This window comes from Spongiibacter tropicus DSM 19543 (assembly GCF_000420325.1).
Classification (GTDB): Bacteria; Pseudomonadota; Gammaproteobacteria; order Pseudomonadales; family Spongiibacteraceae; genus Spongiibacter; species Spongiibacter tropicus.
Map to the genome: position 1 here is coordinate 170391 of NZ_ATUS01000004.1, position 56983 is coordinate 227373.

At 54.7% G+C, this 56983-nt stretch carries 58 protein-coding genes and 1 pseudogene (2 of these 59 only partly in view); 39 read left to right on the forward strand and 20 right to left on the reverse strand.

Translation table 11 applies throughout. From position 1 onward, the window contains the following. The 9 genes from trbE to G411_RS0115730 form a co-directional block, all read left to right on the forward strand. Window positions 1–2061, forward strand: partial view of a conjugal transfer protein TrbE gene (trbE, locus tag G411_RS20820; protein ID WP_022960168.1) — the 3' portion only. Its footprint begins 396 nt before the window's first position; only the last 2061 of its 2457 coding nucleotides appear in the window; its start codon lies beyond the left edge, outside the window; it ends in the stop codon at window positions 2059–2061. Next, entirely contained in the window at window positions 2051–2815 is a 765-nt protein-coding gene (trbJ, locus tag G411_RS0115695; protein ID WP_022960169.1) for a P-type conjugative transfer protein TrbJ, read from the forward strand. The genes trbE and trbJ overlap by 11 nt, the downstream gene beginning before the upstream one ends. A 46-nt stretch (window positions 2816–2861) precedes the next feature. Next, a complete protein-coding gene (trbL, locus tag G411_RS0115700; RefSeq protein WP_022960170.1) occupies window positions 2862–4040 on the forward strand; it encodes a P-type conjugative transfer protein TrbL in 1179 nt (392 codons plus the stop codon). 12 nt (window positions 4041–4052) lie between these two features. Next, window positions 4053–4757 (forward strand): conjugal transfer protein TrbF, encoded by a 705-nt coding sequence (trbF, locus tag G411_RS0115705; RefSeq protein ID WP_022960171.1) that lies wholly within the window; start codon window positions 4053–4055, stop codon window positions 4755–4757. Window positions 4758–4789: 32 nt separating this feature from the next. Continuing rightward, complete coding sequence (gene trbG / locus G411_RS0115710) at window positions 4790–5749, forward strand: P-type conjugative transfer protein TrbG (RefSeq protein WP_425423266.1); 960 nt, start codon at window positions 4790–4792, stop codon at window positions 5747–5749. A 2-nt stretch (window positions 5750–5751) separates the two neighbouring features. After that, window positions 5752–7038, forward strand: coding sequence for a TraB/TrbI/VirB10 family type IV secretion system protein (locus tag G411_RS0115715; RefSeq protein WP_037509683.1), 1287 nt, complete (start codon window positions 5752–5754; stop codon window positions 7036–7038). Next, window positions 7035–7301, forward strand: coding sequence for a DUF2274 domain-containing protein (locus G411_RS0115720; protein WP_022960174.1), 267 nt, complete (start codon window positions 7035–7037; stop codon window positions 7299–7301). Before G411_RS0115715 ends, G411_RS0115720 begins: the two co-directional genes overlap by 4 nt. Before the next feature lie 178 nt (window positions 7302–7479). Beyond that, entirely contained in the window at window positions 7480–8217 is a 738-nt protein-coding gene (locus G411_RS0115725; RefSeq protein ID WP_022960175.1) for a type IV toxin-antitoxin system AbiEi family antitoxin domain-containing protein, read from the forward strand. Next, window positions 8214–9134 (forward strand): nucleotidyl transferase AbiEii/AbiGii toxin family protein, encoded by a 921-nt coding sequence (locus G411_RS0115730; RefSeq protein WP_022960176.1) that lies wholly within the window; start codon window positions 8214–8216, stop codon window positions 9132–9134. The genes G411_RS0115725 and G411_RS0115730 overlap by 4 nt, the downstream gene beginning before the upstream one ends. 153 nt (window positions 9135–9287) lie before the next feature. On the opposite strand, the gene G411_RS0115735 is transcribed toward G411_RS0115730, so the two are convergent. Further along, entirely contained in the window at window positions 9288–9677 is a 390-nt protein-coding gene (locus G411_RS0115735; RefSeq protein ID WP_022960177.1) for a MerR family transcriptional regulator, read from the reverse strand. Window positions 9678–9749: 72 nt separating this feature from the next. On the opposite strand from G411_RS0115735, the gene G411_RS20825 reads away from it, so the two are divergent. The 18 genes from G411_RS20825 (at window position 9750) to G411_RS0115835 (ending at window position 26047) form a co-directional block, all read left to right on the forward strand. Continuing rightward, window positions 9750–10400 (forward strand): cation efflux transmembrane domain-containing protein, encoded by a 651-nt coding sequence (locus tag G411_RS20825; protein ID WP_022960178.1) that lies wholly within the window; start codon window positions 9750–9752, stop codon window positions 10398–10400. Between the two features lie 133 nt (window positions 10401–10533). Continuing rightward, complete coding sequence (locus G411_RS0115745; RefSeq protein WP_028968513.1) at window positions 10534–10893, forward strand: hypothetical protein; 360 nt, start codon at window positions 10534–10536, stop codon at window positions 10891–10893. A 127-nt stretch (window positions 10894–11020) separates the two neighbouring features. After that, complete coding sequence (locus G411_RS20830; protein WP_022960180.1) at window positions 11021–11521, forward strand: DUF411 domain-containing protein; 501 nt, start codon at window positions 11021–11023, stop codon at window positions 11519–11521. An 11-nt stretch (window positions 11522–11532) separates the two neighbouring features. Continuing rightward, window positions 11533–12870, forward strand: a complete 1338-nt coding sequence (locus tag G411_RS0115755; protein WP_022960181.1) for a TolC family protein — start codon at window positions 11533–11535, stop codon at window positions 12868–12870. Next, window positions 12867–14546: an efflux RND transporter periplasmic adaptor subunit gene (locus G411_RS20835; RefSeq protein ID WP_022960182.1), complete on the forward strand. Its 1680-nt coding sequence runs from the start codon at window positions 12867–12869 to the stop codon at window positions 14544–14546. The genes G411_RS0115755 and G411_RS20835 overlap by 4 nt, the downstream gene beginning before the upstream one ends. Before the next feature lie 3 nt (window positions 14547–14549). Next, window positions 14550–17672, forward strand: coding sequence for an efflux RND transporter permease subunit (locus tag G411_RS0115765; RefSeq protein WP_022960183.1), 3123 nt, complete (start codon window positions 14550–14552; stop codon window positions 17670–17672). Between the two features lie 397 nt (window positions 17673–18069). Beyond that, window positions 18070–18486, forward strand: coding sequence for a MerR family transcriptional regulator (locus tag G411_RS0115775; RefSeq protein ID WP_028968514.1), 417 nt, complete (start codon window positions 18070–18072; stop codon window positions 18484–18486). Next, a complete protein-coding gene (locus G411_RS21915) occupies window positions 18483–18803 on the forward strand; it encodes a heavy-metal-associated domain-containing protein (protein ID WP_084495604.1) in 321 nt (106 codons plus the stop codon). The genes G411_RS0115775 and G411_RS21915 overlap by 4 nt, the downstream gene beginning before the upstream one ends. A gap of 23 nt (window positions 18804–18826) precedes the next feature. Continuing rightward, the gene (locus G411_RS0115780; protein ID WP_022960186.1) at window positions 18827–21157 is read left to right on the forward strand and encodes a heavy metal translocating P-type ATPase; all 2331 of its coding nucleotides are present in this window, start codon (window positions 18827–18829) and stop codon (window positions 21155–21157) included. A 27-nt stretch (window positions 21158–21184) separates the two neighbouring features. After that, on the forward strand, window positions 21185–21538 hold the full coding sequence (locus G411_RS0115785; RefSeq protein ID WP_022960187.1) for a cupredoxin domain-containing protein: 354 nt from the start codon (window positions 21185–21187) through the stop codon (window positions 21536–21538). Between the two features lie 11 nt (window positions 21539–21549). Then, window positions 21550–21720, forward strand: a complete 171-nt coding sequence (locus tag G411_RS22290) for a hypothetical protein (protein ID WP_022960188.1) — start codon at window positions 21550–21552, stop codon at window positions 21718–21720. An 8-nt stretch (window positions 21721–21728) separates the two neighbouring features. Next, on the forward strand, window positions 21729–22013 hold the full coding sequence (locus tag G411_RS21920; protein WP_022960189.1) for a DUF2933 domain-containing protein: 285 nt from the start codon (window positions 21729–21731) through the stop codon (window positions 22011–22013). 26 nt (window positions 22014–22039) lie between these two features. Beyond that, window positions 22040–22690: a methyltransferase family protein gene (locus G411_RS0115800; RefSeq protein WP_008296010.1), complete on the forward strand. Its 651-nt coding sequence runs from the start codon at window positions 22040–22042 to the stop codon at window positions 22688–22690. Between the two features lie 13 nt (window positions 22691–22703). Continuing rightward, window positions 22704–23147 (forward strand): hypothetical protein, encoded by a 444-nt coding sequence (locus G411_RS0115805; protein WP_022960190.1) that lies wholly within the window; start codon window positions 22704–22706, stop codon window positions 23145–23147. A 41-nt stretch (window positions 23148–23188) separates the two neighbouring features. After that, window positions 23189–23536 carry a hypothetical protein gene (locus G411_RS0115810; protein ID WP_022960191.1) on the forward strand — a complete coding sequence of 116 codons (348 nt, stop codon included), beginning with the start codon at window positions 23189–23191 and terminating at the stop codon, window positions 23534–23536. A 189-nt stretch (window positions 23537–23725) separates the two neighbouring features. Continuing rightward, window positions 23726–25078, forward strand: a complete 1353-nt coding sequence (locus G411_RS0115820; RefSeq protein ID WP_008284552.1) for an APC family permease — start codon at window positions 23726–23728, stop codon at window positions 25076–25078. A gap of 208 nt (window positions 25079–25286) precedes the next feature. Further along, window positions 25287–25745: a hypothetical protein gene (locus tag G411_RS0115830; RefSeq protein WP_022960192.1), complete on the forward strand. Its 459-nt coding sequence runs from the start codon at window positions 25287–25289 to the stop codon at window positions 25743–25745. A 47-nt stretch (window positions 25746–25792) separates the two neighbouring features. After that, the gene (locus G411_RS0115835; RefSeq protein ID WP_022960193.1) at window positions 25793–26047 is read left to right on the forward strand and encodes a DUF5676 family membrane protein; all 255 of its coding nucleotides are present in this window, start codon (window positions 25793–25795) and stop codon (window positions 26045–26047) included. 24 nt (window positions 26048–26071) lie between these two features. On the opposite strand, the gene G411_RS0115840 is transcribed toward G411_RS0115835, so the two are convergent. The 9 genes and pseudogenes from G411_RS0115840 to G411_RS21640 form a co-directional block, all read right to left on the reverse strand. Next, a complete protein-coding gene (locus G411_RS0115840) occupies window positions 26072–26659 on the reverse strand; it encodes a c-type cytochrome (protein WP_022960194.1) in 588 nt (195 codons plus the stop codon). Between the two features lie 59 nt (window positions 26660–26718). Beyond that, complete coding sequence (locus G411_RS0115845; RefSeq protein ID WP_022960195.1) at window positions 26719–27015, reverse strand: hypothetical protein; 297 nt, start codon at window positions 27013–27015, stop codon at window positions 26719–26721. A gap of 52 nt (window positions 27016–27067) precedes the next feature. After that, on the reverse strand, window positions 27068–27913 hold the full coding sequence (locus G411_RS0115850) for a copper resistance protein B (RefSeq protein ID WP_022960196.1): 846 nt from the start codon (window positions 27911–27913) through the stop codon (window positions 27068–27070). After that, complete coding sequence (locus G411_RS0115855; RefSeq protein ID WP_022960197.1) at window positions 27910–29757, reverse strand: copper resistance system multicopper oxidase; 1848 nt, start codon at window positions 29755–29757, stop codon at window positions 27910–27912. The genes G411_RS0115850 and G411_RS0115855 overlap by 4 nt, the downstream gene beginning before the upstream one ends. Window positions 29758–29955: 198 nt before the next feature. Continuing rightward, window positions 29956–30399 carry a MauE/DoxX family redox-associated membrane protein gene (locus G411_RS22580; protein ID WP_425423267.1) on the reverse strand — a complete coding sequence of 148 codons (444 nt, stop codon included), beginning with the start codon at window positions 30397–30399 and terminating at the stop codon, window positions 29956–29958. A 114-nt stretch (window positions 30400–30513) separates the two neighbouring features. Next, window positions 30514–30693: pseudogene (locus tag G411_RS22585) on the reverse strand (glutaredoxin domain-containing protein); the annotation flags it as partial. A 158-nt stretch (window positions 30694–30851) separates the two neighbouring features. Continuing rightward, window positions 30852–32402 carry an IS66 family transposase gene (tnpC, locus tag G411_RS0115865; RefSeq protein ID WP_022960199.1) on the reverse strand — a complete coding sequence of 517 codons (1551 nt, stop codon included), beginning with the start codon at window positions 32400–32402 and terminating at the stop codon, window positions 30852–30854. A gap of 101 nt (window positions 32403–32503) precedes the next feature. After that, the gene (tnpB, locus tag G411_RS0115870) at window positions 32504–32839 is read right to left on the reverse strand and encodes an IS66 family insertion sequence element accessory protein TnpB (protein WP_022960200.1); all 336 of its coding nucleotides are present in this window, start codon (window positions 32837–32839) and stop codon (window positions 32504–32506) included. Beyond that, complete coding sequence (locus G411_RS21640; protein ID WP_022960201.1) at window positions 32836–33195, reverse strand: transposase; 360 nt, start codon at window positions 33193–33195, stop codon at window positions 32836–32838. The genes tnpB and G411_RS21640 overlap by 4 nt, the downstream gene beginning before the upstream one ends. A gap of 337 nt (window positions 33196–33532) precedes the next feature. On the opposite strand from G411_RS21640, the gene G411_RS0115880 reads away from it, so the two are divergent. The 4 genes from G411_RS0115880 to G411_RS20845 all read left to right on the forward strand — a co-directional run bounded on the left by G411_RS0115880 (window position 33533) and on the right by G411_RS20845 (window position 38206). Beyond that, complete coding sequence (locus tag G411_RS0115880; RefSeq protein WP_022960202.1) at window positions 33533–34225, forward strand: heavy metal response regulator transcription factor; 693 nt, start codon at window positions 33533–33535, stop codon at window positions 34223–34225. Then, window positions 34212–35669, forward strand: a complete 1458-nt coding sequence (locus G411_RS0115885) for a Cu(+)/Ag(+) sensor histidine kinase (RefSeq protein ID WP_084495606.1) — start codon at window positions 34212–34214, stop codon at window positions 35667–35669. Before G411_RS0115880 ends, G411_RS0115885 begins: the two co-directional genes overlap by 14 nt. Beyond that, a complete protein-coding gene (locus tag G411_RS21925; RefSeq protein WP_231580283.1) occupies window positions 35647–35757 on the forward strand; it encodes a MerR family DNA-binding transcriptional regulator in 111 nt (36 codons plus the stop codon). Before G411_RS0115885 ends, G411_RS21925 begins: the two co-directional genes overlap by 23 nt. A gap of 439 nt (window positions 35758–36196) precedes the next feature. Further along, the gene (locus tag G411_RS20845; protein WP_022960204.1) at window positions 36197–38206 is read left to right on the forward strand and encodes a cytochrome c/FTR1 family iron permease; all 2010 of its coding nucleotides are present in this window, start codon (window positions 36197–36199) and stop codon (window positions 38204–38206) included. Here the strand turns inward: G411_RS20845 and cadR are convergent. After that, entirely contained in the window at window positions 38184–38591 is a 408-nt protein-coding gene (cadR, locus tag G411_RS0115895) for a Cd(II)/Pb(II)-responsive transcriptional regulator (RefSeq protein ID WP_022960205.1), read from the reverse strand. The genes G411_RS20845 and cadR overlap by 23 nt on opposite strands. 116 nt (window positions 38592–38707) lie before the next feature. Between cadR and G411_RS0115900 the strand changes: the two genes are divergently transcribed. The 7 genes from G411_RS0115900 to lspA all read left to right on the forward strand — a co-directional run bounded on the left by G411_RS0115900 (window position 38708) and on the right by lspA (window position 47153). After that, entirely contained in the window at window positions 38708–39568 is an 861-nt protein-coding gene (locus tag G411_RS0115900) for a cation efflux transmembrane domain-containing protein (RefSeq protein WP_022960206.1), read from the forward strand. Between the two features lie 13 nt (window positions 39569–39581). After that, the gene (locus G411_RS0115905; protein WP_022960207.1) at window positions 39582–40235 is read left to right on the forward strand and encodes a class I SAM-dependent methyltransferase; all 654 of its coding nucleotides are present in this window, start codon (window positions 39582–39584) and stop codon (window positions 40233–40235) included. A gap of 522 nt (window positions 40236–40757) precedes the next feature. Beyond that, entirely contained in the window at window positions 40758–42098 is a 1341-nt protein-coding gene (locus tag G411_RS0115910; protein WP_022960208.1) for a TolC family protein, read from the forward strand. Next, window positions 42095–43036, forward strand: coding sequence for an efflux RND transporter periplasmic adaptor subunit (locus G411_RS0115915; protein ID WP_022960209.1), 942 nt, complete (start codon window positions 42095–42097; stop codon window positions 43034–43036). The genes G411_RS0115910 and G411_RS0115915 overlap by 4 nt, the downstream gene beginning before the upstream one ends. A gap of 75 nt (window positions 43037–43111) precedes the next feature. Beyond that, the gene (locus G411_RS0115920) at window positions 43112–46252 is read left to right on the forward strand and encodes an efflux RND transporter permease subunit (protein ID WP_022960210.1); all 3141 of its coding nucleotides are present in this window, start codon (window positions 43112–43114) and stop codon (window positions 46250–46252) included. A gap of 78 nt (window positions 46253–46330) precedes the next feature. Further along, window positions 46331–46651 (forward strand): P-II family nitrogen regulator, encoded by a 321-nt coding sequence (locus G411_RS0115925; RefSeq protein WP_028968519.1) that lies wholly within the window; start codon window positions 46331–46333, stop codon window positions 46649–46651. Window positions 46652–46655: 4 nt separating this feature from the next. Further along, window positions 46656–47153 (forward strand): signal peptidase II, encoded by a 498-nt coding sequence (gene lspA, locus G411_RS21930; RefSeq protein ID WP_084495608.1) that lies wholly within the window; start codon window positions 46656–46658, stop codon window positions 47151–47153. A 139-nt stretch (window positions 47154–47292) separates the two neighbouring features. Here the strand turns inward: lspA and G411_RS0115930 are convergent, their stop codons facing one another. The 8 genes from G411_RS0115930 to G411_RS0115960 form a co-directional block, all read right to left on the reverse strand. Further along, window positions 47293–48201, reverse strand: a complete 909-nt coding sequence (locus tag G411_RS0115930; RefSeq protein ID WP_022960211.1) for a cation diffusion facilitator family transporter — start codon at window positions 48199–48201, stop codon at window positions 47293–47295. Between the two features lie 108 nt (window positions 48202–48309). Continuing rightward, the gene (locus G411_RS20850) at window positions 48310–48552 is read right to left on the reverse strand and encodes a DUF6316 family protein (protein WP_157581360.1); all 243 of its coding nucleotides are present in this window, start codon (window positions 48550–48552) and stop codon (window positions 48310–48312) included. Between the two features lie 31 nt (window positions 48553–48583). Continuing rightward, window positions 48584–51730: an efflux RND transporter permease subunit gene (locus tag G411_RS20855; RefSeq protein ID WP_022960213.1), complete on the reverse strand. Its 3147-nt coding sequence runs from the start codon at window positions 51728–51730 to the stop codon at window positions 48584–48586. 13 nt (window positions 51731–51743) lie between these two features. Further along, the gene (locus G411_RS0115945) at window positions 51744–52958 is read right to left on the reverse strand and encodes an efflux RND transporter periplasmic adaptor subunit (protein ID WP_022960214.1); all 1215 of its coding nucleotides are present in this window, start codon (window positions 52956–52958) and stop codon (window positions 51744–51746) included. A 23-nt stretch (window positions 52959–52981) separates the two neighbouring features. Continuing rightward, window positions 52982–54253: a TolC family protein gene (locus tag G411_RS0115950; RefSeq protein ID WP_211218361.1), complete on the reverse strand. Its 1272-nt coding sequence runs from the start codon at window positions 54251–54253 to the stop codon at window positions 52982–52984. A gap of 102 nt (window positions 54254–54355) precedes the next feature. Then, the gene (locus G411_RS22180; protein WP_157581362.1) at window positions 54356–54703 is read right to left on the reverse strand and encodes a hypothetical protein; all 348 of its coding nucleotides are present in this window, start codon (window positions 54701–54703) and stop codon (window positions 54356–54358) included. A 138-nt stretch (window positions 54704–54841) separates the two neighbouring features. Beyond that, window positions 54842–55156 carry a YkvA family protein gene (locus G411_RS0115955; protein ID WP_425423268.1) on the reverse strand — a complete coding sequence of 105 codons (315 nt, stop codon included), beginning with the start codon at window positions 55154–55156 and terminating at the stop codon, window positions 54842–54844. Window positions 55157–55248: 92 nt separating this feature from the next. Next, a complete protein-coding gene (locus tag G411_RS0115960; protein WP_022960217.1) occupies window positions 55249–55524 on the reverse strand; it encodes a metal/formaldehyde-sensitive transcriptional repressor in 276 nt (91 codons plus the stop codon). A gap of 73 nt (window positions 55525–55597) precedes the next feature. On the opposite strand from G411_RS0115960, the gene dmeF reads away from it, so the two are divergent. Next, complete coding sequence (gene dmeF, locus G411_RS0115965; protein ID WP_022960218.1) at window positions 55598–56530, forward strand: CDF family Co(II)/Ni(II) efflux transporter DmeF; 933 nt, start codon at window positions 55598–55600, stop codon at window positions 56528–56530. Between the two features lie 108 nt (window positions 56531–56638). Here the strand turns inward: dmeF and merR are convergent, their stop codons facing one another. After that, window positions 56639–56983 carry the 3' portion of a mercury resistance transcriptional regulator MerR gene (merR, locus tag G411_RS0115970; RefSeq protein ID WP_022960219.1) on the reverse strand. The gene runs 84 nt beyond the window's last position, so 345 of the gene's 429 nt are visible here — the last part of the coding sequence; the start codon falls outside the window, past its right edge; the stop codon is at window positions 56639–56641.

Below are 56983 nucleotides of genomic sequence, written 5' to 3' on the forward strand. Positions count from 1 at the left end.
GCCCGGGCGGCCAGCCTCTTGTACGAAAATACGTCTCGCCAGGGGGCGAACTGGCGTGAGCGTCTGGACGCCTTTACGGCGGAGACGGACCGCGTGTTCGATCTGCTCGATGGCGTGATGCCGGAACTGGCTTGGCTGGATGACAGCGAGACGCTGACCTATTTGCACGGCACCGTTTCCACTCGCCGTCATCCAGTGGTGGTACCGGAGACACCGTTCCATCTTGACGCTTTGCTGGCCGACAGCCCGTTGACCGGTGGCCTGGCGCCGATGCTGGGCGAGGCTCACCTGCGGGTTGCTTCGGTGCGGGGTTTTCCCACCTCGACCTGGCCGGGGATTCTGGATGACTTGAATCGTTTGGGTTTCGGCTACCGCTGGAATACCCGCTTCTTGTGCCTGGACAAGGCGGAGGCAGAACGGGAGCTGGGCCGCCTGCGCCGGCAGTGGTTTGCCAAGCGCAAGAACGTGGCGGCGCTATTGCGGGAGACCCTGTTCCAGCAGGAAAGCCCGCTGGTGGATACCGATGCCTCGAACAAGGCGGGGGATGCGGACGCCGCCCTGCAGGAACTCGGTAGTGACCAGGTGGCCTTTGGTTATGTGACCGCTACAGTGACAGTGCTGGACGAGAACCCGGATATTGCCGATGAGAAGCTGCGCCAGGTGGAACGGGTCATCCAGGGACGGGGTTTTGTCACCATCCCCGAGACAATCAATGCCGTGGAGGCGTGGCTGTCCTCGATCCCGGGCAATGCCTACGCCAATGTGCGCCAGCCCATTGTCTCTACGCTAAACCTGGCGCACCTGCTGCCGGTGTCGGCGGTCTGGGCGGGGCCGATGAAGAATGTTCATCTGGACGGCCCGCCGTTGATTGTCACGCGCACCGATGGCGCCACGCCGTTCCGGCTGGTCACCCATATTGGTGATGTCGGTCATACCCTGGTGGTGGGGCCTACCGGTATGGGCAAGTCGGTGCTGCTGGCCACACTAGCCTTGCAGTTTCGTCGCTATCCGGGTTCGCGGATTTTCGCTTTCGACATGGGGCGCTCTCTGCGCGCGACGATTCTGGGCCTTGGTGGCGAGCACTACGACTTGGGTGCGGAGGGCGAGATTGCCTTTCAACCCCTGGCCGGTATCGACCGGGAGGAGCGCCGCGCCTGGGCGGCGGAATGGCTGGAAGGGCGGATACGGCAGGAAGGGGTAACCCTTGGCCCCGATGAAAAAGCCGCGATCTGGTCGGCGCTGGAAAGCCTGGCCGGTGCGCCGATGGAGCAGCGCACTCTGACGGGGTTTTCCGTCCTGCTGCAGCACAATGCACTGCGTCAGGCGCTGGCGCCGTACCTGCTGGGTGGTGCCCACGGCAAGCTGCTGGACGCCGAGCATGACCGCCTGGGTACAGCCGATGTGCAGTGCTTCGAGATGGAGGAATTGATGGCCAGCCGCGCTGCCGTGCTGGCCGTACTGGGCGTGTTGTTCGCACGCCTCGATGAGCGTTTCGACGGGGCTCCGACGCTTCTGATATTGGATGAGGCCTGGCTATTCCTCGACGATCCGGTGTTCGCGGCGCGCATCCGCCAGTGGCTGAAGACCCTGCGCAAGAAGAACGTCAGCGTGATTTTCGCCACCCAGTCGCTGGCGGATATCCAGGGTTCCAGCATCGCGCCGGCGATTATTGAAAGTTGCGCAAGCCGCATTTTCCTGCCCAACCCCCAGGCCACCGAGCCACAGATTCGCTCCATCTACGAAGGCTTCGGACTCAATGCCCGGCAGATTCAGATTGTCGCCACTGCCGAGCCCAAGCGCGATTACTACTACCAGTCACGCCTAGGCAATCGTCTGTTCGACCTGGACCTGGGGCCGGTGGCGCTCGCCTTTGCCGGCGCCTCGACGCCCGAGGATCAGCGCGCGATGGATGCGCTGCTGGCCTCGATGCCGGTACCTGATTTTGCCGCCGCCTGGCTGCGCCATCGAGGCCTCGATTGGGCGGCGCAATTGCTTGATCAACACTCACCCGCAGGAGCATCTCTGGATGAACTTCCCAGGAGGAAAAGCCATGAACCGTAAACCCTCGTTGGTATCCCGCTTTCGCGTGGCGGCGCTGGCCAGCGCCATTGCCTTCACCGTCGTCCAGCCCGCCCAGGCTCTGTTTGGTGTCGGCGATATTGTGCTCGACCCCTCGAATCTGGCGCAGAACATGCTGACCGCCGCCCGCACCCTGGAGCAGATCAACAACCAGGTACAGCAGCTGCAGAACGAGGCGAACATGCTGATCAACCAGGCGCGGAATCTGGAGCGGCTTGATTTCAATTCGGTGAATCGACTGCGCTCGGCACTGGCGACCACCGGGCGCCTGATTGCCGAGGCCCAGGGCTTGGCCTATGAGGTAAACCGCATTGACCAGGAATTTGCCAGGCTCTACCCGCAGGAATACGCGGCTAGCGTAAGCGGTGACCGTATGGCCCAGGATGCCCGTGAGCGTTGGGCGCACACCCTTGATGGCCTGCACACGGCGATGCGCATGCAGGGGCAGGTGTCCCAGAACCTGTCTTCAGACGAGGGCGTGTTGACGGATCTGGTGAATCAGAGTCAGTCAGCCAACGGTGCCCTGCAGGCGATGCAGGCTACCAACCAACTGCTCGCGTTGCAGGTCAAGCAGTCCATCCAGTCCCAGCAACTGCGGCTGACGCAGGATCGGGCCGCGTCCCTGGAGTTGGCCCGGCAGGCTGCCGCCACAGAGCGTGGCCGGGAAGTGACCCGTCGATTCCTGGGGGAGGGCACGGCCTACACACCGCAGCCGGTTTCCTTCTACGGGTATTGAGGCAGTGTGATGACTTTGATACCTGTTCCGATGGAGGCGCGTGGCCATGGATGATGTCGCGGTAATCGACCGCTTCCTCAACGTCTTCTCCACCTACATCGATTCGGGTTTCGGGTTGCTGGGTGGAGAAGTGGCGTTTCTGACAGCCACCCTGGTGGTGATCGACATGACCATCGCGGGACTTTTCTGGGCGCTGAGCCATGCTACCGGGCAGGCCGATGACGTGCTGGTTCGCCTGATTCGCAAGGTGCTCTACGTGGGAGCCTTCGCCTACATCATAGGCAACTTCAATACGCTGGCGGGTATCGTGTTCCGCTCCTTCGCCGGGTTGGGGTTGATGGCGTCGGGTACTGGGATGACGGCTGCGGAATTCCTGCAACCGGGCCGCCTGGCCAAGGTGGGCGTGGATGCCGGCGCGCCAATCCTGGAGCAGATCAGCGAGATGTCCGGCTTCCCGGAGGTATTCGTCAATATCACGCCCATCGTGGTGCTGTTCCTGGCTTGGCTGGTGGTGATCCTGACTTTCTTTGTGTTGGCGATCCAGCTCTTCATCACCTTAATCGAGTTCAAGCTGACTACCCTGGCCGGGTTTGTGTTGGTGCCCTTCGCATTGTGGAACAAGACTGCCTTTCTCGCTGAAAAAGTCCTGGGCAACGTGGTGTCCTCCGGCGTCAAGGTGCTGGTGTTGGCGGTGATCATTGGTATCGGCACGGGGCTCTTTGCCGAGTTCCAGGTCGCCCCGGATGAACCCTCTGTGGATTTTGCGCTGGTGATCATGCTGGCCTCCCTGGCGCTGTTGGCCTTGGGAATCTTTGGGCCGGGTATTGCCACTGGCTTGGTTTCCGGCTCACCACAACTAGGCGCCGGAGCGATGGCGGGCGCCACCCTCGGCGCGGCCGGGACCGCCGTGGCCCTGGGTGCTGCTGCCACTGGAGTGGGTGGCGCTGTGGTCGCCGGTGCGCGAATGGCCCCCGGTGCCGTTCGGATGGCGGCAGGAGGTGCCAGCTCGATGAAGGCTGCGGCCAGTGGGGCGAGTTCGGCCATGGACTCCGCGGCCTCAATCCCGAAACACACAACAACCTCGGGTGGACAGCCGGCCTGGGCCAGGCAGTTGCAACGTCGCCAGCAACTTTCCCATACCGCCACGACGGTCGCCCACACCTTGCGCGGTGGTGACGGTGGCGGTTCTGGTTCAGGCCCCAGCCTGAACGACCCGGACTCCTAAGGAGAATTTTTCATGCGATTCAAGCGACCTCACGCGCGCTATGCCGAATCCCCTGAACCGGCCACACCTTACCAGGCAGCTGCCCAGGCCTGGGATGAGCGCATAGGCTCGGCCCGGGTGCAGGCCCGGAACTGGCGGCTGATGGCCTTTGGCTGCCTGGCGCTGGCCCTGGTGATGGCCGGTGGGCTGGTGTGGCGTTCGGCCCAGTCCATTGTCACGCCCTATGTGGTGGAGGTGGACACGGGCGGACAGGTGCGGGCCGTGGGGGAGGCCACAACGCCGTACCGGCCCAACGATGCGCAGACCGCCCATCACCTGGCCCGTTTTATCACCCTGGTGCGTTCCCTCTCCATCGATCCGGTGGTGGTGCGCCAGAACTGGCTGGACGCCTACAACTACACCACCGACCGAGGGGCGGCGGTGCTCAACGACTACGCCCGCAGCAATGATCCCTTTGCCCGTATCGGCCAGGAATCGGTGACGGTGCAAATCAACAGCGTAGTGCGCGCCAGCGACAGCTCCTATCAGGTGCGCTGGAGCGAGCACCGGTTTGTGAACGGTGCGGCGGCCGGTATTGAGCGCTGGACGGCAGTGGTGTCTGTCGTGCTGCAAACCCCGCGCACCGAGCAGCGGCTACGCCGCAATCCATTGGGCATCTACGTCAATGGCCTGTCGTGGAGCCGGGAACTGGAGGCCACTGAAGGAGAGATGCCATGAGCAAGCCATTGAATAGGTGTACAGGAGTCCTGGTGCTGGCGGGGTCGTTTGCACTGGTCGGCTGTGCGACGCCGCAAAAACCGCCACAAATTACCCTGGACGAGCCGGTCGCGGCAACCTTGTTGGCGGAGCCCGACAGACCAATAGAAGTGGTGGAAGTGCCAAAACCCCTGCCGTTGCCAGGGCAACTGATGTCCTTGCCTGTGGAAGCGGAGGGTGCCGAGGAAGTCGAGCTTGCAGATCCGCAGACAGAGGTAGACCAGGCTACCGAGGAGGCGCGGGTGCCACCGACGCGGGAAGGCTATGTCAATGCCGTCCAGGTCTGGCCCTTTGCTGGCGGTGCACTGTATCAGGTCTATGCCAGCCCGGAGCGGGTGACCGTCATTGCCCTGCAGCCCGGCGAGGAACTGGTGACGGTCGCCGCCGGGGATACCGTGCGCTGGATCGTGGGGGATACGTCCAGTGGCACCGGAGTCGAGCAGCGGGTCAATGTGTTGGTCAAGCCCATCCGCGTGGATATCCGGACCAACCTGGTGATCACCACCAATCGCCGTACCTATCTGATGGAGTTGATTTCGACTGAGAAGACCTGGATGGCCTCGGTCTCCTGGGACTACCCGAGGGATCGCATGCTGGCCTTGCAGCGTCGCTCGCAGGCGGCCGAGGTGGTCGCGCCGATTGACCGGGGCTTGTCCTTGGAAAACTTGCGATTCCGCTATGCCCTGAGTGGCGACCAGCCGTCATGGCGGCCACTGAGAGCCTTCGACGACGGCGGGAAGGTCTATATCCAGTTCCCGGCCGGGATCGCCCAGGGTGAGCTGCCTCCGCTGCTCGTGATTGGCGCGCAGGGTGATGGCCAGTTGGTGAACTACCGTTTCCGCTCGCCGTATTACATCGTGGATCGGCTCTTCGGCGCCGCCGAACTGCGCTTGGGCGGCGAGGAAGGCGAGGTGGTGCGCATTGAGCGAACCGACGGGGTACGGAGGGAGTGAGCGTGGACGATGACAACACTCCGAATCAGCCACCGCCAGAACCATCGCCGAAATTGGCACCGGAACAGGTAGCGCTACGTGCCCAGCCGCGACCGGTCACGCGGTTGAACCGGCGGATACTGGCTGTGATCGCTGGCGGGGTCGGCATCGCTGTACTGGGCGCTCTATTCTGGTCGCTGCGTGTGCCCGAGCGGGACGATCTGAATGGCGCGGACGAGTTGTACAACGTCGAGCGCGTCGCCCATTCGGAAGGACTGACCCGTTTGCCAGCAGACTATTCGCAATTGCCGCCTGAAGTACCTCGCCTGGGTAAGCCGTTGCCGGGTGACCTGGGTGAGCCAATTCTGAAGGCGGAGCGGCAGGCCATGGGTTATCGGGACGGCCAGGACTCGGCCGAAGCCGACCGACTGGCGCGCCTCAAGGAAGCGGAAGAGGCAGCGGCCTCTGCCGTATTCTTCGGGTCGATTCGACCACGCTCTGTTGCGGCGACGCCAATGGCAGATGGAGTAGGGGGCTCTGCGATGGGGCAGGGGCTGGGGGCGCTCGATTCGTTCGCAATGCTGCAGGGCCCGCCTCCCGGAGAGAGCGACCCCATTGCCCTGCAGAACCGCCAGGAACAGAAGGAAGCCTTTCTCAGTAACTCCTCATTTACAGAAACCCGTAATTCCGGGGATTTGCAAACGCCTGTGTCCCCTTATCAAGTAATGGCCGGGACGGTGATTGCCGCCGCCCTGGTCACCGGCATCAACTCCGACCTGCCGGGCGATGTGATCGCCACTGTCACTGAACCGGTCTATGACACCGCCACCGGCCGCCATGTACTGATCCCCCAAGGTTCGCGCATCCTGGGTCGCTATAACAGCCAGGTGAGCTACGGGCAGACCCGTGTGCAGGTGGTCTGGCACCGGGTGATCCTGCCGGACACCTCGTCCTTTCAGCTCGACAACCTCGCCGGTACCGATCCGGCCGGCTACGCGGGTCTGGAAGATGGCGTCGATTGGCACTGGGACCGCCTGTTCGCCGGCGCCGCGCTGACCACACTGCTGGGAGTGGGCGCCGAACTGGCCGCACCCGAGAACCGCCAGGATGGCGATCGCGTCATCATCGCCGGCCGGGACAGCGCCCAGGACAGCATCAACCAGGTTGGCCAGGAGGTCACCCGCCGCAATCTCAATATCCAGCCCACTCTGACCAGCCGCCCCGGTTTGCCGGTGCGCCTTATCGTCAACCGCGACCTCGTATTGCGGCCCTACCAACCACTGATCTACAAGCGGGGGACTACGCCATGACCACCAACAAGCTGCGGCTGGGACCGCTGCCCAAGAACGAAACCGTCAAACTGACCTTTACCTGCCCGGCGACCCTGAAGGAGGACCTGGAGCGCTATGCCGAGCTTCACGCTCAGACCTACGGCGAGCCGGTGGATGCGCTGACGCTGATCCCGCATATGCTGGAGTCGTTTATGGCGCGGGATAGGGTGTTTCGAAAGGGAAAAAGAGGACGCGCCAGTCCTTCTCAGGCCACTTCGTCCGTGCGACCGATAGACAGATAATCGGATAATCATGTCTGAATATCCGCATATGGAGCGGATTTTGGATAATTATTTGCGATCAGTGGCTACCGCTACTACTCCTCCTTATTTAGAAAAATATAAAATATCGTAGTATAGCTACGATTAAAATAGGTTGATTAAATTGACTAGTATTTGGGAAAGCTGTATAAATCGTAGCATGGCTACGAAAAACACGAGCAAACTAAATACTCTCTACACCAGGCTGGAGCCAGGGTCGCCGCTGACGTCGGAAGATCTGGCGGCCTTGGATATCTCTGCCGACTTGGCGGTTCACTACGTGCGGGCCGGATGGTTGATGCGGTTGGCGAGAGGGGTTTACTGCCGGCCAAACGAAGAATTAAAGCTGCATCCCTGTCTCCTTCTGTTGCAGCGCAAACTTGCAGGACTCCACGTCGGCGGCAAGTCGGCGCTCGATTGGTATGGTGTGCGTCAGTACGTATCGCAACAATCGACGTTACTTCTTTATGGTTGGGCCGACGGTCATTTGCCGGACTGGTTCACCGACCGCTTTCCGGCCCAGTATCACCGCAAGCGTCTGTTCGACGAGGACTGTGACAACTTGTTGCATGCCATGCCTTTTGAGAGACGGGAGGGGGCGCCGCAGGTTTCGTCGCCGGAACGAGCACTGTTGGAACTGCTCAGCGAAGTCGGCGTGCGCCAGCCTTTGCAGGAAGCCCGCGAACTCGTCGAAAGTACCTACAATTTGCGTGTCAACGTGCTGCGTGAACTGTTGCAGCACTGTACCAGTGTCAAGACGGTGCGACTTTGCCTCCAACTGGGTCGCGAGGGTGGATTGCCATGGGCAGAGAAACTTGATCCGGACACGTTGCCGACCGGCAGTGACCGGCCCTGGGTATCCAAATCCAGCGACGGCCTGTTGGTGCTAAAGCCATGAATACGGCGTATCTCGATACCGCACGCCTGTTGACACAAGTGGCACCACTGGTCTTTGTGGATGACACGTTTGCCTTGAAAGGTGGTACGGCCATCAACCTCTTTGTGCGCGACATGCCGCGACTGTCGGTGGATCTTGATCTGGTATTCCCGGACCACTCCCTGCCGCGTGAACAGGCACTGGCTCGGATTAACGACGCGATTCGGCAGGCGGCGGAGCGCCTGAACAAACATGGATTTCAGACACACATGCTGGCCGCTGAGGCGGGTGAGACCAAGCTGTTGGTGCGCCGTGGGGGAACCGAAGTCAAAATCGAAGCCAATTTCGTTCTGCGTGGAACAGTGAAGCCGGTGCGTCGGGCGTCTATTACACCTCTCGCCAGTGATGTGCTGATGGCCGATTTGGAAATCCCCGTGGCGTCACTGGAGGACCTTTATGGTGGCAAGCTGGTCGCCGCACTGGACCGTCAGCATCCCCGTGATCTGTTCGACGTGATGCAGCTGTTTGAGCATGAGGGCATCACGCCCGGCATTCGCCGGGCCTTCGTTGTGTACCTGGCCAGTCATAACCGTCCGGTACATGAAGTGTTGTTCCCACAGCTGAGGGATATTGGCCATGACTACAAGCATAACTTCGAAGGGATGACAGCCGACTCCGTGGCGCTCGAAGCATTACTGGCGACACGTGATCGAATGATTGATGAACTTCAGTCAGGGCTCGACGGCAAGGAACGGCAATTTCTGCTATCGCTGGTAGCCGGTGCTCCCGATTGGTCGCTAATGGGTATCACTCATCTTGAACATTTGCCCGGTATTCGTTGGAAGTTGCACAACCTGGCAAAATTGCGGAAAGCCAATGCGAAGAAATTTGCCGAGCAGGCCGATATGTTGTCGACGCGGTTAGCCAGTGTGACTTGAATTGGACTTTCCGCCATAGGGAACTCTCAACTTTGATGGTGCTTCTGGTGATCTAGGGAACCATCAATTAGTGGCACTCAATCTCTATCTTAATTCGGGTAACTAGGTGCAATACCTACAAGGTGCTTTCAAGGCTTCGAACCTGTTTAATCACTAGTGTTTGCCTAGGGCCTCCAAGATACGGCATTCGGCAATGTGACCACCTGAACAGCTTGCAGATATACGCCGTAACTCCCTGGCCAGAGATTCAAGGTGCCTGATGCGGTTGCGAATTCCGTGCAGATGCTTGTCGGTAATACTGTCCACCGCCTGACAGGAAAGATCGGGTTGTTCTTTGAGCGACAGCAGTTCCCGGATATCGTCCAAGGAAAAACCCAGCTCACGAGCATGAAGAATAAAGCGTAGCTGCTGGATATGATGGTCTGCGTAACAACGGTAGCCACTTTCCGAACGCGCAGTAGGTGAAAGAATGCCCACCCGTTCATAGTAGCGAATGGTTTCGATATGGCAGCCCGACAGTCGTGATGCCTCGCCAATCTTCATGGTGTGTCTCTTGACTCTGTAACGGTTACAGACTTTATGGTAGCAGAGAAGACACAATGCTTGGAGAGGATAATGAGTTCAGGTTGCTGCGATGTTGATACGGTTGACCAACTGGCCACGGCGGGGCGCCGTAAAACCCTGTACGTTGTCCTGTGGATCAATATCCTGATGTTCGCCGCGGAACTCGGCGCTGGCATCTGGGCGGACTCCAAGGCGCTGATGGCGGATTCCGCCGATAATCTCGGTGACAGCCTGGTCTATGCCATAAGCCTCTTCGTGGTTGCTCGCAGTGTGCGCTGGCGTGCCGGGGCAGCCTTTATGAAAGGGTTGATTCAGCTCACCTTTGGGCTGGGCCTTATCCTCACGATTATCGCCAGTCTGCTGGGAGAACCACAGCCAATTGGGTTGGTGATGATGGCAGTTGCAGGCGTAGCGCTGATTGGCAACCTGATTTGCTTCGGACTGCTGATGAAGCATCGGGGCGAGGACGTGAATATGCGCTCTGTGTGGCTGTGTTCCCGCAACGATGTGATCAGTAATACCGGGGTGATTATTTCAGGAGTTCTGGTTATTTGGCTCGATTCTTATTGGCCGGACTTGATAGTTGCTAGTATCGTTGCTGTCGTTTTTTTGCACACGGCCTATGAAGTACTTCGAAGTGCAGGTCAATCCTGGCGGGGTGAACCTCAAGCTCACGTCAATATTTGCAGTTCTGGCGCTTAATGGAAGTATCCGTTGATTGATCTATGTCAATCATCAAGGGCGTTATGTTTGAACTTTCGAGAGAATAAGGTATCCTTCCTAATGTTAATATAACCATTTGCAGATTATGTGGCTTAGCAGATTCAGATTTTACATGGCAATCTTCGCGTTACTGGCTTTCACCAGCCAGTCGTTTGCTGCTGCGAAATTGCCCTGCCACAAGATGAGTCACGAACCCGATGTTCCAGTAATGACGGGGGCAATGGATCATGGAAGCCATACCAAGGCAAACAATATCCAGATTAATAATGCCCTTACGGCTGATGCCGCTGATTGTTGCAGCCAGGATCACTGCTCTCAGCTGGATTGCATCTCTGCAAGCGTTGCGGTGGTGAGTACACTGTCGTCGTTTTCCGTCCAGTTTTCTCAAACCCTCAATACAGCGTATTCGGTTTCCTTCCTCTCCCAGGCAGCTTCCTCGCTGTTTCGCCCCCCCCATTTCCCGCTGAAGTAGGGTTGGTACGCCTGAAATTCAGGCGTCTGACGACTCGATAAGCGGGAGATCAAAACTCCCATAACGTATGTTTAAAACGCGCCATCGCTACGAGCGCGTTCACTGCAACTCTTGATTGGGAGTCATCATGAAGCCGTTACATACCTATCTGCGCTTTCCGGCGCTGATCCTATTCCTGTTATTTCTTGCCGCTTGTTCCGAAAGCGAAAATCACGCAACTAAAAGCGCAACGATTGCCTCGTTGGATGTTTATAAAAGCCGCACCTGTCAATGCTGCCAGCAATGGGTTCACCATATGGAAGATGTTGGTTTCGACACAGAAACCCACCATCCGTCGGACTTGAATCGCATTAAAAATGACTATGGCATAACACCTGAATTCCAGTCCTGCCATACGGCAGTTTCGAGCGACGGTTATGTATTCGAAGGCCATATCCCGGCGCGCTTTGTTCAGCAGTTTCTGGAAAACCCTCCCGATGACGCCATCGGCCTTAGTGTGCCCGGCATGCCGGCAGGCAGCCCTGGTATGGAGATGGGTGACAGGTTTACAGCTTATAAGGTATGGCTGCTTAAAAAAGACGGTTCGGCTGACGTGTTTGCATCTGTGAATAGTCGCGATCAGCAATAGGACATATAACGATGAACATTCAATGGGTATTTTTATTATTTTTGCTGGTGGGGTTTCCTGCGTTTGCTCAGAGCCCGACTAATAAGCTGAGTCTGGATGAGGCCATCGCCCATGCCATTGCCACGGATCCCTGGCTGAACGGTAGCCGGCATCGCGAAGATGCTTTGACCAGCGAATCAATTTCAGCATCGACGCTTCCAGACCCCAAGGTCAGCCTGATGGCGGCTAACTTTCCTACCGATAGCTTCGATATCAACCAGGAGCCTATGACGCAGCTCACTGTAGGTGTTAGTCAGGTGTTCCCTCGCGGCGATAGTCTGGCGCTGTCCAGCCGTCAGAAACAGGAGTTGGCGGAACAGGAGCCGTTGCTCAGGCAGAATCGTCAGGCCAGGGTAACGGCTATTGTCTCGCAGTTGTGGCTGGACGCATTCAGGGCCCAGGAGAGCATTCGATTGATTGAGCAGGATCGCTCGCTATTTGAACATTTGGTGGATGCAACCAAAGCGAGCTATTCGTCGGCACTGGGAGGTGCTCGCCAGCAGGATATTATCCGGGCCCAATTGGAGCTTACCCGGTTGGATGATCGTTTGACGGTGCTGCGGCAACAGTCGGAGTCAGCCCAACAGCGTTTATCCGAGTGGGTCGGCGGTCTTGCCAGTCTGCCGTTAGCGCAGCTTGTGCCCAGTCAGTACGGTGATGAGCCGGCGTCGGTGGGAGGTCAGCCGGATAGTGATCGTTGGCTCTATGAACAGGTCAACCGGCACCCACTCTTGCGGGCGCTTGATCAGCGTATTGATGCCATGGAGACCGGGGTCGAATTAGCGCGCCAGAAATATAAACCTGAGTGGGGTCTTTCCGCCCAATATGGCTATAGGGACGATGATCCCATGGGGCGTGACCGGGCTGATTTTTTTTCTGTCGGTGTGACCTTTGACCTGCCGCTTTTCACCGGCAAGCGACAGGATAAAGACGTCAGTGCGGCCACTTCCCGGGCTGAGGCCATAAAAACTGACAAGTTACTGATGGCGCGAAAGCTGATGGCGGAACTGGATACGGCCTTGGTACAGCTACAGCGCCTGAATGATCGTCGCGCGCTCTACGCCGGGCAGTTATTGCCGCAAATGTCAGAGCAGGCCGAAGCTGCCCTGGCCGCCTACAACAACGACGACGGCGACTTTGCCGAAGCGGTGCGCGCCCGCATTGCTGAGTTAAATGCCAAGATCGACTTTTTAACGATCAGGATTGATCGGCTGAAGATGATTGCCGAGTTGAATTACCTCTTGTCCAAAAATGGTTCAGAACCGTTTCCCGCCACCAGCAGAGAACACGCTGAAGGATTAACCCCATGAAGATTCAATTGAATAAATCTTTTTTCATTACAGTTGCCTTGTTGATTGCGACAGCGACCCTTTCGCACTACTCGGCCCTATGGCGTATGAAAGAGACCACAGGCAGTGATGACGTTGCTGCCGAGAAAAAACCACTCTACTGGGTCGCGCCGATGGACCCCAACTATAAGCGCGATAATCCGGGTAAATCTCCTATGGGGATGGATCTGATACCTGTGTATAAAGACGCGGTCGGCGATCAGGAGATTGGCACAGTCACCATCTCTCCGGATGTAGTTAACAATCTGGGGGTACGTACAGCCCCTGTCACTCGGGGGCGTTTGGATCTAACCATCAGTACAGTGGGTTATGTGCAATACGATGAAGATCGCCTTGTTCACATTCATCCACGGGTGGAGGGTTGGATCGAAAAGCTCCATGTCAAAGCTGCGGGTGATCCGGTTATACAGGGTGAGCCGCTGTATGCGTTGTATTCGCCGACTTTGGTCAATGCCCAGGAAGAACTGTTGCTGGCATTAAAACGAAATAATCCAACACTAATAACGGCTGCCATGGAGCGGCTATCGGCCTTGCAAGTGCCTCATTCAGAAATCAATCGCCTAAAAAAATCCGGCAAGGTTAGTCAGACCATTACCATCACCGCACCTCAATCTGGGGTATTGGATAATCTGAACACTCGGGAAGGGATGTTTGTTAAGCCGGGTATGGAGATGATGGCCATAGGCCAACTGGAGCATATCTGGGTGATTGGTGAAATATTTGAACGGCAGGCGGCCAGTGTGCAAGTGGGTGATGCAGTGCGCATGCGACTGGATTATTTACCCGGTCGCGAGTGGAAAGGAAATGTTGATTATATTTACCCCTCTCTGAACGCCAAAACGCGTACCGCTCAGGTTAGGGTGCATTTTGACAGCTCGGATAGATTCCTGAGGCCGGGCATGTTTGCGCAAATGACAATAGTTACCAAGCCCTCGCGGGAGACTTTACTCATTCCCCGTGAAGCACTGATTCGTACCGGTAGCCAATCAAGAGTGGTATTGGCAAAAGGTGAAGGGCGTTTTAAGTCCATCGCAGTGAAGGTAGGCAGAATTGGTGAAGATAAGGTGGAAATCCTTTCTGGTTTAAAAGACGGTGAGCGCATTGTTACGTCTGCCCAGTTCCTGATTGATTCCGAATCCAGCAAAACCTCAGACTTTAAGCGGATGCACCACGGCGAAGATCAGCCTAGCTCAGTTTGGGTTGCCGCCACGATCAAGAGCGTGATGCCGAATCATCGAATGGTGACAGTCAAGCATGAAGCGATTGATGCTTGGGAATGGCCAGAAATGACCATGGATTTTCAGGTTAATCCAAAAGTTAATTTTGAGGCGTTAACACTTGGTACTCAGCTGCACATGGAAATTACCAAGCTCGATAACGGGCAGTATGAAATGACTGGCACACATATTATGAGTGGCGAGAGTGAGGAGGACATATCTTCGGAGGACGAAGAGAAATTGGATCATAGTCAGATGAATCACGGTGAGATGGATCACTCCGAAATGGATCACTCCGAAATGGATCACAGCCAGATGAATCATGCACAAATGAACCAGGATGGTAAGGAACCTAACACGGTTGATCATTCAAAGATGGATCACTCCAATCAGCAACAGCACTCAGGTGACGGGGAGTAAAGCATGATTGAATCCATTATTCGCTGGTCCGTTCATAACCGTTTTTTTGTGCTGCTGGCCACTTTGATGTTGGTGGGAATTGGTGGCTGGTCCCTTAAAAATACACCGGTAGATGCTATTCCCGATTTGTCGGACGTGCAGGTGATTATCAAAACCAGTTATCCGGGGCAGGCGCCGCAGGTGGTGGAAGATCAGGTCACCTATCCGCTGACTACTGCCATGTTGTCAGTACCCGGTGCGGTCACCGTACGCGGCTACTCGTTTTTCGGCGACTCCTATGTCTATGTCATTTTTGATGAAGATACCGATGCTTACTGGGCCCGCTCGCGGGTATTGGAATACCTGTCGCAGGTGGCGCCGACGCTGCCACCCAGTGCCAGACCACAATTGGGACCGGATGCCACTGGCGTGGGTTGGGTTTATCTCTATGCGTTGGTAGATAGAACTGGTCAGCACGATATCAGTCAGTTGCGCAGCCTGCAGGATTGGTTTTTGAAATACGAACTGCAAACGGTGCCGGGGGTGTCAGAAGTCTCTGCGCTTGGGGGTATGGTCAAGCAGTACCAGGTTAAGGTGAGCCCAGACAAACTGCGTGCTTTTAACATTCCTCTCTCTCATATTCAGATGGCCATTCAGCGTGGCAATCAGGAAGTGGGGGCTTCTGTTGTGGAGATGAGTGAAGCGGAATATATGGTGCGTGCCAGTGGCTATATCCAGGGTGTTGACGATCTGAGAACCATTCCTCTGGGTTTGGATATGAATGGCACACCGCTGTTATTAAAGGATGTGGCCGATATTGAACTGGGCCCGCAAATGCGTCGTGGCATAGCTGAACTCAATGGCGAGGGCGAAGTCGTGGGGGGCATTGTGGTGATGCGCTTTGGCGAGAATGCCCAGAAAACCATTGATGGCGTCAAAGCCAAACTGGAAAAGCTCAAGGCGGGTTTGCCGGAAGGCGTAGAAATTGTCACGGTTTACGACCGCTCTCGGTTGATCTCTAGCGCCATTGACAGTTTATGGAAAAGCCTGATTGAAGAGCTTGCTATCGTTGCGTTGATCTGTGTCATCTTCTTGTTTCATGTCAGGTCATCACTGGTGGCAGTCGTTAGTCTGCCGCTGGGCATCCTGACGGCTTTTATTGTGATGTACTGGCAAGGCGTTAATGCAAACATTATGTCCCTTGGAGGAATCGCGATTGCCATCGGTGCCATGATAGATGGTGCGATTGTGATGATTGAAAATATGCATAAGCATATGGAACGTACGCCGTTGACGCCAGAGAACCGTTGGAAAGTGGTGGCAGAGTCCGCCAGCGAAGTCGGCCCGGCATTGTTTTTCAGTCTGCTGATTATCACCGTCAGCTTTGTGCCGGTATTTACCCTGGAGGCTCAGGAAGGCCGAATGTTTAGTCCCCTGGCCTTCACTAAAACCTATGCCATGGCCGCCAGCGCCGCGTTGGCAGTGACAGTGGTGCCGGTGTTGATGGGGTATTTTATCAGGGGCAAGGTGGTCGCCGAGAGAAAAAACCCCATCAACAGGTTGCTGATTGCAGGCTATATGCCGCTGCTCAAGGGTGTTTTGCGCTTTCCAAAAATCACACTCGCCATGGCTGGCGTTGTGTTTCTTGTTGGGATCTGGCCGCTTAACAAGATTGGCAGCGAATTCATACCCGATCTGGATGAAGGCGACCTGATGTACATGCCCACTACCTATCCGGGCCTGTCCATCGGCAAGGCGCGGGAAATCCTGCAACAGACTGACAAGCTGATTGCCACAGTTCCGGAAGTAGAAACCGTATTTGGCAAAATTGGACGGGCTGAAACTGCTACAGATCCGGCGCCGCTAACCATGATTGAAACCTTTATTCAGTTGAAACCCAGAGAGGCGTGGCGCGATGGCATGACCACCGACAAACTCAAGAAGGAGCTTGATGCGCTGGTGAAGTTTCCCGGCTTGACCAATGCCTGGGTGATGCCCATCAAAACCCGCATCGACATGCTGGCTACCGGTATAAAAACCCCGGTGGGTATTAAGGTGGCTGGCCCCGACCTCAAGGAGATCGAAAAAATCGGCAAGCGTTTGGAGCAGGTGCTCAAAGATGTACCTGGCACAGCCTCAGTATATTCCGAGCGAGTAGCGGGTGGCCGTTATATCAAGGTGGATATTCAGCGAGAAAAAGCCGCACGCTATGGCCTCAATATCGCCGATGTGCAGCAAGTGGTTGCCACCGCTATAGGCGGTATGAACGTAGCGCAGACTATCGAAGGGCTGGAACGTTACCCCGTCAACCTGCGTTACCCACAAAATTATCGCAACTCTCCCGAGCAGTTAGCTCTGCTGCCTATTGTCACGACCAGTGGTCAGCGCATTGCATTGGGGGATGTTGCTCGTGTTTATGTTGAAGACGGGCCGCCTGCCATCAAGAGTGAAAACGCCCGTCTTAATGGTTGGACCTTTGTCGATATCGACGGAGTGGATGTCGGCAGTTATGTGGAAGACGCTATGAAAGTGGTGGCCGATCAGGTCGAACTACCAACAAGCTACTCCCTGAATTGGTCGGGACAGTATGAATACATGTTGCGGGCCAAAGAGAAGCTCTCCTACGTGGTGCCTCTGACTCTGGCAATTATCATCGTGCTGCTCTATTTAAATTTCCGCAGTGTTGCCGAGGTCGCCATCATTATGGGCACCTTACCACTGGCAATGATTGGGTCCATCTGGTTGATGTATTTGCTTGGTTACAACTTTTCCGTTGCTGTGGGTGTGGGTTTTATCGCGTTGGCGGGCGTGGCGGTAGAAATTGGCGTCATTATGCTGGTCTATCTCAACCAGGCACATACGCTTTTCTTGCTTCAGTGTGAGGAGCGGGGCATCACACCGAGTATGAAAGGATTACGGGAAGCTGTTCTTCACGGTGCAGGCTTACGTGTTAGACCGGTGATGATGACGACAGTCTCTACTATTGTCGGCTTACTGCCGATCATGTTCAGTACCGGTACAGGGGCGGAAGTGGTCAGCAGAATTGCTGCACCTATGGTGGGGGGCATGCTCAGTGCTTTGGTATTGACATTGTTGGTATTGCCGGCGGTTTATTTGCTTTGGAAGCAGGGCAAGGTAGATGAATAGCTGGACGAAGAACTTACAAGGCCATTACAGCAATGTAATGAACGAGTCACCTTACCGTCAGGTACCCAGCCCTAGGATAGGCTGGATGTTTTCCTATGATCGGCACTTTGCTTTTTTTCATACGTAAGCTGGCGGACAGACAATTGATCGGTACCGACCGAGACAAATACAGCCAGATTCAGGGTGATTGAAATATTGAAAATCAAAAGTGGAAGACTGTTAAAAATTGCTTGACCTGTGTCTTGGACACAGGTGTAAGGTGACAAAAAGCCGGATAAATACTTCGGATTTACTCTCGGGTTTAGAACTGATGATTGACTCATATCAAGGCAAGGAACAGATCCTCGGGGTTAATCTGAATCCTGTGATAGTCAGACTGAGCTGCGAGGAGGGCTGTGTGAAAGTTATCGAAATGGCCAGGCGTTTAGGGGTTACGGCCGATACGGTGCGGTTTTATACCCGGATCAAGATTTTGAATCCCACAAAAAGCAAGGCCAATGGTTACCGGGAATACAGTGATAAAGATGTTAATCGCTTACGGTTCGTGCTGAGTGCCCGACAGTTGGGATTTTCGGTAGAGGATATTCAGGAGATTCTCGCCCATGCGGACAAGAAAAAGTCTCCTTGCCCAACGGTGCGCCGCTTGATTGATCAGCGCCTGCATGAAACCGAGCGACAGCTTAGGGAAACGTTGAAATTGCGGGATCGCATGCAACAGGCTGTGTTGGAGTGGAGTCAAAAGCCGGATAAGGCGCCAACGGGCCATATGCTTTGTCATCTGATCGAAGAATTCACTGCGGAGGATAGGTTATGAATACACACAAAACGCCAAGTGCGGGTCAACACCGAGGTGGTTGTTGCTGCGCCGGCAAATCATCCGTTTCTGCTGAAGCCCGAGATATCCGCAGCGTTAGCGATACGTCTCTTCCTCTTCATCGTTTACAGGTTCAGGGTGCCACCTGCGGTGGTTGCGTGAAAAGTATCGAGCAGACGTTGAAATCCGTTGCAGGGGTTAGCGAAGTGTCGATGGACCTGGCAACGGGCGTCGCTTCAGTCATTGGTGTGGTTGAACCAAAAAACCTTACCGATGCGTTGGATCGTGTGGGTTTTCCCGCAACGCTCATTCGCTAGTTGCTGTCAAGTAAACCAGGAGTATGGATATGAGTTCAACAAACACGGAATCTGGCAATCCATCCTGTCATGAACGTACGGAAACTGGCCAGCATCACCACCATCATGTTCATGGCGGCAGCGCAGTAAGCCAGGAACTGATGATCGAAGGCGCTGGTTGTGCCAGCTGTGTGGGAAAAATCGAATCCGCCCTAAAAGCGATACCGGGTGTGGAAAACGCGGAAATGAATTTCGCTCAGCGAACCGTTAGCGTGTTCGGTTCGGCGCCTGCCGAGCAATTGATAAAAGCCGTTGAGGGCGCCGGTTATAACGCCAAAATCAGCCTTGCTGACAATGAAGACGATGCATTGGAGGAAAAAGAAAAAGCTGATTGGGCTTACTACAAACGACTGATGCGGGAAATGACCATCGCCCTCAGTCTGGGCGTGCCGCTGATGATTTACAGCATCGTAGTCGGCGAAATGACGGTAACAAGCACTGGTGGGCGCATTGCCTGGTTGGCTGTTGGATTACTGACACTTGCGGTGATGGTGTTCTCTGGCAAACACTTTTATGTCGGTGCCTGGCAATCCTTTAAAAATCACTCGGCCAATATGGATACCTTGATTGCTTTAGGCACAGGTACGGCGTGGGTGTATTCGATGGTGGTGGTGTTTGTTCCTCACTTGGTGCCGGAAATGGCGCGCCATGTTTATTTCGAGGCGACCGCGATGATTATTGGTTTAATCGATCTCGGTCTTGCCCTGGAATTGAAAGCCCGCGGTCGTACCTCTGAGGCTATTAAGCGCCTGATTGGATTGCAGGCGAAAACGGCGCGGGTTATTCGCGATGACAAAGAACTGGATATCGCTATCGAACAGGTTCTACTGAACGATGTGGTCCGCGTGCGCCCAGGTGAAAAAATTCCCGTCGATGGTGAAGTGGTTGAAGGGCATACGGCGATTGACGAATCCATGCTCACCGGCGAGCCGATGCCGGTTGAAAAAGCCACTGGGAATACCGTAGCGGCGGGCACCATCAATAAATCCGGCTCAATTTTGTTTAAAGCTACCCGCGTTGGTAAAGACACGGCGCTGGCGCAAATCATCAATATGGTCAAGCGCGCACAAAACTCCAAGCCGCCGATTGGTCGTTTGGCTGATGTCATCTCGGCATATTTTGTACCGGTGGTGATGATTATTGCTGTGGTGAGTGCCTTGACCTGGCTTAATTTTGGACCGGAACCGGCGGTGGCATTTGCCATAGTATCGGCCACGACTGTATTGATTATCGCCTGTCCCTGTGCGCTGGGGCTGGCCACGCCGATGTCGGTGATGGTGGGTGTGGGTAAGGCCGCAGAGGCGGGCGTGCTGATTCGCAACGGAGAAGCCCTGCAAACCGCGTCGAAGATAACGGCGATGATTCTGGATAAAACCGGCACCATTACCCTGGGTGCACCGAAGGTCACCGATGTACTGGTGGCGGGTGAGTATGATGAGCAGGCGGTGTTGCGATTGGCAGCAACGCTTGAATCCGGCTCTGAGCATCCGTTGGCCATGGCTATTGTTGAAAGTGCTCAGGAAAGAGGGATCGAAATGGGCAAGGTGTCCAATTTTAACGCCATTGCCGGCCACGGTGTGCAGGCGGAGGTGGACGGAAAAACACTGTTATTCGGCAATGAAAAGCTCATGCGCGAGCGCACCATTGAGCTCGGTGATTTTGTCGAAAAGGCCCAGGCGTTGGCCGCCGAGGCTAAAACACCGATGTATTTCGCTATTGATAATCAACTTGCAGCGATTATCGCTGTGGCCGATCCGATTAAGGAAGACTCCATAGCGGCCATCAAGCGTTTGCAACATAACGGTATTCGGGTGGTGATGCTCACCGGCGACAACCGCGCCACAGCCAAAGCGGTAGCGGAAAAAGCCGGTATCAAGGAATTCTTTGCTGAAGTACTGCCGGAAGAAAAATCCAAAAAAGTGCAGAAGCTGCAAATGGAAGGCGAAGTGGTGGGCATGACGGGTGACGGTATTAACGATGCGCCGGCCCTGGCTATCGCCAATGTCGGTTTTGCTATCGGCACCGGTACGGATGTGGCCATTGAGAGTGCCGACATAACACTGATGCGGGGTTCGTTACATGGCCTGGCGGATGCCATTGCCGTCAGCAAGGCTACGTTGCGAAATATCAAACAAAATCTATTTGGCGCCTTTATTTACAATGTCGCCGGCGTGCCTTTTGCAGCCGGGGTGTTGTATCCATTTTTCGGTTTGCTGTTAAGTCCGGTGATTGCCGGTGCGGCGATGGCGTTTTCATCGCTGACAGTTGTAACCAATGCTAATAGGCTGCGCTTCTTTAAAGCGCAGGAGCACTAATGAGAATGACGGGAAGAGGGCGTTGCGATGATGATTATTAATATTGCGGGTTTAGCGCTAATTGCACTGATTGTGTGGTGGTTCTGGCTCTACAAGCCGAAAGAAGCCGAGCTGGGTGAAAACGATCTGGTGATTACTGTGGAAAACGGTACCTATTCGCCTTCGCGCATTAAAGTGCCGTCTGGAGAACCGGTAGAAATCAAATTTATGCGCAGAGATCAATCGCCCTGTTCTGAAACTTTATTGATCCCCGAACTGCAAATCAGCGACACCTTACCGTTGAATAAACTGAAGACCATTCAGCTGCCAGCAATGTCATCCGGCGAGTATGCGTTTCATTGTCAGATGCAGATGTACCGTGGACAAATCACGGTGCAATAAGCAGGAGGCCAATGAACATCAACAAAGTCACGGCCATTTTTGACGAGTTTCGCCTGAAAAACGTGGAAGAAACTTTGATTCGACATGGGGTGAAGGATTTTACCTTGCATCTAGTTCGTGGGCGTCTGTGGATACACAATAAACGCGGCGCAACAGACAACGATTTTCAATTACACAGGTGAGGTGTGACATGGCGACTCAAAAAACATCATTCTGGTTAACACCCAAAGGACTGGCGGCACTGGGACTTATCGGCGCGGTCACATATTTTCTGCTCGTCGAGCACCGGCAACACGTCTGGCAGTTTTTGCCCTTCCTGATTCTCCTGGCCTGCCCCTTTATGCATCTGTTTATGCACGGCGGTCATGGCGGACACGGTGGGCATGAGCAGCATGAGGGTGGGTCCGAGCAGGATGCCTATCAGCGGGGGCTGGAGGAAGGCCGTCGGGAAAACGAACACCGTCATCACCATTAATCCAACAATATAACAGGAGAAAAAGCATGCACGGTGAATCGGCTTACGGCCTCTGGACGCTGGTGATACTCAATTCAGCGATATTTATTTTCTTTGCCTTCAGTTTTACCAAGCCGCAAACCAAAACCGACTGGCGAAGCTTTGGCGCTTTCTCCGCGTTTATTATTGCCCTATTTACCGAGATGTATGGCTTTCCATTAACCATTTATTTTCTCTCCGGTTGGTTGGCGGAAAAATATCCTGGCATTGATTTTCTGTCCCACGAAAACGGCCATCTTCTGCATACCCTTTTCGGTTTTGAAGGCAACCCTCATTTTGATCCGCTGCATATCGCCAGTAATGTCCTGATCATTTTGGGTTTCTTTTTGCTGGCCTCGGCGTGGAGTGTTCTGCACAAGGCGCAGCAGACCCGTTCGCTAGCGACTACCGGCTGGTATGCCCGTTGCCGCCACCCGCAGTACATCGCATTTATCCTGATCATGTTTGGATTTCTGTTGCAGTGGCCGACGATCCTTACCGTGATTATGTTTCCGGTTCTGGTAGTGGTTTACGTGCGACTCGCTAAGCGTGAGGAGCGCATGGCATTGAAGGAATTCGGTGATGACTATCGCCGCTATATGGAAGTCACGCCGGCATGGATTCCGAAATTTAACGTCGATAAAACTGTTTCCAACTGATGAGGGTACTCCGATGAAAAAACTAATCTCCACTTTGGTAATAGCCGCCGCGATTTCTTCGCCCGTCTTTGCGGAAAAAGGGCACGAACATGGCGACAGTAAAGATCAGCCGATGGGCGGAATGATGATGGGCCATGAGCAAATGATGGCTATGCATGAGCACATGCAAAAGATGCACGACATGATGGGAAAGATCAAAGCCGAAACCGATCCGGAAAAACGCCAGCAACTGATGCAGGAACATATGCGAGTCATGCAGAAGGGTATGCGATTAATGGGTGATGGCATGGGAATGGAAATGACAGTAGGTGAGTCATCAAAAATGGACGACATGGATATGATAAAGCGCATGGACATGATGGAAGAACGAATGGGCATGATGCAGATGATGATGGGGCAAATGATGGATCATGAGTCTGAATCCCAAAAAACACCTGTCCACAAACACAAAAAATAGATGGGTTGCTTACTCAACCTGTCGATTGGAGGAAAAACACTATGAATGAGCATCGATCGGGTATCAATCCAGGTTTTTTAACCAAGCATACCTTGAGCGTGTGCGGGATCAATGAAAACAATACCAAAGCGATTGTTGAGGAAATTGATGAACTTCCCTGTGTTGACAGCGTTCAGTTCGATGCACGTAGAAAAACCTTAAAAATCGCCTACGACGCTTCTCATCACAATATCGATGAAATGATCGCCATTGTCGAAAAGCATGGTGCGGCAATAAAAGACAGCTGGTGGTCCCGAACCAGGCTGAGTTGGCAATGGCAGACCGATGAGAATATCAGGGATAACGCTAAACATGAGGCGCACTGCTGCAACAAGATGCCGCCTCATTAGATGAAAGAGAAAATGAGCAACAAAGAACATCGATTAGGTGTCTCGGAAATTAATCTGGTGAGGGGCCAATTGACGTTGGAACCTGTCGATATGACTAGCAGTCTGTTGAGAAATGCAGTTTTAAGCATCCTGTATACCTTGCAACGAATGCCCAGGAAGAGGGCTGACCATTATATTAAGGGGGCATGAATGGAGGAAAAAGACGATCGTTCGACACATTATGACGAGGGTAGTCTCTCTCTGTCAGGTACGGTGATGCTCGGGACTGGGGTGATGATCGGCGCAGGAATATTTGCGCTAACCGGGCAGATGGCAGAGATGACTGGTGCATTATTCCCATTGGCATTCCTCGCGGCCGCGATCATCGTTGGTTTCAGTGCTTACTCATACATCAAAATATCCAATGCCTACCCATCAGCAGGGGGGATCGGCATGTATCTGCATAAGGCCTATGGCGACCGGTTGCCCACTGCGTTTAATGCACTACTTATGTATTTTTCGATGGTCATCGCGCAGAGTTTTCTAGCGCGTACGTTCGGTTCTTACACCATGCAATTATTTGGCGGTGACCCTTCAGGGCAAATGACTCCTATACTCGGCGTCTCCCTAATTCTGGCGGCGTTCATTGTGAACCTGTTGGGTAATCGGTTGATTCAAGGGGTTGCAGGGTTTATCGGCCTACTGAAAATTGGTGGAATTCTAATCTTTGGTCTCGTCGGCATCTGGTTAGCTGATAGCCTGGCAGTGGACTTTGACCATGTAAGCGAGACCGGTTCAGCCAGTAATTTCCTCGGCGCCACAGCGCTGGGGATTCTGGCATTCAAAGGCTTTACCACTATTACCAATAGTGGTTCCGAGGTGATCGATCCACACCGCAATGTTGGTCGCGCCATTGTTATTTCGATTGCTGCCTGTGTCGTTATCTATACATTGGTTGGTTTTGCGGTGGCCAGTAACCTCTCACTCAGGGAGATTATTCAAACTCGAGATTATTCCCTGGCTGCGGCCGCTCGACCTGCACTCGGTGAGTACGGCGTGTGGTTCACCGTTGCGATTGCCATGCTGGCGACGGCGGGAGGGATTCTTGCCAGTATTTTTGCGGTCTCCAGAATGCTGGCGATGCTAACGGAAATGAAGTTGGTGCCCCATAGCCATTTCGGTATGCCGGGTAGCATTCAGAAACATACATTGGTGTACACCGTGGTTCTTGGACTTGTGCTCACCGCGTTCTTTGATCTTTCCCGTATAGCAGCACTTGGCATCATATTCTATCTGGTGATGGATATCGCCATTCACTGGGGTGTTCTGCGCTACTTGTTGGACGATGTTAAAGCCAAAAGCTGGGTCCCCGTTACCGCGATTATATTAGATTCGCTTGCACTAAGCGGGTTCGTTTGGGTGAAGTTGAATTCAGATCCATTTGTGTTGGGTGTGGCCGTTGTCACAATGATGCTAATCGCGATCGGAGAGCAACTATTCCTTGGATCTGAAAAACGAAAGCAAGCTGTGTCCCAAAGTCAGGCGCATGAACATCATCATTAAAAATCATGTGGAGGAAGCCTGCCAGGCACAGAACGGGACTCTAGTGGTTAACTTTTGTTGTTTGGAGAATGGTAATGGATCAAGTTAGCACACTTAAAGCGATCTATATGGGCATCGACACCCACCAGGAACTGGTGGTGTGTATGCGCAGCTATCGTGACTTTTTGAGACTCTAATCGATGAGTCAATCCACAACTGAGAAAAAATTATGCAAATTGAAACCTTAAAAGATGTGCTGCACTGGACCCGGGAATTTCACCAACATCTCAGTCAGTGCTTATCCCATTGCGCAGACAAGAATACGGATGAACGGGCCCGGATGATTCTTGCTTACCTGTCCGATCACGAAAAAAGTCTCACAAAAGTTGTCAATGGCTTCGAAACCTCGGGCGATGAACATGCGCTGAACACCTGGTGTATGGAATATGTGGCAAAGCATCCTATCGTCCGACATGCACATTGCGACGCGCCTTTTGCCGAGCTTGATGCCGCGCAAATCATGGAGGTGATTGTCGATCAGCATCAGCAGGTGATTGAGCTGTATCGCTATCTCGCCTCAAGGGCGGATATCCCCTCTGCCAAGGAGTTGATGGAATCACTCCGGTCGCTGGAGGAACACGAAATGATGCGTATGGTGCAGTCTGCCAACCGGTTCGGGGATATGTAGAGACACTAATTTATTACAGATACACCACCATAAACGGAGGAATAGTCATGACACTTAATGCGTTCAAATTCGGGATAGCCAGCGCGATTACCGCGGCGATACTGTGGCTGGCTTGCAGCCTGTTGGTGATGTTAATGCCCGCCATGATGTTATCCATGTCTGGGGAAATGGTGCATATGCAACTGAATGAGATGGGTTGGCATTTGACATTCACTGGCGTTGTTGTGGGACTGGTGGCTTGGTCAGTGTCAGCGGGTATCGCCGGGTGGTTGCTGGCGGCTATTTACAACCGCTTGCAGTAAGCCGATGGATTATGAGGTGCCATATCAGTGACCATGCCCTTCCGAGTCTTGCCCACGTGCGGTGAGTATCTGGTATTGATCGGAAGATAATTCCGGCAATCGCTGCAGGAACGCTACCATGTTCCAGATACGTTTGTCGTCATGCCCCGGTCCCCAGGCTGGCATGCCCGAGGCCTTGATGCCGTGTTTAATAATCCAGAATTGTCTCTTAATGGCTTCGTCGTCATTATCGGTGTTACCCGCATGGTCGTGTCCATGTTCATCACCCGTTAGTGTTAAATTGGGTGGTGCGGGGTATAGCCCCAGGGTGAAATCAGTTTCGGTTCTGCCCGGCTTCAGATGGCACCCTGCACACATATCATTGTAGTCGGCGCCACCTGCCAGTAACCGCTCCGGTGCGTTTAGGTCGCTAGGAACCTTAATGTCACTGGCGGCGCGTGCGACGGAACGTTCACGCAAGGTTTCCAGCAGCCAGTAGGTCAGCCGATTGTGGGGAACGTCGGCGCCTATTGGATAGAGTCCGGAATACAAAAACGCCAGACCGCCAATGATCGATATCGCTGCTGCGATAAGCAGACATTTACCACAGGTTAGAAATTTGAAAGCGGCCATGACATCTCCATCCGGTTTGAATCTTAGCAATATCGCTCGAAATGATAGACCGTGGGTCGTCAGTGTTTGTGTTCAATCGATTCATCATTCGCGGTGTGTTCTTTCTGTACGCCGTCTTCTTGGTTTGCGTTTTCTGAAGCTTGATTATCTTGGTGCATGTCTTTCATACACTGCTGCATCATGGCCTGCATCACCGGATCATTCATGTCCATCTTGCTGTGATCCATATTTTTCATGGCGGTGCAATCCGGTTTTTCAGCGTCTTTCATATGTTCTTTAGGTTCATGGGCCTGTGCTGAGAAAGCGATGCCCAGTGTGGAGAACACGATGATAGTGGCTAGTGTTTTCATATTCATAAAGGTGTTCCTCATAGGTGTTTAAAAAGTTTCTATATCAACTTGGTGATTGTTAAAACCAGAATCGCAGTCCCGCGACGAATTGGGTGCCTGACGTATCTTGGCCTGCCGCGCGGCGGTAATCGGCTGTGTCGCCATAGGTGTCTGTCCATTCCACACCGATGTAGGGAGAAAATTGACGGCTGAATTCGTAACGCAGGCGCAAGCCCAAGGCGAGATCCGAGAGGCCCGACCCCAATCTATTATCAAGATCATCCTTGCCATACAGATTCAGTTCCGCGCGGGGCTGTAAAATGAGCCGCTGTGTCAGCAGCAACTCGTACTCGGCCTCGGCAGAGAGTGCGGTCCGACCGTCGTCGCCAACATAGGCAGTCACATCCAGCTCAAACCAGTAGGGCGCCAGGCCTTGCATACCAATTGCCAGCCACTGGCGATCCTTACCTTCGTCATATTGGTCAAGTCGAACGCCGAATTGGGTGTCGAAATAGGCGTTGAGCGCATGGCCCCACAACAGCTCGGTAGAACTTTCTTCCAGCGTGCCGTCTGCGATATCACCCTCCGCTTTGATGACAAAGCGGTTGTAGGTGGTGCCATACCAGGCCTGTATATCGTAAACCGTGCTATCGCTGTCTTCCTGATACTCCAGGCGATCGCCCAGAACGGACCAGAAGGCGTGCTCGTCCGCCAGTTTCAGTTGCCGTGGCCCCGGCTGTGCATAGGGGCCTTCGGTCAAGGTGTAACCGTCGGAATAAGCGTGGGGATCGCGGGCATCGGCTGGCGCACTACCACCCTGCATTTGCATATCGCCGTGATCCATTTGCGCCAGGGCCGTATTTACTTGAAGGGCACCGACAATAACAACCAGTGTTGTGAGATATTTCACCGTATTAAGTCTCATGACACCACCACCTCGCGGAACATGCCCGCATCCATATGGAACAGCAAATGACAATGCCAGGCCCAGCGGCCCAGATCATGGGGTGTGGTCAGGTAGCTGATGCGCTGCGCTGGTTGCACGGGAATGGTATGGCGGCGCACTCGCAATTCACCCTGGTCAGTTTCCAGTTCGCTCCACATACCATGTAAGTGCATGGGGTGGGTCATCATGGTGTCATTTTGCAAAATGATTCTAACGCGTTCGTTATGACGCAAGGAGACTGGTGTGCTTTTGCCGAATTCAAGCCCGTCGAAGGACCAGCTATAGCGTTCCATATTGCCGGTAAGGTGTAGTTCCAGCTCTCTTGCGGGCGGGCGGCGGTCATCCAGCACACCATCGATGGATTTCAGGTCGGCCAGCGTCAGCACGCGGTGGCCCTGTGGGCGCAGCCCACGCTGGCTTAAGTTACGCAGGCCAATACCGGGGTCGTCGAGATTGGTACTTGGCGTATCCACCCGTTGGTCAACCGAAGCCCCGTATTCGGTTCGGGCGTGGCGTATGGTAGATGAAGGTTTGGCAAGCGGGTTCTCAGAACCCTGCTGCATGCCGTGCATACTGTGGTCCATGGCCATACCGCCGGACATTTGGGAATGATCCATCTTGGTTTGGCCCATGGAGTCCATTTTCATCATGTCGTGGCCCATGGCGCCACCACCCATTGCTCCCATCATATCCTTCATGGTTAACCACTCGGGGGGATCGGGCTCTGGCACCGGTGCGATCAAGCCCTGTTGCACGGCCAGAGTGCCGCGGGCATAGCCGCTGCGTTCCATGCTCTGGGCGAAGATCGTATAAGCGTCGTCCTGGGGCTCGACCATGACATCGTAGGTTTCGCCGGGGCCAAAGCGGAATTCATCCACAGTGACCGGCTCGACATCCTGGCCATCGGCCTGGATCACCGTTAACTTCAAACCGGGAATGCGAACATCATAAAAGCTGTTGCTGGCGGCATTGATAAACCGCAGCCGTACGCGATCACCGCGCTGGAACAAGCCGCTCCAATTGCCCGCCGGGGTGGTGCCATTCATCAGGAAGGTGAGGGTGGCCGCCGACAGGTCCGCCAGATCGGTCGGGTTCATCCGCATCTGGTTCCACATCTGGCGTTTTTCCAGTGCCGCCTGCAAGCCCAGCTTGGAGACATCGGCTGTGAAATCGAAAAAGGTGGGCTGATTGAAGTTATAGACATCGCTTTGCACTTTCAGCTTGCTGAAGGCGCGCATCGGGTCTTCGTCGGTCCAGTCGGAAAGCTGTACCACGTAATCCTGATCGGCGCGGTGTCTTTCGCCTGCCCGTGGTTCAATGATCAGGGCGCCGTACATGCCCGTGATTTCTTGAAAGCCGGAGTGGCTGTGGTACCAGTAGGTGCCGCTCTGCCGTAGCGTAAAGCGGTAAACAAAGGTTTCCCCCGGTGAAATACCTGGGTAGCTGATTCCCGGTACACCATCCATTTGATAGGGCAGCAGTATGCCGTGCCAGTGAATGGAGGTGGCGACCGGCAAGCGGTTAGTGACGCGGATGGTGACGTCATCGCCTTCACGCAACCGTAGCGTCGGTGCCGGGATGGAGCCGTTGATAGTGGTCGCCATGCGAGTGACGCCAGTGAAGTTGACGGGTGTTTCGGCAATCACCAAATCGATTTCACGGCCGCTGAGCACTGGCGCTGAGTCCAGCGCGGTCGCGCCTTTTGCGGCGGCCTGCAACCAGGACGGTGTGGAGGCCAGCACGCCACCGGCTGCCAGGCCCTGCACGAAGCGGCGGCGACTAAGCTGCCAGGGCTGTTTGGGTCGGGGGAAACCATGGGTCATGAGTCAATCTCTTTTGGGATAAGTGATGGTTGTTCCACGTTCTGACTCCGCATACTAGCGAGCCGAGCCTGTCACCCGCATGACTCCTGGATGACAACCTTGTAATCCTGCAAAATTGTCGCTAGGTGTGATGATTCGAGTTGCCGATTTAGGGTTGATGAATGGCTCTGGGGAGCAGGGTATGAAAAAAGCTTGCGGCTACCCCATAACACTTGCCTTGAGTAGCATCCATATTGCCATGCCAAGCATCATGAGGTTTTCAGTGAGCGATATAAATCCCAAGGGGACGTTACTCTCGCCACCTACACAGGCGCACTTGAGCTCTCTTTTGTCAATGTACACGGCTTTAAATACCGAGACGGCACCGACAATCCCTATGAAAAAGGCAATTGGTATCGATACAAAAGGCAATACTCCGGCTATCATTAGCAAGCCTGCCAGGCCTTCACCATAGGGATACACGTACCCGTAAGGCACCCATTTTTGGGCAAGAAGATCATAGTTAAGAAACATGGTCGAAAAGCTTTCGACATCACGTATTTTCAAATAGGCAAGACCACACATTGAAAAAGCGATGAACCACTCGAAAGTGCGTAAAGACAGCCATTGCCCTTCAACAACCGAAGCCGAACCCGTGGCCATCAGAAAGGTCATAGAAAACAGAGCAATAACGGGCCAGTAAGTTTGTTCATTTTTGTCTTTTGGTTCTTTCCTAAAATACACAAGTAGGTCGTCGTACCCACCGATTCGGTTACCTCCCAGAAAGGTCTGAGGAGTGGTTTCAACATTATGCTTGTGCTTAAAAGCTTCGGTTTCCTCGTGATTTTTAAGGTGATGATCTTCTACCTGGAACCCTTGGGTCTCTAATAAATGTTTCGATTTTAAGCCATAGGGACAGAGATGATCCGTAACCGTCCGGTGAACCCCATACTTAATTCAAGTTTGCAAATTTGATTCGTGTATCTATAGTTCACGGTAGGCACAGGATGTGCTTATTGCAGGGAGGCGTTCTCAGGATGAGAGGACACTACGGAAGGTGGGTATGGCCATGATGGCCGGCCTTCCTGCTATTTTTATTCTGCTTTTGTCGGTGATCAGGGCTTCCAATTGTGGGGTAGCAGCTCACCGATTCTCGATGCCTTCTGGGTCGGCAGCCTCTCCATAATGTCTTTCAAATAGGCCTGCGGATTGAGGTCGTTGATCTTCGCGGACTGGACCAGGGTCATGATATTTGCCGCCCGCTGTCCACTGCGCAGTGATCCCGCAAACAACCAGTTTGAACGCCCGAGCGCCCAAGGCCGGATTTGATTCTCCACCCAGTTGTTGTCGATGGGGATGGCGCCGTCATCGAGATAACGGGTTAAGGCCTCCCAGCGTTTTACGCTGTAGTTGATGGCCTTGGCGGTGCCGCTGCCATCGGGCACCTGCTGTCGTTTGGCAATGAGCCAGTGATGCAATTGGTCGGTGATCGGTTTTGATCGTTCTTGCCGCTGGACTTGTCGCGCTTGCGGCGTCAGTTCAGCCAGCTCCCGCTCAATCCGATACAGGTCTTGGATGTAATTCAGCGCCTGCCCAGCAATCTGGCTCTTATTGGCCACATGCAAATCATGGAACTTGCGCCTTGCATGGGCCCAGCAACCGACTTCGCTGATGCCATTGGCAAAGCCAGCCTTGTAGCCAGCATAGTCATCGCAGACCAACTTGCCTTGCCACTCGGCCAGGAAGTCTCTCGCTGCCTGCCCGGCACGGCCGGGCTGGAAGTCATAGACCACGCCCTGGATGGCCGAGTACCGGGTTGAGGCATAGGCCCAAACATAGGCCTTATGTGTCTGCTTCTTCCCCGGCGCCAGCATCGCCACCGGGGTTTCATCGGCGTGCAAGACGGCTTCTTTGAGCAGGGTCTCTCGTAAAGCGTCGATCAAGGGCTGCAGCTCTACACCACAACGGCCTACCCAATCTGCCAGGGTGGAGCGCGGGATACTGACGCCCGCCCGGGCAAACTGCTGCGCCTGCCGGTGCAGTGGCAGGTGGTCAGCGTATTTGCTGATCAGTACCTGGGCCAGCAAATTGGTGGTGGGGATGCCTTTATCAATAATATGAGGGGCTACCGGCGCCTGCACCAGGCTGTCGCAGTCCCGGCAGCACCACTTGCCCCGGATATGACGCTCGACGCTAAAGATGCCGGGCTGGTAATCCAGCTTCTCGCTGACGTCTTCACCAATGCGGGTCAGGGCGCAGCCGCAGGAACAGTTGGTGTTTTCCGGCTCATGATGGATCTCGGTGCGAGGAAGGTCTTTGGGCAGCGGCTGGCGCTTGGCCCGTTTGCGCACGCGTTGCTCAGCGGCCTTTGGCGAGAGGGCTTCCAGCTCAGCCTCAATGGCGGCGATGTCTTCATCCACCAGCGCATCCAGCAAGGCCAGCTGATGCTTGTCCATCCCTTCGCTGCGCTTGCCAAAGCGATGTCGGCGCAGCAGGGCCAACTCGTGGGTGAGTTTGTCGTTGTGGGTAGAGAGCGTGGTGTTGGCCGATGCTAGCTCATTGTTAGCAGACACAAGCTGATCATTGTTTGCCTGCAGTTGCAGCACCATTGCCCGAAGCTGTTCAGGAGTGAGGTGTTGGAGGTCGGCAGGCTTAAGCTGAGTCATACAGCGATGTTGCCAGAACGTGGCGCCGCCTGCGATGACGATTCTGTAAATGGACTAAGGTGGGTAACTATGCTGCGCGAGCGCAGCATACCTAACGGGATTTACAGTACCGAGATGGTTGCCGCGCCACCGGCGCGCTGCCAGGGCAAGCCGGTGATCAGCGCCCGGAACTGCTCCTCATCCAAGGCAACCGCGCCCCCTTCGCGCAGATTGCTCCAGATAAACTTGCCGCGGTGTAATCGACGCGCCGCTAGCCAAAGGCCAAAGCCATCGTGCACCAACACCTTCATCCGGTTGGCGCGCTTGTTGGCAAAGAGGTAGGCGCAGTGGGGCCGGGCTTCGCCAAAGCTCTGCACCACACGTGCCAGCGTGGTATCCGGCCCGGCGCGCATATCCAGGGGCTCACGGGCTAACCAGATCTCATCAATGCGGATCATGAGGATTTGAGCCAGGCCGCAAGATGATCCAAACGCGCCATGGGCCAGTGGAGTGTCACTGTGCCCATGGCGCTGGCTATCTCCACCCGCAGTGTTTCCGCTACTGCGGTGACCCCTTTATCAGATCCCATTGATAGCGGTGCCACTCTAATGAAGTCGGTGTTCTCCGGAGCAGCCTGCCCCAACTGCTTGCGCCAGTTATGAACCAGGTTGGCATTGATCTCGAACTCGCGAGCGACACCGGCTATCGAGGCGCCGGGCACGAAGCTGGCTGTTACGACCTGTTGCTTAAACTGCCGGGAGTGACGGCGGCGATGCCGCTTAACCGGGGGAGGAAGTAACCCTTGTGTATCCATAGCTAAGTGTCCACTTAAAATAAGTGGACACTATGATTGCGGATGAGCGCACGAAATAGCAGGTGAGTTCACCGGACGGTTACGATGATCCTCCATCACCATCCGGTACAGTTCAGCTGTCTTGGTGCCTGACATCGGTGTTCCCTCCTTTATATGACTGATATGACTGAATGAACAGCGCTTGAGGTGTCCTTCTGATGATGATAGTAGTAGGCTCCTGTCTTAAACATGACCATAGGATTACATATATGTAATCCTATGGTCATGTTTCTGTTGGGAAGAGGCAGATAGTCTTGAAGGAAACCCGGCATATATTGATAGTAGGAGCGGTGAAGCGATGCGGCTATTGGTGGTCGAAGACGAAATCAAAACTGGCGATTATTTACAGCAGGGACTGACCGAGGCGGGCTTTCTGGTCACGTTGGCACGTAACGGCCTTGATGGCCATCATTTGGCAATGACAGAGACCTTTGATTTGCTGGTGCTGGACGTCATGCTGCCGGACGTCGACGGCTGGCGGATCGTGCAGTCGTTGCGCGAGGCTGGCCGTCAGACGCCAGTGCTGTTCCTGACCGCCCGCGACAGCGTGGATGACCGCGTAAAGGGTCTGGAGCTGGGTGCTGACGATTACCTGGTCAAGCCCTTCGCCTTTGCCGAGCTGCTGGCCCGGGTGCGCACTCTGTTACGCCGCAGTACGGTGCCGGTGATGACCGATCAGATCAAAGTTGCCGACCTCACCCTGGATTTACCGCGTCACCGGGCCACGCGCGCCGGCCGCAAGATCAATCTCAGCCACAAGGAGTTTTGTTTGCTGGAGCTGTTGGTCCGGCGACAGGGCGAAGTACTGCCGCGCTCCTTGATCGCCTCCCAGGTGTGGGACATGAACTTCGATTCCGACACCAATGTCATTGACGTGGCCATACGGCGCCTAAGGGCAAAAATCGATGACGATTATGAACCCAAGCTGATTCACACTGTGCGCGGCTTGGGTTACAAGCTGGAGGTCGAGGACGACCATGACGAAAGTTAGTCTCGCCCGGAGACGACCACTGTCACTCAACAGCCGGGTGATGCTGTTTGTCGCGATGGCTATCGGTTTCAGTTTACTGATGATCGGTTATCTTGTGCTGAATGAAGTAGAGCGCCATTTTGCTGAACAGGATGCCGACGAGTTGGTGGTGATTACTCGTGCTGTTGAAGACGCTCTACAATCGGCGAAAGATCAGGACTCGGCACCGGAGGGCGCCCTTGCGCGAGCTGTTTCTGGTCACCATGGTGTCTACTTTCAAGTGTGGGATGATGCGGGACGTTTGGTCTATGGTCCTGAGGAGGGTGGACCTTCGCCACAAGAAAACACCTATTCTCCTGTGAGCCGTATTCAGGTAGACAATCTTTATACCTGGCAAACTGATGGCAAAACCTACCGTGGCACTATCACGCATACCCGCATTGAAGACCAGAATTATCGCATCGTTGCTGCTATCGATATGGATTTCCATATCCACTTTCTGGAAAATTTTCGGCGCAGTTTGTGGATGATTATGGTGCTGGCAGGCGCGGTGACTCTCTTGGCGGCCTGGTATGGCGTGCACCAGGGGCACGCGCCCTTGCGCGAGCTGAGTGCGACAATGAGTGATATTCAGGCGGATCGCCTTCATGTGCGTCTAGACCCTAACACCGTTCCCCGGGAACTGCAAAACCTTGTCTGTTCCTTTAATCATATGATTGGCCGCTTGGAAGACAGCTTCGTTCGACTATCCTATTTCTCCGCCGATATTGCCCATGAATTGCGCACGCCTTTGACCAACCTGATCACCCAGACCCAGGTGGGTTTGGGTAAGTCCAGAAGCCTGGAAGAATATCGCGAACTGCTCTACTCGAATCTTGAAGAACAGGAGCGCCTGACCAAAATGGTCAACGACATGCTCTGGCTGGCCCAGAGCGAACACGGCCTGCTCAAGCCTGTCTGGGAACCGCTGGATCTGGCTCGGGAAGTGCGCGAGCTGTTCGATTTTTTCGAGGCCCTGGCGGAGGAAAAGCACATCCAATTGGTGTTGGAAGGAAAGGCACCGATTATACAAGGTGACCGCGCTATGCTGCGTCGCGCATTGTCCAATCTGCTGTCCAATGCAATACGCCACACACCAGTGGGAAGAAGTGTGCTGATCCGTCTGGATTCATCGGGCGAGGGTAGGGCGTTACTCAGCGTACAGAATCCGGGGCCAGAAATTCCAGCCGAGCATTTGCTCAGGATTTTCGACCGGTTTTACCGGGTCGATCCTTCCCGGCAACGCCAAAGCGAAGGTGCTGGCTTGGGGCTGGCTATCGTCAAGTCCATAGTCGAGGCCCATGAAGGAAACATCGCGGTGATCTCCGAACGCGGCGTCACGCGCTTCACGATCAGTTTACCCAGCATGGCTGATGTAGAGGTGAGTGCTACGGGAGAAAGTGATGAGTCAATTGACCATCGGTAAACTGGCACAAGCAGCTCGGGTCAGTGTCGAAACTATTCGTTATTACGAACGCCTCGGGCTTATCGAACAGCCGCTAAAGCCAGCTTAAGGATACCGCACCAACCCAAAAGCCACTCTGAAGCGGGTCTTCTTCATGAAATGAGCCCAAGAGCTAGGATCCACTTTGTAAGAAATCGATAATCTGTTGGCGCCTAGAGAATCGCATTGTCCGGGGTCGCCGTGAAGATCAGGATGATCATGCTGGTGTATCTCAACCAGTCCAATGTACAAACGCAAGAGGAGTGCGATGCGTGAGGTTGCTCCGACAGAAGATACGCACCGTAATGCCATTCTGCACGGCCCCGGACTGCGGGTACGACTGGTTATGAGAGCAGCTCAATGGAGGCAGAAGGATATCCCGTGTGCCGACAGGAGCCGTGTTGTCAGGAATGCCAACAAACCAGTCACACACTTGACTCTATAGCTACCATAGGCATTAGAATTGAGATTAATTATCATTAGCAACAAGCCAAGTAGAGATCTCGTTAATGCAGGCGCACTGGATATACCGTTTTATAAGCCCGAAGCAATTTGTTTTGAATGTCTCAGTACTGCTGCTGGGCTTATCGTGTTTGCTTCCAGCGACCAGTCAGGCCGAGATGAGTGATGACGGCTCGGCTCAGATGCGTCAATTGGCACAGCTGGCCGAATACATTGCTGTGGATTACGTGGAAGCCGTCAAAGATGGCCATGTGGTCAATGACGGTGAATATCAGGAAATGCTGGAGTTCTCCCAGCTCATTGTGACGAATATTTCTGAGATTCAGGATAAATCAGCCGACGCTGGCGACCTGACAGATCAGGCCAAGGCTTTACAGGAAGCCATCCAGAACAAACAGGCTATTGAAACAATTCGGCAAATGAGCGGCAGCCTGCGGGGTACGTTGTTGGCACTGATGCCTCAGTCGTCCTTACCGGATCGCCTGTTGTCCAAAGCTACTGTCAAAGGGTTGTATGAGAGCCAATGCGCTTCTTGCCATGGCGCAGCCGGTGGGGGCGATGGTGTGATGGCCGCACAGCTGGAGCCCGCTCCAACCGATTTCACCAGCAAAGAGCGAGCCTTGAATCGGTCTCTTCTGGGCCTGTACGACGCTATATCCAATGGCATAGACGATACCGCAATGCCGGCATTTACCCAACTGACGGAAGAGCAACGCTGGTCGCTGGCGTTCCACGTCGGCGGATTGGCATTTCAATCCGGCTCTGAGGTTACAGGCGAGCCACCTGGCGTCACCTTGTCACAGATGGTTAACCACACGCCGGCGCAACTCGCTGCAGAACACCCGGATATGACGCAGAAGGGGATCGAACGGCTGCGCGCAAAGCCAGAACTGTTATTCCAGGAATCGACCAATCCTCTGAAAATCACCCGCGACCAACTGCTGCTAGCACAAGAGGCACACCAGCGCGGCGATTATCAGACAGCACAAGCACTGGCGGTCAGCGCTTATCTGGATGGCTTTGAATTGGTCGAAAACAGCCTGGATGCGCAGGATAAAGCACTCCGCCAGACGCTCGAAGCCGATATGATGGCGATAAGGCAATTATTGAAGCAGGCTCAGTCCCCGGGTGAGGTGGAAAGCGCTGTGAGCCGGACGCTGGCAAGGTTGGATGATGCGGATCGATTGCTTTCGGAATCTACCTTGTCCAATGCGACCCTGTTCAGTGCCAGCTTGGTTATTCTGTTGCGGGAGGGGCTCGAAGCCCTGCTCGTGGTGATTGCCCTGGTGACTGTGCTGGTGCGAACCGGTCGGCGTGACGGACTTCGGTATGTGCATTTGGGTTGGGTAACGGCATTGGTGGCCGGTGTTGCGACCTGGGCTGCCGCACAGTCACTGGTCAGTATCAGCGGCGCCAGCCGCGAAGTCATGGAAGGGGTTGCGGCCCTTTTGGCGGCGGTCGTGTTGCTCTATGTCGGCATCTGGATGCACAGTAAAACCCATGCTGCCCAGTGGCAGGCCTATATCCAGCAGCACATCAACTCCCACCTGACTGCGGGTACCCTGTGGGGTCTTGCGCTGCTGGCATTTATTGCGGTTTATCGTGAAGTCTTTGAAACGGTCTTGTTTTATCAGGCGCTGCTGACCCAGGCTGCAGCCGCTCAATATTCATCCGTATTCAGCGGCTTTGTAGCCGGTACTGCTTTCTTGGCCGTATTGGCCTGGTTGCTGGTGCGTTACTCAGTGAAATTACCCATTGCCAGATTCTTTTCCGTCACCACCTACCTGTTGCTGGCCCTGGCGTTTGTCCTCATGGGTAAGGCGATGTCGGCACTTCAGGAAGCGGATCTTATCGGTATTACCCCATTGCCTGTCAGTTTTGAATTCGATTGGGTCGGCGTCAAATCCACCTGGCAGGGGATCATGGCGCAATTGTCGGTACTGGTGGTTTTCCTGGTCTTTCTGGGGCTGGCGAGAAGGCAGCGGAAAAATGCCCCTGTTGCAGAACGTTCAGGAGAGTTTTTGGAACCGGGTGTCAGCCGCTCGAAACCGGAGTAGCCGACAAATTCCGCAATATGCCGCACTGCTCCACTGTCCGACGGTTTGAACAGCTGCGGCGCAGCATTCTCAGTTGCTCGTTCAGCCTGGTGAGTTCCTGGATACGCGCCTCTACCTGCTCGATATGCCTATCCATCATCCGATTCACGTCACCACATTGTGCGCCGGGGGAACGGCTTAATCCCAATAATTGCCGGATCTCCGGCAAACTGAGATCCAGGCTGCGGCAGTGTTTGATGAACAGCAATTGCTCAACGGCAGCTTCATCGTACAGGCGAAAATTGCCTTCACTCCGTTCAGCAGAGGCAATCAAATGTTCCTTTTCATAATGCCGGATGGTTTGCACGGAGCAGCCAGTCACTTTCGACAGTTCGCCGATTTTCATTTATTCAATCTCCGTGCTTGACTCTATGCTTACTATAGAGTCTAAAGTGCACACCATGGATAGAGCAAGGGCTTTTTATGACAAACACATGCCGCGACAATTGTCATAGTGACGCGATGAAGAACACTCCCCAGACTGCTGAAGTACACGATGCTACTCATGGCGGCTTTGTCAGTGAGTATCTTGTCCCCAAGATGGACTGCCCTTCTGAAGAAGGCATGATCCGTATGGCGTTGGACAGTGTGGAACCTAAAGTCGTACTGGAATTCGATACCCCCAAGCGCAAAGTGCGTGTCTTTCATGGAGACAACGCTGACGCCATTGAGGAGCGAATGCGCGCACTCGGCTTGGGTGCGACGTTGGAAAGCACAATGCCTGTCGCCAGAGATGACCTCGCCCGAGCACAGGCGTCCGCAAAACAGGAGGCACAAACAGAAGCTGGCATTCTCAAGTGGCTACTTGCCATCAACGGCATCATGTTCGTCATTGAAATCACTGTCGGCTGGTGGGCGCAATCCACTGGCTTGATCGCGGATTCGTTGGACATGTTTGCGGATGCCGCCGTTTACGGCGTGGCGCTGTATGCCGTAGGGCACAGTGTGCGGGTGAAGCTGCGCGCAGCCCATTTTTCCGGCTGGCTTCAGATCATTCTTGCCCTAGGCGCTTTGGGCGAGGTGGTAAGGCGATTAGTATTTGGTAGTGAACCGGTTTCCACTTTGATGATGAGCTTCGGGCTTGTTGCCTTGGCGGCCAATGTGACCTGTCTGCTGTTGATTGCCAGGAGCCGGGATAGCGGCGCACATATGAAAGCCAGTTGGATATTCTCTGCCAATGACGTAATTGCGAATCTAGGTGTCATCCTAGCCGGTGGATTGGTAGCCTGGACTGGCTCACGTTATCCCGACTTGGTGATTGGCCTGATCATCGGTTTGATTGTGCTGAATGGTGCACGCCGTATTTTGCAGCTCAAGTCCTGAATAAGAAAAGGTGATGAAGAGTCCACGATCCACCTATATTCCTGCTTTGAAGTATCATGCTCTAACCCGTTATTACGACTGGGTGGCTTCCTTGACTACGCGAGAGAAAATTTTCAAAACGGCGTTGGTCAATCAAGCTGCTCCGTTAGCGGGGAAACACTTACTGGATGTGGGCTGCGGCACGGGAACCCTAACTCAAATGTTTGCCGAAAGAGAACCGTCGCTGACTATTACTGGTCTGGATGCAGACTCTGGAGCACTCGAACTAGCCAAAACCAAGTTTGCTTCAATGGATCAGCGTGTGAGTTTGTGGCAGGGTTTCGCACAAGATATGCCCTTCGAAACAGCGACTTTTGACGTTGCAGTGTCGAGCTTGTTTTTTCACCACTTGACACGACTGCAGAAGCTCGATGTCTTAAAGCAAATCCATCGGGTCCTTAAACCTGGTGGCAGTTTACTCGTTGCTGATTGGGGAAAGCCTTCGTCATCGATTCAGCGAATGCTATTTCTGCTGGTTCAGTGTCTTGATGGTTTTGAAACGACACGAGATAGTGTTCACGGTATGCTGCCCTATTTGATCGACGAAGCCGGATTTGTAAAAGCTGAGAGTAATGGCTGCGTGTCAACTCTCTTGGGAACCATCCATTTGATGAGTGCAAAGGCATAAAATGAAGTGGGACATTAAGAAATTCGTCGGTTTTCTGATTCTGGACAATTACTTTAAACCTAATGGTATTGAGAAGCGAGCTTCGTGATCCGACGAATCACGATTTACCTGTTGTTAGCTTTGATTGCTCTGCAGTCAGTGGCTGCTATGCCGGATACGTATAAACTTTATCAATCCGGTACAGAGCTCCTGCCAGCTGCGCATAAATATTTGGATGCGGACACGAATTTTGATGGAAGGCTCGGAAAGCAAATGCCGGACAAGCAGCTCCCCTATGACTGCTATCAGTGTAGTTGTTGTCACGCGCACTGCTGCTTTTTGGCACCCAGTAGTATTTCTCCGATGGAGGCTTCGCTACTTGGAAGTGTCATAACGCTTTATCAAAACTTTAAACCTCCTGTTATTCCGGCTTCCCTTTATCGCCCTCCTATTGGCTGATCCTGGCCTTTAAGAAACTCAAAGACATCACGGCCATGGTCATTGTGTTGAGCCGCTATATTTCTAGAACTAAGGATTCATTTCATGTTACCCAATTACAGCGCGTCTGTTTATGGCGCTAGCAAACCGTGGTCACGCAGGTACCCTGGTTTTTTATTCAGTTTATTTATTTTCTTTTTTGTCCAGGGTGCCTGGGCCGCTTCCACGGATACATCCATTACGTTAAATAGCGCCATCGAGCGTTTAATAGCTCAAAACCCTTCCTTGAAAATTTTTCCCTATCGCTATGCCGCCCTTCAGGGGCAGGCAGAGACGGCCGGGTTAAGGCCGGCGTATGAGTTGGGTTTTGAGGCTGAAAATGTCGGCGGTACCGGAGATTTTAGCGGCGCAGGTGGTGCTGAGCTGACCATTGCCCTGTCTTCGGTCATCGAAATGGGGAATAAGCGCGTGGCTCGACAAGGCGTTGTCTCCCACAGTCGGTCAGTGCTCGATGCCAGCCGACAGGTGGAATCCCTGGCCTTATTAGGCGAAGTCACCCGTCGCTATGTCGATGTGCTGGCCGCACAGGAGCAGGTTACCCTGGCTGCCGAGGCTGCTCAATTGGCAAACGAGAGCTTACGCATTGTGAAAAAGCGGGCTACGGCGGGGGCGACTCCCGAGGCGGAAGTCAAACGGGCACAGGCCGCTGCCGAGCAAGCGAAGCTCGCTTTCCTTTCGGAGCAGCAACGGCTGGCTTATTTGAAAGTGTCGTTGTCTGCTCTATGGGGAGTGACTACACCTGACTTTGCCAAGGTGCAAGGTGATCTATTCCAGTTTGGCGAGGACGTCGCCTTTGAGATGCTATACGCCAAAGTGGAAAAAAATCCGGCGATCGAAATATTCGCGGCAGAGTCCCGCCTCAAAGAAGCTGAATTACGCCTTGCCCAAACCCAATCCAGCGCCGATATCAGTTGGTCAGTGGGGGTTCGTCGAATACAGGAAACCGATGATACCGCACTGGTGGCTGGCTTCAGCATGCCGTTGTTTTCCGGCCAACGAAATACCGGCGCTGTGTCGACTGCGCTGGCCGAAAAAAATCAGGTGTTGGCACAACGTGACGTAATGCTGCTGGATTTACACACTCAGCTGTTCCGCGCCTATCACAACCGCAAACAAGCCATTGTCGCGGTAAAAGCACTGCGTACCGCCATCATTCCCGCCCTTGAGCAGGCCCTGGTAGACACTCAGGTGGCCTATCAACGCGGCCGCTACGGGTATCTCGACTATGTCAGCGCGCGGCAGGAATTATTGAGCGCCAGGCGTACCCAGATCGAAGCGGCGGCAGCCGCTTTAACCTATGGCGCAGAAATTGAGCAACTAACAGCAGAGCCCCTGGCCTTGACTCAGTATGGCGAAGACAACACATTTTCAGGATCATCACGATGAAATCAAGAACACATATTAACAAACCCATCCCCCATCTTCTTGGCTGTTGCTTCCTAATCGCACTGCTATCCGGACATGCTCTTGCCGAAACAGGTCGCGGAGAGGAAGCAGAGCACGGCGAAGAAGGCCACATTGAACTGACTCAGCAGCAGATACAACATTCGGGCATTACGCTGGCAACCGTGACTTCTGGCACCATCCGCGATGTATTGCCGGTATACGGCGTCGTCGCCACCAACGCAGAACGCGTACAATCAGTGACCGCACGCTTTGACGGTGTTATTCGGGAAGTTAAAAAAAGTGTTGGTGATCCGGTTCGTAAGGGCGAAACCCTGTTGACCGTAGAAGCCAACGAAAGCCTGAAAACCTATTCGATAGTTTCGTCACTCAATGGCGTTATTACACAGCGCAACGCTAACCCTGGCGAACAAACCAGCGATGCCCCCCTATTGGAGGTGAAGGATTTTTCCACGGTCTGGGTAGAGCTGTCGATTTTTCCAAAGGATGTTGCTCAGGTTCAATCAGGGCAGAAAGTTCGCATTCTCAGCCTCGATTCGAGCCAAACCGCAGAGGGAAATATCATCTATATTGCGCCACTTGGCCAAGGTAGCAATCAGGCCATTACGGCGCGCGTTTTGATCGACAACCCAAACGGCACCTGGAAACCGGGTCTGTTTGTCAACGCACAAATCACCCGCGCCGAAATTAATACTCCCGTGGTGATTCGCAACGAAGCCCTGCAAATCGTCGACGACAATCCCGTTGTTTTTGTTCGGGGAAAGGAGGGTTTTGAGGCACGCACGGTAACCTTGGGACGCACCGACGGCGAGCTAAGCGAAGTAGTGTCCGGCCTGTCCGCAGATGAAGTGTATGTCAGCAACAACAGTTTTATTTTGAAAGCGGAATTGGGTAAAGGGGAGGTTGGCGATGATGATTAATCACTTCCTGAAAGACATTCTGCATACCATCGGCCGGAACAGCATTTTCATTGCCGCTCATCGAAGGAGTGTCTGATGATCGATAAACTGATTCAATTTTCCATCGCACGCCGTTGGCTGGTGATGTTTCTGGTGCTGGTAACTGGTGCCCTGGGTGTCTGGAACTATCAGCACCTACCCATCGACGCGGTACCCGATATCACCAATGTCCAGGTGCAAATCAATACCGAAGCTCCCGGCTACTCACCGCTGGAAGTGGAGCAACGCATTACGTACTTGGTGGAACTGGCGATCACAGGGCTGCCCCACGTGGAGAGTACACGTTCGGTATCACGCTATGCTCTGTCCCAAGTGACCGTGGTGTTTGAAAAAGGCACGGACATTTACTTTGCCCGCAATCTTATCAACGAGCGCTTGCAGCAGGCAAAAAGCGAGATGCCTTCAGGAATCGGTCCGGTGATGGGGCCCGTTGCCACAGGACTCGGTGAAATCTTTCACTATGCAGTGCATGCGAAACCGGGCGCCTTGCAAGAAAATGGTGAGCCCTATGATGCGACGGCCTTACGTACCTTGCAGGATTGGGTGATCCGTCCGCAGTTACGCCTGGTTCCCGGCGTCACCGAAGTCAATACCATTGGCGGCTTCGAGAAGCAGTTCCACATCACGCCGGAACCTTCAAGACTGCTGGCCTACCAGCTCAGCTTTGATGATTTAGTAGCGGCACTGGAGAAAAACAACGCTAATATCGGTGCTGGCTATATTGAAAAAAATGGTGAGCAATATTTAATCCGCGCCCCCGGACAGGTGGCTGACATCCCTGCGATCGAAAAAATCATCGTCGCTCGTCGAGCCGGGTTACCCATTACCGTGGCTGATGTGGCCGAGGTCGGATTCGGCAAAGAGTTGCGCACAGGTGCCGCTACTCGCGATGGTGAGGAGACTGTATTGGGTACCGCCGTCATGCTGCTGGGAGGTAATAGTCGGACGGTTTCCCAGGATGTGTCGGCCAAGTTGTTGGAGATCAATAAGACGCTGCCCGAGGGCGTGATTGCCGAACCGGTTTATAACCGTACGGTACTGGTCGATAAAACCATTGCCACGGTGCAGGCCAACCTGGCCGAAGGTGCGGTATTGGTTGTCGTCGTGCTCCTGATCATGCTCGGCAACGTCCGGGCGGCCTTACTCACCGCAATGGTGATTCCATTGTCGATGTTGATGTTGATGACGGGCATGGTGCAAACCAAGGTCAGCGCCAATCTGATGAGTTTGGGCGCACTCGATTTTGGCTTGATTGTGGATGGTGCGGTGATCATTGTCGAAAACTGTATCATGCGCTTGGCTGGGCGACAGCATCATCTTGGGCGCACCTTAAAACTGGATGAGCGTTTTCAAACGGTGTTTGCGGCCACCCGCGAGGTTTTTGCGCCGAGTTTGATCAGCGTGTTAGTGGTGATTCTGGTGAACTTACCCATCCTGGCTTTGACGGGCGTGGAAGGCAAAATGTTTACGCCCATGGCTATGGCGGTGATCATGGCCTTGCTGTCTGCGTTGGTGCTGTCACTCACCTTCGTCCCTGCCGCCGTGGCGCTGTTTATGACGGGGCATATCGAGGAGAAGGACAATTTTATTGTTCGCCACTCCAAACGGTTTTACGCCCCGGTTTTGGCGTGGGCGCTAAAGTTTCGCGTTCTCGTATTGTCTGCGGCCCTGATCTTTGTGGTTTTGGTCGGCGCACTGGCCACGCGGATGGGGACGGAATTTATCCCTAATCTGGATGAGGGCGATATTGCCGTCCAGGCACTGCGAATACCCGGCACCAGTCTCACTCAATCCCTGGATATGCAGTTTCAACTGGAAAAAGCGGTTCTGGAAATCCCTGAAGTCAAAACCTACTTCGCGCGCGTCGGCACGGCCGAAGTTGCCAGTGACCCCATGGGGCCCAACATTTCCGATGGCTATGTCATGCTCAGGGATCGCAGTGAATGGCCCGATCCTGATAAAACCAAAGCGCAGCTGTTGGAAGAAATTGGTGAGAAACTGACGTTGTTGCCGGGAAATGCCTATGAGATCAGCCAGCCGATCCAACTGCGCTTCAATGAATTGATTTCTGGTGTGCGATCAGACCTCGGGATCAAGGTGTTCGGCGATGATTTGGACCAGCTGCTTAAATCGGGCAGCGAAATCGCGGCGGTATTGACTGGCATCGAGGGCGCCGAAGGTGTCAAGGTCGAACAGGTATCCGGTTTGCCTATTCTGTCCATTAATGCTGATCGTTCAGCTATGTATCGTTATGGCTTGAATGTAGCCGATGTGCAGGACGTAGTCGCCGCCGCCACGGGCGGTGAGGAGGCTGGCCTGATCTTTGAAGGCGATCAACGTTTCTCGATAGTGGTGCGAGTGGCCGAGCGCATAAGGGGCGACTTACAAGCGTTGGAGCGTTTGCCGATACCACTACCAGACGGCGGCTACGTGCCACTGCGGGAAGTGGCTAGTCTCACGCTGGCCCCTGGACCTAATCAGATCTCTCGTGAAAACGGCAAGCGGCGGTTGGTAGTCAGCGCCAATGTTCGCGGTCGTGATTTGGGTGGCTTTGTGGCCGAAGTTCAGGACAAAGTTGCGCAACAGGTGAAATTGCCTCCCGGCTATTGGCTGGAGTACGGCGGTACTTTTGAGCAACTGCAATCGGCCTCGCAGCGGTTGAGCCTGCTTGTCCCCGTCACTTTGGTGATGATTTTTGCATTGCTGATGATGACCTTTGGTTCGGCAAAAGATGCGGCATTAGTCTTCAGTGGCGTACCGCTGGCGCTGACTGGTGGCGTTATCGCCTTGTGGTTGCGAGATATCCCTTTATCCATCACCGCTGGCGTTGGGTTTATTACTTTGTGCGGTGTATCGGTGCTGACGGGGGTCATGATGGTGTCGGCATTTCGGGATGAGCTCAGTCGCGGAGAATCAGTCGAGCAGGCGATTCTGGGCGGCGCCATGTTGAGATTGCGGCCGATATTGATGGTCGCTCTGGTGGCCGCATTAGGTTTCCTGCCGATGGCACTCAATACCAGTACTGGAGCCGAAGTCCAGAGGCCACTGGCCACGGTCGTTATCGGCGGCATTATCTCTTCCACGTTACTTACGCTATTGGTGCTTCCCGGACTGTATCGACTGGCCTGGCGAAGGCCAAAAGCGATTGATGACAATGGCGACACGATAGCTCAGTAACGCCTTCTGGATTGCGGCATAGAACCCTTTGTCGCGATCCCTCTGATAGCAAAAACGACACTTTTTGGGAGTATTTACATGAAACAAATTACCGCGTTTATTCACCATGTTCGATCAGCCGATGTCATTGAAGCACTGCGTGACGCAGGCTACAAAAACATATCGCTGCTCGACATCAAGGGGACCTTAAAGCCTTTAGGCGAGCAGGAGCTGGCGTATTCGTCCGAAGCTGGTGTGGTTATCTCGGAAGTGCAGTTATCACTGGTTTGTGAGGACAACCAGGTGGAAGAGGTGACATCCATCATTCGCAAAACCGGGAAAATCGGACCCAACATATCCGGTTGGGTATACGTCACCCCTGTCGAGCAAGCGTTGCCTATTGGAGGAAAAGAAAATTAACTTCATGGCGAACTCCAACCGGACAACCACCTTTTGTGGTTGGCTAGGTCTTTCCGGTTTGATATTACTGATGGATCAGGCAAGTAAGTGTGCCGTTGAGCGTACGATAGAGTACGCTGAGCGAGTGGAGATTAACTCAGTTCTTAATATCGTGCACAGGATGAACCCTGGCGCTGCATTCAGCTTGCTAGCTGATGCTGGTGGCTGGCAACGCTATTTCTTTATTGCATTAGCATCTGGCGTATCAGTTTGGTTGGTTTGGACAATGCGGCAGTGTCCAAACCGGCTTGAAGCGGCGAGCTATTCGTTGGTGCTTGGTGGTGCATTGGGCAACATGGTTGATCGTGTATGGCGAGGATCGGTAGTGGACTTTCTTGATTTTCACTGGAGCAATTCTCATTGGCCAGCATTCAATCTGGCTGATACAGCGATATTCATAGGGGTATGTATTTTGATTGTTGGTACCATAGGCCGTAGAAATGATCCAGCCCATGATGGGTGAGATAGCAGCAACCGTAATAACAACGAAGAAATGAGGTAAGTAGGAACACGTTCCATCATGAAATAGTGGAGCGTGTGGTTTCATCTATTAACTTCGAAATAGTCTCCGCTCTCGCCGGTGCTTGCGGAGAACATCTCTCTTAACCGTGCCCATAGGTGTGGGCATCCTTGTGCATGTGGTCCGGGTGCTCGAATTCCAGTGTTGAATGACTAATGTTGAATTCCTGCGCCAGAGCCTGTTTTATCCTGTATTTGATATTCTCAAGCTGATCCCATGCACTTTCCTCGATAATCACATGGGCCTCCAGCGAGGCATCGTGTTCGCCCATCTGCCAAAAATGCACGTGATGAAGATCGATAACGCCTTCGATGTTGGACAGGGCAACAATGACGGCATCGGTATCGATATCCACCGGGCTGCCCAGCATGAGGGTTCTGATAGTACCGCCGATTTCTGTCAGACCCAGGTAGAGAATGTAGCCCGCGATGCCGATGGTGATGGCAGGATCAACCCAGCGCATGTCGTAGAGTAAAATAAGGGTCCCGCCAATGACCACGGCGACCGACGCGAGCGCATCCGACAGATTGTGAAGAAACAGTGCGCGGATGTTGACGCTGTCTTTTTGCATCGAATAGGTGAGCAACGCTGTCAATGCGTCCACGGCCAAGGCGATACCACCCAGCCAGACGACCCACCAGCCCTTTACCTCTGGAGGATCGATTATCCGCATGCCACCTTCGTAAACCAGGTAGAACCCGATAATGATCAAGGTAGTGTAGTTGATGAGGGCTGCAACGATTTCAATGCGCCCGTAGCCAAAGGTCATCCTTGCGTCAGCCGGGCGGCGCGCAATTTTTTGCGCCAAGAACGCGATGACGAGTGAGGCCATGTCAGAGAAGTTATGCAAGGCGTCCGCGATAAGGGCGAGACTGCCGGCAAAGATACCTCCCCCAATCTGAGCCAGGGTCAGGATCCCGTTCGCCCAGATGGCGATGGCAACGCGTTTATCCTTGGTCTCGGGGGGCATATGCACATGGTCGTGACTCATTGGGTTAACCTAGTTGGTGGCTATTTATAAAGAGGCATCTGCTGTATTCAGCTTACTCTGTGCCTGGTCGCCTGTACCTTGGCGATTTTGTGGATTTTGGGCCATTGTTTACTCATCCTTTTTGACAGCTTTCAGGAATTCCGCAAGGCTGTCTTCGGCCGCTTTTTTGTTCGGGAATGGCCCGATATTTTGACCTTCACGGGTTAAAAAATACCAGTCACTGTTGATGGCGTGGATGCGATGTGTTCGAAAGTGTGGAGCTTCCTTCGGGTCATCTTTTCGTTGCTTGGGTGGATTGTTCATAGTCTTTCCAGGATATAAACCGCAATAAAAGAACGTTGAAAAAATCATGGGGAGATTCCTCCCCATGGTAGGGCTTTGCTTAACTATCAGTGTCGTGCTTAATGTCGCCTGTGGGCGTGGAGTTACTCGCACTTCTGCCATGCAGCAACGCATAGAGCACAGGGAGTACAAACAACGTCAACAGGGTGGACGAGATAATCCCGCCGATCACCACGGTCGCCAGAGGACGCTGGACTTCGGCGCCGGTGCCGGTATTGAGGGCCATGGGCACAAAGCCGAGGCTTGCTACCAGGGCAGTCATCAATACCGGCCGTAAGCGGATCAGGGCGCCTTCGACAATGGCCTTCATCAGGTCACCCTGCTCGTGCCACAGATCGCGGATAAAGGCGATCATCACCAGACCGTTCAGCACCGCCACCCCGGAGAGGGCGATAAAGCCAACACCCGCCGAGATGGACAGGGGCATGTCTCGCAGCCACAGGGACAGAACCCCGCCGGTAAGGGCCAGTGGCACGCCGGTGAAGATGATCAGGGCATCCTTGAGGGAGCCGAAGGCCATCACTAATAGTGCGAGGATGATGGCGAGTGTCACGGGCACCACGATGGCAAGCCGCTGACTGGCGGACTGCAGTTGCTCGAAGGTACCGCCGTAATCGAGCCAGTATCCGGGAGGTAGGTCCACGTCGTCCGCAATGCGCGCCTGTGCTTCCTCGACAAATCCGCCCAGATCACGGTCCCGCACGTTGGCGGTGACCACCACCCGACGTTTGCCGTTTTCCCGGCTGATCTGGTTGGGCGCCGGAGCTAACTCCAGCTCGGCCACTTCCGACAAGGGCACATAGCCACCGTCCGGCAGGGGGACTGGCAGGTCCGCGAGGCTGTCCACATCCCGGCGGATGTCTTCGGGAAGACGCACCACCAACTGGAAGCGGCGGTCGCCTTCGTAAATCAGGCCGGCGTTTTCGCCCCCGACACCGGCTGCCACCAGATCCTGGAGATCATCCACCGTCAGCCCGTAGCGGGATAGCGCCATGCGCTTGGGGTGTACCGACAGCATGGGCAGGCCGGTCACCTGTTCGACCCGGGCATCGGCGGCGCCCTCCATGGATTCCACAACCTCAAGGACGTCGTTGGCCGATGCCAGCAACTGATCCAGGTCATCGCCGAATACCTTGATGCCGAGATCGGCGCGCACGCCGGAGATCAGCTCGTTGAAGCGCATTTCGATGGGTTGGGTGAACTCATACTTGTTGCCAGGAAGCATTTCCACCGCTGCTGCCATTTCCGCCACCAGATCATCCTTGGTTTTGTCTGGATTCGGCCATTGGCTGCGGGGCTTCAAGATGACAAAGTTGTCCGCCACGCTGGGGGGCATGGGGTCGGTGGCCACTTCCGGCGTGCCGATCTTGGCAAACACCTTGTCTACCTCCGGAAACGCCTTCAGCCGTTCTTCCAGCTGCGACTGCATCTCGATAGATTGCTCCAGTCCGGTGCCCGGGATGCGCAGGGCATGGAGAGCAATATCCCCTTCATCCAGTTGTGGAATAAATTCCGACCCCAGGGTGGTCGCCAGCCAGAGACAGACCGCTACCAGCGCGGTCGCGCCGCCCAACACCAGCCAGCGGAACCTCATGGCCACCCATAGCGCGGGCCTGTAGAGCGATTTGGCGCCGCTGATTACCGGGCTTTCCTTTTCGCTGATCTTGCCCCCCATAAAGACCGCCACAGCGGCGGGCACCACGGTCAGTGACAGCACCATGGCCGCCAGCAGTGCCATTACGACAGTGGCCGCCATGGGGTGGAACATCTTGCCCTCGACCCCGGTGAGGGCAAAGATCGGCAGGTACACCACAGTAATGATGGCGACACCAAACAGGCTGGGACGAATCACTTCGTTGGTGGCCTCGAACACCAATTGCAGACGTTCCTTGAGAGCCAACTGACCCTGGTGCTGGGCCTGGGACAGGCGCCGGATACAGTTCTCGACGATGATGACCGCGCCGTCGACGATCAGGCCGAAGTCCAGCGCTCCCAGACTCATCAAATTGGCGGACACGCCAGACCGCACCATGCCGGTTATGGTGGCCAGCATCGAAAGCGGAATGACTGCTGCCGTGATCAAGGCAGCGCGCAGGTTGCCGAGCAATAGAAACAGTACCACGATCACCAGCAGCGCCCCTTCGAGCAGGTTCTTCTCCACCGTGGCAATCGCCTTGTCCACCAGGGCTGTGCGGTCGTATACCGCCTCCACCTTGACGCCGTCGGGCAGGGAGGGCTGAATGGCCTCCAGTTTCTCGGCCACCGCCTGTGCTACCGCCCGGGAGTTTTCTCCCACCAGCATCATGGCCGTGCCCATCACTGTTTCCCTGCCGTCGCGGGTGGCGGCGCCGGTGCGCAGCTCCTTGCCAATGGCCACTTCAGCTACATCGGCTACCCGGACTGGCGCACCATCCCGGTTGGCAATCACCACCTGTTCAATATCGCCAATGGTGGCCAGCTGCCCGGGCGAGCGCACCAATAGCTGTTGACCGTTGCGTTCGATATAGCCGGCGCCGCGATTGGTGTTATTGGCCCGCAGGGCGCTGACCAGTTCATCCACCGTGATGCTGAACTCCAGCAATCGTTGGGGTGATGGCGTGACGTGGTACTGCTTTTCGTAGCCGCCGACGGTGTTGATTTCGATCACACCGGGCACCTGGGCCAACTGGGGCTTGATAATCCAGTCCTGGATTTCCCGCAGCCCTGTAGTATCCAGGGGGCTGCCATCCGCTTGAGTGGCGCCGGGCAGGGCTTCTACGGTGTACATGAAGATCTCGCCCAAGCCCGTGGCGATGGGACCCATCTCCGGCTCCAGTCCGGGTGGCAGCGCGCTCTTGATGGCGCCCAAGCGCTCATTGATCAGATTGCGGGCGAAATAGATGTCCGTGCCTTCCTCGAACACCACCGTGACCTGGGACAGGCCGTAGCGGGACAGGGACCGGGTATAGGACAGGTTGGGCAGGCCGTACAAGGCCGTTTCCACCGGGAAGGTGATGCGTTGCTCTGCCTCCAAGGGGGAATAGCCCGGTGCCTCGGTGTTGATCTGTACCTGGACATTGGTGATATCCGGTACCGCGTCGATGGGCAGGCGCTGAAAACTCCACACGCCCACGCCGACCAGCACCAGAATAAGGGATAACATTAAAAACCGTCGCTCTACCGAGAGACGTAAGATGGCATTGATCATCATAGCCTCCTGGTTAGTGGTCGTGGGATGCGCCGGATTTTTCGATATCGGCCTTGATCAAATAACTGTTTTCCACCACATAGCGATCGCCTGCTTGCAGGCCGCCCAGTACCTCAGTCAGGTTGCCGTCGCTGCGGCCCAGCTCCAGTGGGCGGATCTCGTAGGTGTCATCCACCTGAATAAACACCACGGTCCAGTCCCGAAAGGATTGTAGGGCGCGGTTGTCAACCACCAAGGGGGCCTCCACCGTTTCCACCACGATATCCCCGGCCACCAGCAACCCGGGGGTCAACAGACCCTCGGCATTGTCGACTTCAACCCGGGCGAGGGTGTAGGGCGCGTTGCCGGGTGCCGGCAGCAAGTGGCGGATGGTGCCTTCCCGCTCGATGCCGTCAGCCTTCAGTCGGACTTTCTGGCCAATGGCAACCTCGGCCCGTTGGCCGGGGAAGACCTTGAGTTCGGCCCACAGAGTGGTCAAATCGGCAATGGCGAATAGGGGTTGCTCCCCGGCCATTTCCCCATTGCTGATCCGACGCTCAATGACGATCCCGTCGATGGGCGCTCGCAGTGCGTAGGTTTGCAGGCTTTCGTTGGACTCGACTTGAGCGAGCACGTCACCACGTTCGACCCGATCGCCCAGATTGACCTTCACCTGGCTGACCACGCCCGGGAAACGGGCGCGGATCCGGGCAATCTGCTGCGGTGCCGTGGTCAGGCTGCCGTAGGTGGTGAGGCTGCGCTCGATGGCACCCGGCCCGGCTGCGGCCGTTGTGATACCCGCTTTATCTGCGATAGCCGGGGCGATCCGGGTGCGACCTTCGTGGGATTCCCAGTGCCAGCGGTAGTTCTTGCCGTCCATGGCGAGGGTCACTTCCACGTCGAAGGAGTGGGGTTCGGTCACCACGCCATCCCCCAGCCAGTAGTCCCCCTGGTAGGCGAAGTCGAATGTGTCCACTTGCCCGCCCAGGCGGGTGAGCTGGACATTGAGGTCAATATCATCGGTAACGGCGCGGCCAGCCTTGGTGACCCAGGCCCGGTATTCCGGGGGAACGCCCTGCTCAAAGATTTGCAGTTCGACGGTGGCGTCGTTCTGTTGCAGCAGTATGCCGCCGTGAGGCCCCCTGGCCTCGGCCTGCGATTCGTCGTGTTGTTCCTCGGCGGCTTGTAAGGGACTGATGGCAAGGCAGCTGGCCACCAGAATCAGACAGAGTTGTTTTATCAATTGCATGGTGTGAATCCTGAATTTGTGGGTTAGCGCGTCGGGGCGCCCGGAACAGTCGCGAGTGGCTGCGCCGTGAGTTGTTCGATCAACGCCTGGTTGAGCAGCGCCGTGGTGGCGGCGTCGACCAGTGCCTCCCGTGCTGAGAGCAGCTCCCGCTGTGCGGCGGTCCACTCCACATAGCTGTAGCGGCCGTTTTCATAGGCTTCGCGGGTCTGAGTGAGTGCCTCGGTCAGGTCGGGAAGCATTTGGCTGCGAATCTGCTCAACAGTCTCGATGCTTTGTTGCCGCAAGTGATAGGCGTCGAACAGGCGCGAATGGAGGCGCAGCAGGGTATCCTCCCGGCGGAATCGGACCTCATCCCGCGCCGCCAGGGCGGCCTGCACCTCGCCGCGATTGCGCCGTCCGGAAAAGAGCGGTACCGAGAGCCCAGCGGTCAAGGCCGTATCATCCGTCTCTTCGAAGCGCCGGATGCCGACCTGCCAACGGATGTTGCTCTCGGACTGGCTGCGCACCAGCTGAATCTCCGCTTCACGGATACGCTGTTCGCTGGCGTAGATTTGAATGGCCGGGCTGTCGCTGACCCGCTGGTACAGGGCATCGAAGTTGTCGGAGGAACCGAACTGGAACAGATCGCCTTCCAGCATTTGGAAGTCCGGGCTGGTATCGCCCCACAGGGAAGCCAGAGCCATTTTCCGGCTCTCGTAGGCGGCTCGCAGACGGGACTGCTCAATACGACTCTGGGTCAGCGCAGCCCTGGCGCGCAGGACTTCGGCCTGGGGCGCCGCGCCGCGGTCGGCGCGACGGGTGACGATCTCGTGGGTGGCCTCGGCCAGCGCCACGGCTTCAGCGGCGAGTTGGAGTTTTTCCTGCAGGGCCAGGGTGGCGACAAAGCGCTGGGTCACCTGTCCGAGCACATCCAGGGTCTCGGCCCGGCGCTCGGCCTCGACGCGCCCGTATCGTGAGTCAACCACGCTGACGCGGGCCTGACGCTTGCCGCCAAGTTCGAGAACCGATGACAGGGATAGGGTGTACTCTGCCCCGTCAACTCCTCGCAGATTGTCGCTGCCGAGGAAGTTTTCCACTTCCAGGCCGGCCTCCAGGGCAGGATTTTGATCTGCCGTGATGCGTCGGCCATCAAGACCCTGAAGGCGTAAATCGAAGACCTGGAGGCCGGGGTTTTGTGCCATGGCCCGCGAGAGAGCTTTGGACAGAGTGAGCGGTTTCTCCCCGGCGAGTGCCAGGGTAGAACCAAATGCCAGCGTTAGAAGGCAAAAGGCATGGATAATAAAGTGGCACGGCATTGCGCGGCGCCCAGTTTGCATGGGCATTCTGAAAAGCATGAGACTGCTCCTACGAAAGTCTAAATGACAGTTGTCCCCCGGGTGGGGAAGGTATTCGCAGGATCAGAAAATGGGAGGGCGGAAAAGGGAGGATTGAACCCCGGTGGTGAAGTTGGCTTGGTAGTCGGACCGTACTATTCCCGCCGTCAAGCCGGAAATGTTGGTGAGGGTTCCCATCAATACCATGTGAAAGCAGCTGTGGCTGTGATGGCAATGGTCCGCTGAATGACTGGGGCTGTCGGGAGACGACTTGGTTGCCTGATTTTCGCTGGAAAAATCCGCTGATTCGTGTGAATGCTCATCATAATGTGGCATTGCGGGGTTGTGCGGTTGTGCTTCATAGGCAATAGACGCCACTGACTGCAAAGCAATCAACAGCGTCATTGCGACTATGAAACAGCGTTTAATCATGCAAGTGGTCCCGGAATTTGATCGTGAGCCTAGCAGAAAGGCAACCACATTGAAACGACTGGACCCCCATGGGGTTACGTGAGGCACTGGTGCGCTGGCCTGAGCAAATCAAGTGGAGGCGATAGTTAAATTGCGTCATCAATATCCCCATAGATAGATTGATACCGCTATTGCAGATAGCCACAGACTGATAATGACGCCTGCCGCGACCCGGCTGATCGGCGTTGGGTGGTGGAGTCTAGCGCGTTCGCGATTCTCATGAATGACAATCTTTGGAGTCATTTTTATTACCAGCCAGATGCCCGCCGGAACGATCAATAAGTCATCCAGGTAACCAATAACCGGGATGAAGTCTGGTATGAGGTCGATAGGGGAAAAAGCATAGGCACCGACGACGAAGGCCAGTATTTTGGTGTGCAGAGGGGTGCGAGAGTCCCGCGCAACCAGCCACACCGTATACATGTCCTGCCTGATAAGTCTGGCCCATCTTTTTAGCTGCGTTCGCAATGTCTTCACCGGTATTTCGGAACTAATCGTTGAATGACCTATTTTAAATACGATCGGAGTATGTCGATGACATCATCGAGTTCCTGCTGACGCTGTGCCTGAGAAATGTCTTCGGCGCCCAGATGTTCACGCAGATGACCTTCGAGCACTTCGGACATCAGGCCATTGATAGCACCGCGTATGGCCGCTATCTGTTGCAGTATGGCTGTGCAATCCTTGCCCTGATCCAGGGCTTTTTCAATGGCTTCTGCCTGCCCCTTAATGCGTCGAACCCGGGTTAAGAGCTTTTTTTGATCCCTGTTGGTGTGTGCCATATGCACTGTTCTCTAGTGTGTAAATATATACTGGGGTATAGTATATGTCGCGATGCATTAAGGTACCAGTCCTGTGGAAAAATTTGACAACACCATTCCTTGGCAGCACTCCCATATTTTTGATGACGGCAATCCGTTAGCGGAACGAAACACCCGGTGGGCCGTTTGGCTCACCGCAATTACCATGGTGGTGGAAATCGCCGGGGGATGGATTTACAACTCCATGGCGCTATTGGCCGATGGTTGGCACATGAGTTCCCATGCCATGGCGTTGGGTTTGTCGGTCCTGGCTTACGGCGCAGCACGGCGTTTGGCCCATAGCAAACGCTTCGCCTTCGGCACCTGGAAAATTGAAATCCTGGGCGGCTATACCAGTGCGATTTTGTTGGTCGGAGTCGCCGGGTTGATGTTGTTTCAATCCGTTGAACGCTTGCTGGCACCGAGCCCCATTCACTATGACCAGGCGATCCTGATTGCCATGGTAGGTTTGTTGGTCAATCTCACCTGTGCCTGGTTATTGAAAGATGGTCATGCTCATCATCATGGCACGGATAGCCACGATAGCCATCACCATCATCACGACCTCAACCTGCGTTCTGCCTATCTACATGTCATGACCGATGCGGCAACCTCTCTATTGGCCATTGTCGCCTTGTTTGGGGGCAAGTGGTGGGGGGCCAGTTGGCTGGACCCGGTAATGGGTATTGTGGGTGCAGGCCTGGTGTCCGCCTGGGCCTACGGGCTTTTGCGGGATACCGGTCGCGTGCTTCTGGATGCAGAAATGGATGCGCCTGTGGTGGCGGAGATACACGATGCCATCAAGTCGGCGCCGGTAGAGGCGGCAATATCGGATTTGCATGTCTGGCGAGTAGGGAAGGGGAGCTACGCGTGCATCTTGTCGCTCGTGGTGGATGAAACCGTAGCGCCTGACGATATCAAACGGTATTTAGGCGTACACAAAGAGCTTGCTCATGTGACCGTGGAGTTGAATCAAGTCAGAGGGTAGCCAGCCGGAATCATCCTGATCTTTGATGCGCTGCCAAATCTTCGATGATTGCATCGTGAGTAGATAGGGATGCATGGGCCTTTTCGAGATGCGGATCTGCTGCTGCCATCATGGAGTAACTGCCTCAAACCCCTCGTGGAGGGATGCGATCAGTGGGCAGGTGACATTGTCCTTCTGGGTGCAGCACTCCTCGACGAGTTGGTCGAGCACGCCTTCAATTTGCTGAAGACTGCGGATCTTGTCTCGCACGTTGCCCAGCTTGCGCTCGCCCAGTGCTTTGGCCTCGTCGCAATGGGTGCCGTCTTCGAGTTTCAGCAGTTCTCCGATTTCCTCCAGACTGAATCCCAGCCATCGCGCCCTGCGGATCAATCGAAGCCGTGCCAGCGCGTCCTCGTCGTAGCGGCGAATCCCGCCTAAGGGCTTCTCAGGCTCTGTCATCAGCCCCAGCCGCTG

Bases quoted from the DNA above. Each gene is read 5' to 3' on its own strand.
- G411_RS0115785 (WP_022960187.1), top strand. From the start codon at position 21,185: ATGATGATTATTAATATTGCGGGTTTAGCGCTAATTGCACTGATTGTG.
- G411_RS0115835 (WP_022960193.1), top strand. From the start codon at position 25,793: ATGACACTTAATGCGTTCAAATTCGGGATAGCCAGCGCGATTACCGCG.
- G411_RS21915 (WP_084495604.1), top strand. From the start codon at position 18,483: ATGAATACACACAAAACGCCAAGTGCGGGTCAACACCGAGGTGGTTGT.
- G411_RS0115915 (WP_022960209.1), top strand. From the start codon at position 42,095: ATGAAATCAAGAACACATATTAACAAACCCATCCCCCATCTTCTTGGC.
- G411_RS0115920 (WP_022960210.1), top strand. From the start codon at position 43,112: ATGATCGATAAACTGATTCAATTTTCCATCGCACGCCGTTGGCTGGTG.
- lspA (WP_084495608.1), top strand. From the start codon at position 46,656: ATGGCGAACTCCAACCGGACAACCACCTTTTGTGGTTGGCTAGGTCTT.
- G411_RS0115925 (WP_028968519.1), top strand. From the start codon at position 46,331: ATGAAACAAATTACCGCGTTTATTCACCATGTTCGATCAGCCGATGTC.
- G411_RS20845 (WP_022960204.1), top strand. From the start codon at position 36,197: ATGCAGGCGCACTGGATATACCGTTTTATAAGCCCGAAGCAATTTGTT.
- G411_RS20835 (WP_022960182.1), top strand. From the start codon at position 12,867: ATGAAGATTCAATTGAATAAATCTTTTTTCATTACAGTTGCCTTGTTG.
- G411_RS0115805 (WP_022960190.1), top strand. From the start codon at position 22,704: ATGAAAAAACTAATCTCCACTTTGGTAATAGCCGCCGCGATTTCTTCG.
- G411_RS0115950 (WP_211218361.1), bottom strand. From the start codon at position 54,253: ATGCCGTGCCACTTTATTATCCATGCCTTTTGCCTTCTAACGCTGGCA.
- G411_RS21640 (WP_022960201.1), bottom strand. From the start codon at position 33,195: ATGGATACACAAGGGTTACTTCCTCCCCCGGTTAAGCGGCATCGCCGC.
- G411_RS0115780 (WP_022960186.1), top strand. From the start codon at position 18,827: ATGGATATGAGTTCAACAAACACGGAATCTGGCAATCCATCCTGTCAT.
- trbJ (WP_022960169.1), top strand. From the start codon at position 2,051: ATGAACCGTAAACCCTCGTTGGTATCCCGCTTTCGCGTGGCGGCGCTG.
- G411_RS20850 (WP_157581360.1), bottom strand. From the start codon at position 48,552: ATGATTTTTTCAACGTTCTTTTATTGCGGTTTATATCCTGGAAAGACT.
- G411_RS22180 (WP_157581362.1), bottom strand. From the start codon at position 54,703: ATGATTAAACGCTGTTTCATAGTCGCAATGACGCTGTTGATTGCTTTG.
- G411_RS0115880 (WP_022960202.1), top strand. From the start codon at position 33,533: ATGCGGCTATTGGTGGTCGAAGACGAAATCAAAACTGGCGATTATTTA.
- G411_RS0115800 (WP_008296010.1), top strand. From the start codon at position 22,040: ATGCACGGTGAATCGGCTTACGGCCTCTGGACGCTGGTGATACTCAAT.
- cadR (WP_022960205.1), bottom strand. From the start codon at position 38,591: ATGAAAATCGGCGAACTGTCGAAAGTGACTGGCTGCTCCGTGCAAACC.
- G411_RS0115960 (WP_022960217.1), bottom strand. From the start codon at position 55,524: ATGGCACACACCAACAGGGATCAAAAAAAGCTCTTAACCCGGGTTCGA.
- G411_RS0115830 (WP_022960192.1), top strand. From the start codon at position 25,287: ATGCAAATTGAAACCTTAAAAGATGTGCTGCACTGGACCCGGGAATTT.
- G411_RS0115845 (WP_022960195.1), bottom strand. From the start codon at position 27,015: ATGAATATGAAAACACTAGCCACTATCATCGTGTTCTCCACACTGGGC.
- G411_RS0115900 (WP_022960206.1), top strand. From the start codon at position 38,708: ATGAAGAACACTCCCCAGACTGCTGAAGTACACGATGCTACTCATGGC.
- G411_RS0115720 (WP_022960174.1), top strand. From the start codon at position 7,035: ATGACCACCAACAAGCTGCGGCTGGGACCGCTGCCCAAGAACGAAACC.
- G411_RS0115820 (WP_008284552.1), top strand. From the start codon at position 23,726: ATGGAGGAAAAAGACGATCGTTCGACACATTATGACGAGGGTAGTCTC.
- G411_RS0115885 (WP_084495606.1), top strand. From the start codon at position 34,212: ATGACGAAAGTTAGTCTCGCCCGGAGACGACCACTGTCACTCAACAGC.
- G411_RS20830 (WP_022960180.1), top strand. From the start codon at position 11,021: ATGAAGCCGTTACATACCTATCTGCGCTTTCCGGCGCTGATCCTATTC.
- G411_RS21920 (WP_022960189.1), top strand. From the start codon at position 21,729: ATGGCGACTCAAAAAACATCATTCTGGTTAACACCCAAAGGACTGGCG.
- G411_RS0115735 (WP_022960177.1), bottom strand. From the start codon at position 9,677: ATGAAGATTGGCGAGGCATCACGACTGTCGGGCTGCCATATCGAAACC.
- G411_RS0115850 (WP_022960196.1), bottom strand. From the start codon at position 27,913: ATGAGACTTAATACGGTGAAATATCTCACAACACTGGTTGTTATTGTC.
- G411_RS0115765 (WP_022960183.1), top strand. From the start codon at position 14,550: ATGATTGAATCCATTATTCGCTGGTCCGTTCATAACCGTTTTTTTGTG.
- G411_RS22580 (WP_425423267.1), bottom strand. From the start codon at position 30,399: ATGGCCACGGGTTCGGCTTCGGTTGTTGAAGGGCAATGGCTGTCTTTA.
- tnpB (WP_022960200.1), bottom strand. From the start codon at position 32,839: ATGATCCGCATTGATGAGATCTGGTTAGCCCGTGAGCCCCTGGATATG.
- G411_RS0115945 (WP_022960214.1), bottom strand. From the start codon at position 52,958: ATGCAATTGATAAAACAACTCTGTCTGATTCTGGTGGCCAGCTGCCTT.
- G411_RS0115730 (WP_022960176.1), top strand. From the start codon at position 8,214: ATGAATACGGCGTATCTCGATACCGCACGCCTGTTGACACAAGTGGCA.
- tnpC (WP_022960199.1), bottom strand. From the start codon at position 32,402: ATGACTCAGCTTAAGCCTGCCGACCTCCAACACCTCACTCCTGAACAG.
- G411_RS0115725 (WP_022960175.1), top strand. From the start codon at position 7,480: ATGGCTACGAAAAACACGAGCAAACTAAATACTCTCTACACCAGGCTG.
- G411_RS0115745 (WP_028968513.1), top strand. From the start codon at position 10,534: ATGGCAATCTTCGCGTTACTGGCTTTCACCAGCCAGTCGTTTGCTGCT.
- trbF (WP_022960171.1), top strand. From the start codon at position 4,053: ATGCGATTCAAGCGACCTCACGCGCGCTATGCCGAATCCCCTGAACCG.
- G411_RS0115840 (WP_022960194.1), bottom strand. From the start codon at position 26,659: ATGGCCGCTTTCAAATTTCTAACCTGTGGTAAATGTCTGCTTATCGCA.
- G411_RS21925 (WP_231580283.1), top strand. From the start codon at position 35,647: ATGAGTCAATTGACCATCGGTAAACTGGCACAAGCAGCTCGGGTCAGT.
- G411_RS0115905 (WP_022960207.1), top strand. From the start codon at position 39,582: ATGAAGAGTCCACGATCCACCTATATTCCTGCTTTGAAGTATCATGCT.
- G411_RS0115930 (WP_022960211.1), bottom strand. From the start codon at position 48,201: ATGAGTCACGACCATGTGCATATGCCCCCCGAGACCAAGGATAAACGC.
- trbL (WP_022960170.1), top strand. From the start codon at position 2,862: ATGGATGATGTCGCGGTAATCGACCGCTTCCTCAACGTCTTCTCCACC.
- G411_RS0115810 (WP_022960191.1), top strand. From the start codon at position 23,189: ATGAATGAGCATCGATCGGGTATCAATCCAGGTTTTTTAACCAAGCAT.
- G411_RS22290 (WP_022960188.1), top strand. From the start codon at position 21,550: ATGAACATCAACAAAGTCACGGCCATTTTTGACGAGTTTCGCCTGAAA.
- G411_RS0115910 (WP_022960208.1), top strand. From the start codon at position 40,758: ATGTTACCCAATTACAGCGCGTCTGTTTATGGCGCTAGCAAACCGTGG.
- G411_RS20825 (WP_022960178.1), top strand. From the start codon at position 9,750: ATGAGTTCAGGTTGCTGCGATGTTGATACGGTTGACCAACTGGCCACG.
- G411_RS0115855 (WP_022960197.1), bottom strand. From the start codon at position 29,757: ATGACCCATGGTTTCCCCCGACCCAAACAGCCCTGGCAGCTTAGTCGC.
- G411_RS20855 (WP_022960213.1), bottom strand. From the start codon at position 51,730: ATGATCAATGCCATCTTACGTCTCTCGGTAGAGCGACGGTTTTTAATG.
- G411_RS0115755 (WP_022960181.1), top strand. From the start codon at position 11,533: ATGAACATTCAATGGGTATTTTTATTATTTTTGCTGGTGGGGTTTCCT.